We start from the raw sequence: 57,671 nt of genomic DNA on the forward strand, positions 1-57,671 counted from the left end.
AGTGCAGCAATTACTCAAGATACGGGGGGCGGCATGCCACGCGGACCCCAATCCTTGTCCACAGCCCCCTTTACGGGCCGAAGCGGAAAGGGCATAGCCTGCGGCGAAAATGCTACACTTTTTTGAGGCCTGTGGACCCGTCATGGTTGCAAAGCAAATGAGCCGCACGTATTCGGCGTGGCCGTGGGAGACGGCCGCGGCCATGCTGATTCTCGGCATCGGAATCGCGCGCATCGTGGCGCTCGCGCTCAACCCTATCGAGCTTTACGCCGATGAATCCCAATACTGGGTGTGGTCGCTGCAGCTCGATTGGGGCTATTTCTCGAAGCCGCCGATGATCGCCTGGCTGATTCACCTGATGACGACGTTGTTCGGCGACAGCGATTTCAGCGTCCGGCTCGCCTCACCGGTCCTGCACACGATCACCGCCAGCTTCCTCTTCCTCAGCGCCCGCCAGCTCTGGGATGCCCGTACCGGCTTCTGGACGGCGCTGATCTATCTGACGATCCCGTCCATGTGGATTTCCGGGGCCGTGATCTCGACCGACGTACCGGTCATGTGCGCCTGGTCGGGGGCGCTTTACGCCCTGATCCGCCTGCGCTCCGGCGGCGGCTGGGCCAGTGCGGCCGGGCTGGGACTGGCGATCGGTCTCGGCTTCCTGTCCAAATACGCGATGATCTATTTCGTGCTCGGCCTCGGCATCACGCTGGTGATCGATGCCCCGACGCGCGCCGCCCTGCTCAATCTTCGTGGTGCCCTGGCCCTGCTGATCGCCCTGGCCCTGCTGACACCGAATATCCTGTGGAACGCGGCGCATGATTTCGCGACGGTCAGCCACACCGCCGCCAATGCGAACTGGGGCGGCGAACTGGGTCACCCCGGCGAGCTGTTCGAATTTCTCGTCGGCCAGCTGGGCATTTTCGGCCCCGCCCTCTTCCCGGTCCTCGTCGTCGTACTCGGCGGGATCGTCTGGCATTTCCGCCAGGCGCCGGCGGAGTCACGCCTGCTCGCCGCCTTCATCCTGCCGATCCTGCTGACGGTCTGTGTCGAGGCCTTCATCAGCCGCGCCCATGCCAACTGGGCCAGCGTCGCCTATGTGGCCTCCTCATTGCTGGTGGCGGCCTTCCTCCTGCGCGGCCCTGCCTGGCGCCGCGGCCTGCTCTACGGATCCATCGCCTTTCACACCGCGCTCGGCCTGTTTATCGCCATCGTGGTCGTCAACCCGACCTTCGTGGAAGCGCTCGGGCTGGAGAACAGCACCAAACGCGTACGCGCCTGGGACGAGACGACCGCCGCGATCAGCGAGGCGGGCCTGGCGAGCGATTACAGCGCCATCGTGTTCGACGACCGCAATATCTTCCACCAGATGCAGCGCTATGGCAGCACCGGGGACCGGCCGCTGCAGATGTGGTTGCGCTATGAAGGCCCGGTCAATCACGCGGAACAGGAATGGCCACTGGCCGACGGGTATGCCGACCCGGTCCTGATCGTCTCGCACCGCCCGCTGGAAGTGCAGAAAATGCGCGAGGACTTCGACCTGTTCGAACCCGCCGGCAGCCTCTCCATCGCGCTGGATGGCGACAAGACTCGCGAATTCACGCTGTGGCGGGCGCAGGGCTATCACCGCGTCGGGCGCAATGATGCCTATGAAGCGCGCTGGCTCGACAGCGGGGATGACGATCAGACTGACTAGCTATTCGGGCAGACCCAGGGCCAGACACAGATTCTGCAGCGCCTGCACTGCAGCGCCCTTGAGCAGATTGTCGAGGGCACAAACGACGACGGCATGACGGCCGTCTGCGCTGAGGCCGAAACCGCCAATCACCGCTCCCGGCGCATCGGCACCATCGCGAATTTCCGGCATGTCGGAAGTCACCCGCACCAGCGGCTCATCGCGATAGGCGTCCTCATAGAGGGCGATCAGCGCCTCACGCGTCACCGGCTCGCCGAGGGCGATATGCACCGTGGCGAGGATGCCGCGAAAGAAGGCCGCAACATGAGGCGTGAAGCGGACCTCGCAGCCGAGATGGCGCGACATTTCCTGCTCGTGCAGATGCCCGGTCAGGGCATAGGGCATGAGATTGTCGCGCAGGGCATCCGGGTCATTCTTGCGCGACGGCGTCGTGCCGGCGCCGGAATAGCCCGAGACACCGAATACGTGCGGCTGGGAGGCCAGCCGCTCGCGCAGGGGCGCGATCGCCAGCTGCCCCGCCGTGGCATAGCAACCCGGATTGGCAATCCGCGTCGCCCGGCTCAGGGCATCGCGGCCATAAATCTCCGGCAGGCCATAGGTCCAGCTCGCGTCGAAACGATAGTCCGCCGACAGGTCAATAATCACTGTCTGCGGACATGCCGCATTGATGGCCGCAACGAAGGGAGCGGAGGCGCCATTGGGCAGGGCGAGAATGACGGCATCGGCCGGGCGGCCGGCAACCGCGTCAGCCGACAGGGATTCGAACATCAGCCCGGTGCCGACTTCCGGCGCCAGATCACTCACCGGCTGGCCCGCCAGTTCACGCGAACTGGCGAACACCAGCTCAAGATCCGAACGCGCCGCGATCAGCCGCAATAATTCACGACCGGTATGCCCGCGGGCGCCGACCAGGCCGACGGTCCGCGTCATGACAGCGGCTCCAGCGTTGGTTTCAGATCGAAAATCCGGGTGACGACACCGTCAATCTCGGCCGGGCGGATGCCCTCGCCGCGCCAGAACACGGTCCACTCGTCACGGCGGATCGCGCCGTCGCACTCGTCGAAATAGAAGCCATTCACCGGATTGGAGGTGCGCGAGCGCCAGATCAGGCGCGGCGCATATTCGACCAGCCGGTTCCACACCGTGCGGCCCAATCCTTCACCGCGCGCATCGTCGAGCACGGCGAATTTGTCGAGATAGACCCAGTCATCAAGCCGGGTTGTGATCGCGGCTGCGCGATAGCTGTCGGTGACGAAGGCCTGGTCGAGCTCCAGCGAGTCCCAATAGCCGGCGATCGGACGGCGGCCGAAAGCCTTGGTCACCAGCGCGTCGAGACGGTCGAGATCAAGATCCGCCTTGGCGCCGGTGGCGATGATCTTTTCACCGCGCCGGATCAGCGTGCCGGCACCGGCATGGGTGAAGAGCTCACGCGCCAGTTCGGCCGGGCTGGTGATCGAGACCGAGCTGGAGAGCGGCAGATCATCGAGCAGGCGCTTGATCTCTTCCAGCTTCAGCCGCATGCCGCCATTGACCCAGTCGGCCTTGATCAGCGTCTGGTAATCCGTCGCCAGGTTGATCGAGGAGAGCACATCGCCCCACTCGTCGAGCAGACCGCCGGTTCCGGTCAGGAAGACGACCTTGTAGGGCTGCAGCGCATGCACAAGGGCGCGGACGGCGGAATCGGCATTGATATTGACCAGGCGCCCGTCATGGGTTTCGCCCAGACAGCCAAGGATGGCGGCCTGACCGGCGCGTGCCGCAGCGGCGACAAGTTCGAGATGGATTTTCGTCGGCTCGCCAACACGGCCGAGCTTGTCCTCGTCGATGAGCTCCGCCTCGAACACACCGCGCGGTACGGCCGCAGCGCGCCCGCCGGCTTCGCGGATCGCGTCGACCAGCTGGAGATTGGCCTGGGTGAGCGTGTCGCGAATGATCGGGATCGCGTCCTCGCGGGTCACCCGCAGGCCATTGATGCGTTCGGTCCCGATGCCCGCTTCAGACAGTGCCGCATCCAGCTGCGGGCCGCCGCCATGGACAACGACCGGGGAGAGGCCGACCGATTGCAGGAAAGCCAGGGCCGTGGAGAGGCCTTCGAGATCCTCCTGGATCACCGCACCGCCAACCTTGATGACGGCGAAACGTTCCTGGTCGACACCTGAAAAGCGTTGCAGGTATTCGCGGATCTCCTTGCCGTCGCGCATGTGCGACAGGAGCCGGACAATGGTCGGGCGGACGCCCGGGAGCTGGGACGTCACTTGACCGCTCCCTGGCTGGCGAGTGCCTCCATGACCGCCTGCTGCACGGGCAGACGGTTGGCCGCCTCCTCGATACCGAGGAAGGCGGGACTGTCGACGACCGCATCGGCGATCTTCACATTGCGGCGCATCGGCAGGCAGTGGCTGACGGTGGCATTATTGGTCAACGCCATTTTTTCCGGCGTGATCATGAAATCCCTGCCCTTGGCGCGGAAGGGCGCCTCGTCTTCCCAATGGCCGTAGAAGGGCAGCGCGCCCCAGCTCTTGGCATAGACGGCATCGGCGCCGGTATAGGCGGCCTCGACATCAGTGGTCATGGTGACAGAGCCGCCACCCTCGGCGGTGAAGCGCTCGGCGGCGCCCATATAGCGCTCGTCGAGACGATAGCGCTCATCGGGCACCAGAAGGCGGACATTCATGCCGAACTTGGCCGCCATCAGCAGGGCCGAATTGGCGACAGCCGTATTGAGCGGCTTGGGATGCGGCACCCAGGTCAGAAGGAAGGTCTTGTCCTGCACCGCGCCGATCCGCTCCTGCAGCGCCAGCATCATCGCCAGTTCCTGACAGGGATGGACGATGGTCTCCATATTGATCACGGGCACGGTCGAATGCTTGGCGAAGGCCGAAATCATCGGATCCTCGCGCTCGGCCGCCCAGTCCTTGAACTCGGGGAAGCAGCGGATCGCGATCAGATCGACATAGCTCGACAACACGCGCGCCGCCTCGCGCACATGTTCCTCGGCGGTGCCGTCCATGACCGCACCGTCGGCGAATTCCAGGGGCCAGGTCGCGCCCTTGGCGTCGAGCACGATGGCGTGGCCGCCCATTTTCGTGGCGCCAATATCGAAGGACGTGCGCGTGCGCAGCGACGGGTTGAAGAAGAGCAGCGCAATCGACTTGCCTTCAAGCGCTCGGCTGACCGTCCCGGATTTGAAGGCCGAGGCGCGGTCGAGCAGCCCCTGCAGTTCCGGGCGGGTCCAGTCGGCAGTCGTAAGAAAATGGCGCATCTCGGTCTCGAAATCTCGTAATGGCGGGAAAGGCAGACACCCGGCCATAAGACCGGGCGCTGTTTATGTCCATAAGTCATTACAAGACTGGCGAGTTGACGCCAAATGCTAGTTCCCGCTCCGGCAAAGTCCGGGAGCAGATAGAAGCGCGATCAGGCACAACTCGCTCATGCCGAACGATGGAATTTCGCCCGGCGTGTGAATTCTTGATCAGAGACCGAAACGGCCGGCCAGAATCCGGTCTAGTTCGGCGAAAAGGCCTGACCCCGGCGCATCCGTCGGAGCGACCGCTCCGCAGCCTCCTCGGCCTGCTCTGTCTGCCGCCGCGTCATGCAAAGCCGTTCGCGAAAATTGCTGCCCGTCTGGCGGCGCCAATGGCAGATGACTTCTTCTTCGGCTTCCTCGGCGACCTGCGTCTCGGCAGGCTCGGCTTCGGCGACGACCGGCTCGTCCTGGCTCATCCCGGTGTCGGCCGGGGCGGGCGCCGGATCGGTCTGGTCCTGGGCGCTCGCTGCGCCCGCAGTAAAGGCCAGGCCGGCAGCGGCAAGGCCTGCGACTAAAAATCGTTTCATGCCCTTCTCCCTCGACTCTCACAATCCAGCCGCAACGCAAGCGGAGGCGGCTACGGAACGTCGGATATATATCACGCAGGGCTGAAACATACTATCCAGCAAGCAAGATCCGGCCTTCGATGCCGGCCTTTGGAGCGCGGACTTGCGGGCTAGAAGCCGCGGATGCGTCGCAGGGTGTAGACGGCCTGTTGCCGTTCCCGCTCGGCCTGGAAACGGGTCTTGCAGCGGCGCTCGCGGAAATTGCTGCCACTGCGGGTTCGCCAGCTGCACACGACCGCCCCCGGCCCCTGCGCCTCGACGATAATCGTGTCTTCGCTGTCGGATTGAGGATCAAGGCGTGGCGAATTGGCAGCCTGGCGCAGCGATTCCAGGTACAGAAGCTCGGCAGCCTGGTCTGAAACGGCCTCGGCTGGCGAGAGCACGGGGTCGCTGGTGGCCTGACCCTCGGCAGCAGCGCCGAGCAGCAAGGCTGCGGCGACTGCGGTCATCCGGGTTGTCTCCAGCATGGCGTACGCTCCGGTGCAGGTTTGCGCGCAAAGGCGTGAAAGCCGATGCGTCCATGGTCGCACGGACGGGCGCGGGAGACAATATTGCCACCATCCGAGCGGGTCCGGCAGAAGGACTGGAAATCAGGCGGGGCCTGTGAAACAAGCAATCCGAACTGAAAGGGTTACCCCATGTCCGTCATCGCCATCATTCCTGCCCGCTACGCTTCCGGCCGCTTTCCGGGCAAGCCGCTCGAAAAGATCGCCGGACGCATGATGATCGAGCGGGTCTGGCGCTCGGCCGGCGCCGCACCCGGCGTCGACCGCGTCGTCGTCGCCACCGATGACGAGCGCATTGTCGACGCCGTCCGCGGGTTTGGCGGCGAAGCCGTGATGACGGATTCGGCCTGCCGCAATGGCACCGAGCGTGCCCTTGACGCCGTGAAACGGCTCGGAAGCGATGCCGAGATCATCATCAATGTCCAGGGTGATGCCGCCCTGATCCCGCCCTGGGTAATCGGCGATGTCGCCACCGCCATGCGCGCCGATTCCGGCCTCGCCATGGCGACCCCGGCCGTGAAAATGCCCGAGGAGACCGCTATTCGCATGCGCGAGATGAAGGCCAAGGGCATTGTCGGCGGCACGACCGTCGTCTTCAACCGGGCGATGGATGCGCTGTACTTCTCCAAGGGCGTCATCCCCTTCCAGCGTCATCCCGAAGCCGGCACCCCAACCTGGCAGCATATCGGCCTCTATGGCTATCGCCGCGAGACGCTGGAGCGCATCGTCGCGCTCGAGCCTTCACCGCTGGAGAAGGCCGAGAGCCTGGAACAATTGCGCGCCCTAGAAAACGGCATCCCGATCCGCATCGTGCCGACCGATTATCGCGGCCGTTCGGCCTGGTCGGTTGATGCGCCGGAAGATGTGCCGGTGGTCGAGGGCATTATAGCCCGCGAAGGCGAGCTGGTGCCATGAGCAAGGTCCTGCTGGCCCGTCACGGCAATACTTTCGGCCCCGGCGACAAGGTCGTCTGGGTCGGCGCCAAGGAAGATCTGCCGCTCGTGCCCAAGGGCGAGGAACAGGCCGCGGCGCTCGGCAATGCCCTGCGTCAGGCGCGTCTGACACCGGAACGCATCATCACCGGCCCGCTCCAGCGCACCCGCCGCGCGGCGGAACTGGTGGCCGTGCTCTCGGGCTTCCACGGCAAGATCGAGATCGATGAACGCCTGCGCGAGATCGATTATGGCTCCTGGGGCGGCAAGTCCTGCGACGAGATTATCGCCGAATTCGGCGCCGAGGCGCATCGCACCTGGAATGATGAACATCGCCGGCCCGAGGGCGTTGACTGGTCTCCGGATGAGGCAACCCTGCGCACCAATGCCCTGGCCGTCATGCAGGACGCCGCGCAGAGCCGGCGCTTCACCCTCGTGATCACTTCAAACGGGGTGCTGCGCTATATGCATGGCGTGCTCGGCGGCGAGGATCATGATGCCAAGGTGAAGACTGGTAATATCTGTGCGGTCGATATTGAAGCGGGCCAGCGCCTGTTCTGGAATGAAGCGCCGGACGCAGAAAGGCTGAAGACCGTCTTCGGCTGAGACTGGACTCAACAGGCCTCGGATTGCTGGATCGCCGATGCCAGCGCCTCGGCGAGCGCGCGCACCCGTCGCGGCTGGGCCCGGCCGGGCGGGAAGAGCATCTGCACCGGCGAGGCCGGCTGGGCATGCTCCGAAAGAAGCTCCACCAGCCTGCCCGCACGGATGTCCGCAGCGACATCGAGTTCGGATTTGAGCGCGATCCCGTATCCGGCCAGACACCATTGGTGTACCAGCGCCCCGTCATTGGAAACCCTGTCACCGCGCACCGGCACGATCTGTTGCCGGGCACCGGCGCCGAAATGCCAGGGACTGTCGAGATTGCCGCCGAACCGCATCAGCAGGCAGTTATGGCGCTTCAGATCGACGGGCCGTTTCGGGCTGCCGTGACGGGCAATATAGTCCGGCGCGGCGCACAATACGCGCCGGCGCAGACCCAGAGCGCGCACGCGCAAGGTGCTGTCGGTGACCGTCCCGAAACGCACGGCGATATCGAAGCCCTGCCCGACAATGTCGACATAGCCGTCGGTGAGGGAAAGCTCGATACTGATCGCCGGGTGCTCCGCGAGAAAGCGATTGATCTCGGCGGAGACAATGGTGCGCCCCAGATCGCTTGGCGCGCTGACCCGGATCGGCCCGGTCAAGGTCTGGGCACCATGGCGGATGCGGGTCTCGAGATCCTCGACCTCGCCGAGCACCGACTTGGCGCCCTCGGCCAGAGCGCGGCCCTCCTCGGTCAGACTGATGGCGCGCGTCGTTCGGTTGAGCAGGACAACGCCGTAATGCGCCTCAAGCGCCGCAAGACGCTCCGATACCGTGGTCGAGGACAGGCCGGTCTCACGGCCGGCCGCGGTCAGGCTGCCCTTCTCGATGATCTTGAGGAAGAGCGCGATATTGGCGAGGAGCATGAAGCCTTGCCTCCGGCCTGGCGGAGCTGAAGCCCGGAAGGCATCCACCATTATCCGGGAAATCCGGATTATGCTTCCGCATAATGTTTGTTTTCCCGGATATGGCAAGCGACTACATCTTCGCCAGCACCGAGCGAGGACCGCCCCATGACCCAGTTGACCATTACCGCCAATATCCATGCACAAGCCGATCAGGTGGCACTGCTGCGGGCCGAGCTGCTGAAGCTGGTCCCGGTCACCCGCGCCGAGGCCGGCTGCCTGCGATACGACCTCCACCAGGACAATGACAATCCGGCGCATTTCACCTTCGTCGAGCGCTGGGAATCCCGCGAGCTCTGGCAGACCCACATGAATGCGCCCCACCTCGCCGCCTACATGGCCGCGACCGAAGGCGCCGTTACCGAATTCACCCTCAGCGAAATGACCCTGATCGCCTGATCAGCCCGCCGCACAAGGAACACCCCCATGAAAGCCGTCGCCCTCACCCGCTACCTGCCCGTCTCCGATCCCGAATCCTTCCTCGACATTGACCTGCCCAAGCCCACCGCCTCGGGCCGTGACCTGCTGGTTGCGATCAAGGCCGTGTCGGTCAACCCGGTCGACGCCAAGGTCCGGGCCCCCAAGGACCAGGTTGAAGAAACCCCGCGCATCCTCGGCTGGGATGCCAGTGGCGTGGTCGAGGCCGTCGGCCCCGATGTCACCCTCTTCAAGGTCGGCGATGAAGTCTATTACGCCGGCGACATCACCCGTCCGGGCACCAATGCCGAATACCAGCTGGTTGATGAGCGCATTGTCGGCAACAAGCCGCAAAGCCTCAGCTTCGCCGAAGCGGCGGCCCTGCCGCTGACGACGATCACCGCCTATGAAGCCTTCTTCGACCGCCTCGGCATTGACCGGGATGGCGCCGACAAGGGCCAGTCCGTGCTGATCATCGGTGCCGGTGGCGGCGTCGGCTCGATCGCCATCCAGCTGGCCAAGGCGGCCGGATTGGTGGTCATCGCCACCGCCTCACGGCCCGAGACATCAAGCTGGGTGAAGGAATTGGGCGCCGACCATGTCGTCAATCACCGCGAACCCATGGTCGAACAGGTGCGCGCCCTCGGCTTCCAGCATGTCGATCACATCGCGATCTTCAACGATATGCGTCATTGGGACACCGCGGTCGAACTGATCCGCCCCGAAGGCGGCATCGTCACGATCGACGATACCGACCTGCCCATGCCGATGGACGGCATGAAGATGAAGGCCGCCAGCCTGCATTGGGAATTCATGTTCGCCCGCGCCATGTTCCAGACCCCGGACATGATCGAACAGCACAATCTGCTGAGCTATGTCGCCGCGGAAATCGACGCCGGGCGCATCCGCACGACGCTCGACCAGGTGCTCAGCCCGATCAATGCCGAGACCATCCGCGCCGCCCACGCGCTGATCGAGACCGGCCGCGCCAAGGGCAAGATTGTCGTCGAGGGTTTCTGACCCCGGCTGACGGAATTGCAGCCCGGTTTCCGGTGATCGCTCGCGATCAGCCAGAGCCGGGCGGCAGGCCTATCCGACGTGGGTGATGAAGTTCTCGATCGCGGCCCAGGCTTCCGGCTCGGTCATGAAGGGGGCGTGCCCCACATCAGGCACTTCGACAAAGCCGAGATCGGGCTTCAGCCGTTTCATCTCTGCGACCGTTTCCGGCGCCAGCAGATCGCTGATACCGCCACGGACCAGCAGGGTCGGGATCGTCTGGAAGGGCGTCCAGAAAGGCCACAGATCCGGCGGAACGGCGCTGCTGTCGATCTGGTCGACAATCGCCCCGTCATAGGCCAGGGCGATCTGCCCGTCGCCGGTCTCGACCCAGGTCTTGCGGGCAAAATCCAGCCAGAAGGCCTGGTCATCGGCCCGCTTGGGAAAGGCGGCCAGATTGGCCTCGCGCGACCGCGCGGCCGCGGCCTCCCAGGAGTTCACGGGATCACGACTCGAGACATTGGCCTTGATCCGGTCCAGCCCGCCGCTGGCGATTTCAGGGCCGATATCATTGAACACGGCCGCCGCGAACCGGTGCGGTTGCTGTCCGGCCATAATCATCATCATCAACCCGCCCATCGAGGTCCCGACGAACACGGCGCGCTCGATCGCCAGGGCATCGAGCAGGCCGATCATGTCGATGGCATAGGTCAGCGGCTGGTAGCGCTCGGGCTGCGGGTCCGGGTCGGAACGGCCACGGCCACGCTGCGAGGCGACGATCACGCGCCGCCCCAGCGCCGCGAGGCGTGGTGCCAGATCCTCGAAATCACGCACGTTGCGGGTCAGCCCGTGCAGGCACAGAACCGGCACGCCGCGGACCGGCCCGATGGCGGGATAGTCGCGATAGTGCAATTCCGGCCCATCGGACGTGGCGAAGAAATGATCGCTATATCCCTGTGACATCAGGCCGGCTCTGCTGCTCGATTCGCATCATCATGCGGAACATGCTCGACCCAGTCGCGGGCCAGATGCCGCGAAGCCCAGAACATGAAGCCCGCCGCAACGAGATAGAGGCAGGAGCCGATCAGGATCGAGATCCGCAACGAGCCCTCGCCATAGGTCGGCTCGAGCAGGGTCGACAGGCGGCCGAGTACATAGACACCGCCGCCGATGCCCAGCAGGTTGTTGATCAGCAGGAAGACCGACGAGCCGCTGGTACGAAGGTGTGGCGGGAAGAGATGCTGGAAGGCGGACAGCACCGGCCCGAGCCAGGCGAGACCGAGCGCCGTCGGCACGAAGAGCACGACCACCGCGATCATCGCCGAGGGCGACATGATGCCGGCCCAGTAGAGCGGGGCGGACACCAGGAAGGCGATCGCCGGCACGGTGGCGAAGGCGGAGCGTTTGCGCTTGCCCATCCAGTCGCCCATCACGCCGCCGAGGAAAATACCCAGGCTGCCGGCGAAGAACAGGACGCCGCCGAACAACCAGCCGGTCTCGGTGAGGGAGAGCTGGAAGCTGCGGGCGAAGAAGGATGGCAGCCAGAAAAAGACGCCATAGCCCATCATCGAGGAGGCCGAGGCGCCCAGGATCATCAGCCAGAAGCTGGGCTTTTCCAGCGCCAGATTCATGAATTCACGGAAGAAGACGAAGAACACACCGATCAGCGCCCCGGCGACGGCCCGGCCGATCAGCCAGGCGATCGCACCCGTGCCGAGGCTTGCGCCATCGAGCACCATCGGCACGCCCCAGGCAACCAGTCCCGGGATCAGCATCAGCACGGCGCTGCCCAGCGCCAGCACGGTCCAGTGACCGCGGCGGCTCACCCACTGCCCGGCCAGCCAGCCGCACACGCCGCCGACCGCGGCAGCGATCAGCAAAAGTTCGACCGATTGCGATGCGCCGCCCTGAAAGACCATGATGGAGAAGATGGCCAGCAAGCTTGGAAGTGCGAACAGCACGGCACCGGCGATTGACAGGATGCGTGCCTTGGCCGGCGGATAGGCAGCCTCGGTCTCGAGCGCCGTCGGGCGCTTGGCCTGGACGCCATCGAACTGGCCACGGCGCGGTTCACGCACGAGAAGCTTGAAGATCGGGGCCAGGATCACGCCGGCAAGGCCGACAATGATGAAGGCCGAACGCCAGTCGAGCGAGTCGGATATCCCGCCCCCCGCAATCTGCGATCCGGCAATAACGCCAAAGGCGCTGCCGACAGGAATGCCAAGCGAATAGATCGCCATCGCCCGGGCACGCTTCTCCGGCGGATGATAGTCGGCAATGATCGTGTACGCCGGCGCCACACCGCCCGCTTCACCGATACCGACACCGACACGGGCCAGGAAGAGCTGCATGAAATTGGTTGCGAACCCGCTCAGCGCCGTGAAGCCGCTCCAGATCAGGAGCGAACCGGTCATGATCCAGGTCCGGTTGAAGCGGTCGGCAAACCAGGCGATTGGCACGCCGAGGGTGGAGTAAAGCAAGGCGAAGGCGATGCCCCCGAGCAGGCCGAGCTGTTCGTCGCTCAGGCCGAGTTCTTCCTTGATGGGAATGGCGAGGATGGAGATGATCTGTCGATCGAGAAAGTTGAAAGCGTAGACGAGAAACAGGAGCAGCATCACCAATTTACTGTAGCTCGCGCTCGGCAATTGAGCCGTTTTCGACTCGGCTGGACGATCCGTCATTGTCTCTCCCCTGACATGGGCCGGTCACACATTGGCGCCGGCAGTCTTGCTTGGGCCAAACCTGAACCGTCATTCAGGTTTGGTCAAACCCCAATTCCCTCAAACCTCTGCAAGCTACAGCTTGCGTCAGGCTTGCTCCGGTGCAGGATGTGCCACACATTTGCATCGAAGCCCAACCGAATAAGGGGAAATCGGGATGAGAAATCTGGTTCTTGCCGCAACATTGAGCGGTCTGGCCCTTGGCGGCTGCAGCCAGCCGGCCGAGGAAACGACAAGTGCTGCAACCGAAGCGGCGACACCGGCCGTCGAGCCGGTAGCGGTTGCCACAACAGGCGATATCAATGAAGCGGATCTGCGCTATCGCATCGCGACCCTGGCTGATGACAGCTTTGAAGGCCGCGCGCCGGCCACGCCGGGCGGTATCGCCGCCAGCCAGTGGGTCGCGGACGAAATGGCCCGCATCGGGCTCGAGCCCGGCTATGAAGGCAGCTATTTCCAGCCGGTCTCCCTGCTGGAAGTGACGCTGGATTCGACGCAATCGGATTACGATGTCTACTTCAACGGCGAGCCGCTCGATCTCGCCATGGGCGATGACATTGTCTACTGGAGCAAGCTCAGCCAGCCGGAGGTTTCCGTCGATGCCAGTGAGCTGGTCTTCGTCGGCTATGGCGTCGTGGCGCCGGAATATGGCTGGAACGACTATGCCGGCCTCGATGTCACCGGCAAGACCGTCGTCATGCTCGTCAATGATCCCGGCTATGCCAATCCCGACAGCGGGCCCTTCAATGGCGATGCGATGACCTATTACGGCCGCTGGACCTATAAATACGAAGAGGCTGCCCGTCAGGGTGCCGCTGCCGTCATCCTGATCCACCAGACAGCACCCGCCTCTTATGGCTGGAATGTCGTCTCCGGCTCCTGGTCGGGCTCCCAGCTCGACCTCGCCCGCGACCCGGGCGAAGGCACTTTCGCCGAGGTGGAAAGCTGGGTCACCGAGGACGTCGCCCGTCACCTGTTCGAACTGGCTGGCCTCGACTTCAACGCTCTGACGGCGAGCGCTGCCGAGCCCGGATTTGTCGCCGTGCCCATGACCGGCCTCACCTCGGGTGGCACGCTGCACAATTCGACCCGGACCATGGATTCGCGCAATGTGGTGGGCATGGTTCGCGGCACCGAGCGGCCTGATGAATTCGTGCTCTATACCGGCCACTGGGACCATCTCGGCACCCGTGATGTACCGGACGGCGAAGACGGCATCTATAATGGCGCCGTCGACAATGCCTCGGGCACGGCCGCCATTCTCGAGATCGGCGAAGCCTTTGTTGCCAATCCGCCGGAACGCTCGGTGATGATCATCGCCGTGACGGCCGAAGAGTCGGGCCTGCTCGGCTCGGCCTATTATGGCGAGAACCCGATCGTGCCGTTCGACCAGACCGTTGGCGGCATCAATATCGACGCCATCATGCCCACCCCGCCATCACGCGATGTTGTGGTCGTCGGGTTTGGCGCATCGGAACTTGAGGACATCCTCGCCGAGGAAGCCGCCCTGCAGGACCGCTATCTCGCACCGGACCCGCACCCTTCGGCCGGATACTTCTACCGCTCCGACCACATCTCCATCGCCAAGCACGGCGTGCCAATGCTCTATGCCGACGCTGGCAACGACCTGCGCGAAGGCGGTACCGAGGCCGGTGAGGCTGCGGGCCGGGAATACAATGTCAATCACTACCATGCCCCGTCAGACGAGTATTCGGCCGACTGGAATATGGACGGCATGACCGAGAGTGTGACGCTGCTCTATAATGTCGGTGCCCGCCTGGCGAATTCAGACGCCTGGCCCAACTGGTATGAAGGCAATGAGTTCCGCGCCCTGCGGGACGCGCAGCGTCCTGAATAGGGTTGCGCTGACCGGCGAGATTCACCGGGCACAAACGAGAAAGGGCGGCCTTGCGGGGCCGCCCTTTTTCGTCCGGTCTGCCCTGCCGGCTCAGAATGTCTTGCGGGTGACGATCTTCTGACCGCGATCATCAAGACGGCGATCATATTTCTCCTGGTCGAGCACGGCGCCGGAATGCACACAAAACACGGCGCGCACCTCGGATATCCGGGGCCAGTGGATAAAGTCACACAACACCGTGCGGCTGCCGGCACCACTCTTGACGTCGACGCTGCCGAGGCTCTGGGCAAAGACCAGGTCGCTGCGGAACATTCCCTTGCTGCGCAACGCCTCCATGGTCTGGGCGAAATCACCTCCGAGAAAACGCTCGAGCGGACGGCCTTCCACGGCTTCGCGGGCCAGGCCGAACACGTCCAGTGCACCGGCGGAAATCGCCTTCAGCACGCCCGTAGAGTCGGTGACGAATTCAATGCCGGGATTGAGCGTGACCAGGTCGATCCATGTCGGTGCGGGCGCGATCACGAAGGCGTCCTGCACCAGCTCGGCCATGCGCCGCTTCACACGGTCCGGTGGATCCGACTCGCCATTCTCCCAGCGCGAGATCATAGCTTGCGTCACACCGAGATCGGCGGCGAGCGCGGCCTGTTTCAGGCGCTTCGACATCCGGAAGTTCCGGATGATCGATGGCCAGTTCACCTTGCTCGAACTTGCGGTGAAATTGATGTCCTGTACCAAATGGCCCCCCTAGGGCTTCTTGCCTGTTATGGTCTGTATCGGCCCGGTTCAACGCGCTTGCCAACCCGGACGCAATCAAACGATCTCACGCGTATCGACACCGGCCACCGCGATTGTCACCGCAGGCTGCCATCATGATATTGCGCCCGGAGGGCTGCGAAGGACGCGTCCCGAAAGGGCCGCATCTGATCGAACGCAATAGCACCGCACCTACTTTCAACGGTTTCTCTTGCGTCGTCAAAGAATCCCGTCGCCTGCCCGGGGCAAAATTGGGGGAATTCGGGCCCCACTGCCCGTTCTGAAACCGCGACAGCCCTCAGATTGAAGCGGAAATGTTCAAATTATTCAGCGCAGTTACCCCATAGCATCCGGTTGCTATGGTGAACCTGATGCCGCCATACAACAGAAAGCAGATCAAAGAGGCCCGTACAACCTCACGGGCGGTCTGTACCGCGCGCTGCCGAGTCAGTATGGTCCTTGAAAGGCTGGGCTCCGGATTGGCCGGGCGGCCCGCTGGCAGTGCATGCCGGGAGACCGAGTATTCGCAAGACCACCCGCCCGCCCCGGCTGTCGTCCGGGCCCAATTGTGGAGACTGGCTTGTCGCAGACCGATAGCGAAACAGTGGAACGGATTTGCGCGGCGCATGGCCATCGCGCCGACGCGCTGATCGAAATACTGCACGATATCCAGAATGCGCAGCACTGCGTCAGCGATGAAGCCGCCCGGATCGTCGCCGCAAGCCTCAACCTCTCCCGCGCCGAAATCCAGGGTGTGCGCAGTTTCTATGCCGATTTTTCCACCGAGCCGCGCGATCCGAACCGGATCCGTCTGTGCCGCGCCGAGGCCTGCCAATCGGTCGGCGCGGACCGGCTCGCGGCGGCGCTCGATGCGAAGGGCATGGCGCATCAGCCGGTCTATTGCCTCGGCAATTGCGCCCTTGGCCCCGCCGCCCTGGTCGGCGACACGTTGATCGGACGCGCGACAGCTGAGCGGATCGACGCGGTCCACGCCGGGATGCACCGCGATGACTGAGCCACTCACCCTCTTCCTCCCCCGCGATGCCGCCGCCCGTTCGGTCGGCGCCGATTCTGTCGCCGAACACCTCCAGGCCGCCGCCCTCCAGCGCGGCATAGCATTGACGCTGATCCGCACCGGATCACGCGGCATGCTGTGGCTCGAACCCCTGCTGGAGATCGAGCGCGACGGGATTCGCCACGGCTTCGGCCCGCTGGACGAAGCCGATGTCGAGAGCCTGTTCGAACAGGACTTCGCCAACACACACCCGCGCGCCCTCGGCCCTGTCGAAGCGCTGGGCTGGATGCAGGCCCAGACCCGGCTTCTCTACCGCCGCTGCGGCGTGATCGACCCGCTCGATCTGGACGCCTTCGAACGTGAAGGCGGCCTCGCCGGTCTGCGCGCGGCGCTAAACCAGCCCGCCTCCGAAATCATCGAAACCGTCACCGCCTCCGGCCTGCGCGGTCGCGGCGGTGCCGGCTTCCCGGCCGGGATCAAGTGGAAGACCGCCGCTGAGGCGCCGGGTGACCAGAAATACATCTGCTGCAATGCCGATGAGGGCGATAGCGGCACCTTCGCCGACCGAATGTTGATCGAAGGCGATCCGGGCCAGTTGATCGAGGGCATGGTCATCGCCGGCCTCGCCGTCGGGGCAACGCAGGGCCTGATCTATCTGCGCTCGGAATATCCCGACGCAATTGCGACGATGCGCGCCGCCATCGCCGCCTGGGAAACGCGCGGCTGGCTCGGCGATGACATTCTCGGCTCCGGCCACAGCTTCCATCTCACCCTGCGCCGCGGCGCCGGCTCCTATGTCTGCGGCGAAGAGAGCGCCATGCTCGAAAGCCTGGAAGGCAAGCGCGGCCAGGTGCGGGTCAAACCGCCCATCCCGGCGATCTCCGGCCTGTTCGGCAAGCCGACCATCGTCAACAATGTCCTCACCCTCGCCAGCGTGCCCGACATTCTCGCCAACGGCGCCGCCGCTTATCAGGCGCTGGGCAATGAGCGTTCGCGCGGCACCCAGGCTTTTCAGCTCGCCGGCAATATCAAGCATGGCGGCCTGTTCGAGGCCCCCTTCGGACTCTCCCTTCGCGAACTGATCGAGACCCATGGCGGCGGCACCTTGTCAGGCCGCCCGATCCGCGCCGTCCAGGTCGGCGGACCGCTCGGCGCCTATCTGCCGGCCTCCATGCTTGATCTGCCGCTGGAGTATGAAGCCTTCGCCGCCGCCGGGGCGATGCTGGGCCATGGCGGAATTGTCGTGTTTGATGACACGGTCGACATGGCGCGCCAGGCGGAGTTCGCAATGGAATTCTGCGCCGAGGAAAGCTGTGGCAAGTGCACGCCCTGCCGGATCGGCTCGGTGCGCGGGGCCGAGACCCTGGCCAAGGTGCGCCGCGGCGAGGATGTCGAAGCCAATCTCGCCCTGGTCGAGGAGCTTTGCACCGTGCTCGCCGACGGCTCGCTCTGCGCCATGGGCGGGCTGACGCCGATGCCGGTGATGAGCGCGATCCGCCATTTCCGTGATGACTTCGAGACCGAGCCGCTACAGGCGGATGAAACGGTGGTAGGGTAGCGCCATGGGTAGCCGCAAAGCATCAGATTTCGGAACCCCGGCCCAGTCCGGCGAACCAAGCGTCAGCCTCGAGATCGATGGCAAGCGCGTTCACGTTCCCGCCGGCACCTCGATCATGCGCGCCGCAGCCCAGACCGAGGCGCGCATCCCCAAGCTTTGCGCCACGGACAGCCTGCAGCCCTTCGGCTCCTGCCGCATGTGCCTGGTCGAGATCGAGGACCGCAAGGGCACGCCAGCCTCCTGCACCACGCCGGTCGCCGAGGGCCTGAAAGTCACCACCCAGTCGCCGCGCCTGGAAGCCCTGCGCCGCGGCATCATGGAACTCTATATTTCCGACCATCCGCTCGACTGCCTGACCTGTTCGGCCAATGGCGATTGCGAGCTGCAGGACACGGCGGGCGAAGTGGGTCTGCGCGAAGTACGCTATGGCTTTGATGGCCAGAACCACCTCGATGAAGGCGTGGATGCCTCCAATCCCTATTTCCAGTTCGATGGCTCGAAATGCATCGTCTGTTCGCGCTGTGTGCGGGCCTGCGATGAAGTCCAGGGCACGCTGGCCCTGACGATTGAGGGCCGAGGCTTCGACTCCAAGGTCACGGCCAGTCTCGGCGAGAATTTCTTCGACAGCGAATGCGTCTCCTGTGGTGCCTGCGTCCAGGCCTGTCCGACCGCGACGCTGATGGAGAAAACCATCGTCGAGCATGGCCAGCCGCGGCGCGAGGTGAAGACGACCTGCGCCTATTGCGGCGTCGGCTGTTCCTTTATCGCCGAGCTGCAGGGCGATGAAGTCGTGCGCATGACACCCGATCGCGAGGGTGGCGCCAATGAAGGCCATTCCTGCGTCAAGGGACGGTTCGCCTGGGGCTATGCCACGCATAGTGAACGCATGCTCTCACCCATGGTGCGGGACAATATCACCGACCCCTGGCGCGAATGCAGCTGGGACGAGGCCATCGACTTCGCCGCCACGCGCCTGAAGCGCATCCAGAAAGAACACGGCACCGGCGCGATCGGCGGCATCACCTCGTCGCGCTGCACCAATGAGGAAGTCTATACCGTCCAGAAAATGGTCCGCGCCGCTTTCGGCAACAATAATGTCGATACCTGCGCCCGCGTCTGTCATTCGCCGACCGGTTACGGGTTGAGCGTCACGCTCGGCACCTCGGCCGGCACGCAGGATTTCAAATCCGTCGAGCAGGCCGATGTCATCCTGGTGATCGGCGCCAACCCGACCGACGCCCATCCCGTCTTTGCCTCCCGCATGAAGAAGCGCCTGCGCGCCGGTGCCAAGCTGATCGTGATCGACCCACGCCGCATTGATCTGGTGCGTTCGCCACATATCAGCGCCGCGCATCATCTCCAGCTGCGCCCCGGCACCAATGTCGCGGTCATCAACGCCCTCGCCCACGTCATCGTCACCGAGGGCCTGGTCGATGACGCCTTCGTCGCTGAACGCTGCGAGGATGAGAGCTTCAATCGGTGGGCTGAATTCATCCGCGATGCCAGCAATTCACCCGAAGCCGTCGAGGCGGTCAGTGGCGTGCCGGCGAAGGAGATGCGCGAGGCCGCGCGGCTCTATGCCACCGGCGGCAATGGCGCGATCTATTACGGGCTCGGCGTCACCGAACACTCGCAAGGCTCATCCATGGTGATGGGCATGGCCAATCTGGCGATGGCGACCGGCAATCTCGGACGCGAGGGCGTCGGCATCAATCCGCTGCGCGGTCAGAACAATGTCCAGGGCTCGTGCGATATGGGCTCCTTCCCGCATGAATTCCCCGGCTATCGCCACGTCTCCGACGACATCGTCCGCGGCACGTTCGAGCAGGCCTGGGGCCGCGAATTGCTGGCCGAGCCGGGCCTGCGCATCCCCAACATGTTCTCCGCCGCCCTCGATGGTTCTTTCCGCGGCCTCTATGTCCAGGGCGAGGACATCGCCCATTCCGACCCCGACAGCCATCACGTGCTGGCGGCGCTGCGGGCCATGGACTGCGTCATCGTGCAGGACCTCTTCGTCAACGAGACGGCGGCCTATGCCCATGTCTTCCTGCCCGGCACCTCCTTCCTGGAAAAGGACGGCACCTTCATCAATGCAGAGCGCCGCATCAATCGCGTCCGCCCGGCCATGCCGGAAAAACAGGGCCTGTCGGAATGGGAGACGGTGTGCCGCCTCTCCACGGCGATGGGCTTCCCGATGCAGTACAATAATGCCGCCGAAATCATGGACGAGATCGCGGCCCTGACGCCCACTTTCGCCGGTGTCAGTTTTGACCGCCTCGACAATGGCCCCTCGATCCAGTGGCCCTGCAATGACGCGGCGCCCGATGGCACGCCGGTGATGCATGTCGGCGGTTTCGTGCGCGGCAAGGGTCATTTCATGATGACGCAATACGTGCCGACCGAGGAACGCTCCAACCGGCATTTCCCGCTTCTGCTCACCACCGGCCGCATCCTCAGCCAGTATAATGTTGGGGCCCAGACGCGGCGGACCGCCAATTCGAGCTGGCATGACGAGGACCTGCTGGAAATCCATCCGGCGGACGCGGAAATGCGCGGTGTCCGTGATGGCGACATGGTCTCGCTCTCAAGCCGCAAGGGCGCGGTGACCGTGCGCGCGACCATCACCGACCGGGTGCCGCCGGGCATTGTCTACACCACTTTCCACCACCCGGAGACGGGGGCCAATGTCGTCACCACAGAGCTCTCGGACTGGGCCACCAGCTGCCCGGAATACAAGGTGACCGCCGTGCAGGTCTCGCCGTCCAACATGCCGTCGGACTGGCAGGCCGAGCGCGAGCGCCGCGCCGACCGGGCCGTGCGCATCATGCCGGCTGCGGAATAGGACCGCGGCGTGGTGAGTTCCCCTGTCCCTGCCAGCCGGCGCACGACCGTCCATACCTCGAAGGGCGGGCCGCAGGACTGGGGCATTGCCGAAGAGGTCCCGGTCGAGATCGGCTTTAACGGCGCCGCCTGGACCGTGATGATGGCGAGCCCGACCGATATCGAGGACCTCGCCATCGGGCTGGCCCTGACCGAAGGCGCCGTGACCAGCGGGCTCGATATCGAGGCCGTCGACATCCGCCAATGGCCCGAGGGCCTCACAGCCGATATCCGCATCGCACCGCACCTGCTGCGCAGCGACCGGATCCATCGCCGCGCGCTCGATGGCCGCACCGGTTGCGGCCTGTGCGGTGTCGAACAGCTCGCCGATCTGCACGCGCCGCCGAGCACCCTGCCGCCCGGCCCGGTGATCGCGGCGAAGGCCATTCGCGCCGCGCTCGACGCCCTTCCCGATCACCAGCCCCTCAACCGGGAAACCCGCAGCGTCCACGCTGCCGCCTGGTGCCGCCTTGATGGCGAGATCATGCTCGTGCGCGAGGATGTCGGCCGCCATAATGCGCTCGACAAACTGGCCGGTGCCCGCCTGCGCGGCGGCGAGCCGAGTGAGGCCGGCTTTGTCGTGATGAGCAGTCGCTGCAGTTTCGAACTCGTCTTCAAGGCGGCCCGAATGCGCGCAGCCCTGCTCGCGGCCCAGTCGGCCCCGACCGGCCTCGCCCTCGACCTGGCCAGCCAGCTCGCCCTGCCGATAGCAGCAGCCGGCCCGGATGGTGCCATTGTCTTCTTCAGCCCGGAGTCTGCCGATGAATGATTCCAACCTCATCCGGATGGCCCATCAGATTGCCGATTTCTACGCTCCCTATACCGAGGCCGAGGCGATCGAGGGTGTGGCCGTCCATATCCGGAAGTTCTGGGATCCGAGCATGCGTGATCGCCTGATCGCCCTCTCGCAAGCCCCCGATGCCGGGCTGAGCCCGACCATCACCGCCGCGATCACGCGGCTCATCGCCCTCAGCTGACACCAGACCGGATCGGACCGCCCCCATGACCACCGACATTGAACTCGCCCGCGCCGCAACCCTCTTGCCGATCACCGAGGTCGCGGCCCGGCTCGACATCCCTGCCGATGCCATTGCCCAGTATGGCACCGACAAGGCCAAGCTGACCGCGCCCTTCCTGGCCAGCCTCGAAGACAGGCCGGACGGGCATCTCATCCTGGTCACGGCGATCAATCCGACCCCGGCGGGCGAAGGCAAGACAACCACCACAGTCGGGCTCGGCGATGCCCTCAACCGGATCGGCAAGAAGGCCGCGATCTGTATCCGCGAGCCTTCGCTGGGCCCCTGTTTCGGGATGAAGGGCGGCGCGGCGGGCGGCGGCCATGCCCAGGTCGTTCCGATGGAAGACATCAATCTCCACTTCACCGGCGATTTCCACGCCATCACCTCGGCGCACAATCTGCTCTCGGCGATGATCGAAAACCACATCTACTGGGGCAATGCGCTCGAGATTGACCAGCGCCGCATCGTCTGGCGCCGCGTCGTCGACATGAATGATCGCGCCCTGCGCCAGATCACCACCTCGCTCGGCGGCGTCACCAATGGCTTCCCGGGCGAATCCGGCTTCGACATCACCGTCGCCTCCGAAGTGATGGCCATCCTGTGCCTGGGGACCGACCTTGAAGACCTGCAGCGCCGGCTCGGCGATATCATCGTCGCCTATCGCCGCGACAAGAGCGCGATCACCTGCCGCGAGCTGAAGGCTGACGGCGCGATGACCGTGCTGCTGAAGACCGCCATGCAGCCCAATCTGGTCCAGACGCTGGAGAACAACCCGGCCTTTATCCATGGCGGCCCCTTCGCCAATATTGCCCATGGCTGCAATTCCGTGATCGCGACAAAGTCGGCGCTGAAGCTGGCGGACTATGTCGTCACTGAAGCCGGTTTCGGGGCTGATCTGGGTGCCGAGAAATTCTTCGACATCAAATGCCGCAAGGCCAATCTGAAGCCGAAAGCTGTTGTGCTCGTGGCGACGATCCGGGCGCTCAAAATGAATGGCGGCGTCGCGAAAGCGGATCTGGCCGAGGAGAATGTCGCGGCGGTGACGGCCGGTTGTGACAATCTGGGCCGCCATATCGAGAATCTCGCCAAATTCGGCGTGCCCGCTGTCGTTGCGATCAATCACTTCACCGGTGATACCGAGGCCGAGATCGAAGCGGTCAAGGCCTATGTCGCGGGTCTGGGGCGTGAGGCCATTATTTGCCGGCACTGGGCCGATGGCGGTGCCGGAGCCGAGGATCTAGCGGTGAAGCTGGTCGAAATGGTTGAGGGCGGCAGCGCCCGTTTCAAACCGCTCTATCCCGACAATTTACCCCTCTGGGAGAAGATCGAGACCATTGCGCGCGAGGTTTACCGGGCCGATGGCGTGAGCGCAGACCAGGCCGTGCGCGCCCAGCTCGGCGCCTGGGAAGCGGCCGGGTTCGGGGACTTGCCGGTCTGCATGGCCAAGACGCAATACAGCTTCACCACCGACCCGGAACGGCGCGGCGCGCCCGATGGCCACACACTGGAAATCCGCGAAGTCCGCCTGGCCGCCGGGGCCGGATTTGTCGTCGTGATCTGCGGCCAGATCATGACCATGCCCGGCCTGCCGCGTGTACCCTCGGCGGAGAATATCGGGCTGGATGATGCCGGCAATGTCGTCGGCCTGTTCTAGGCGGAGGCGATGACCTCATCGTCTTCGGGCTGGGTGAATTGCAACTCGATATAGCGCGCATAGAGCCCGCCGCGGGCGAGCAATTCGGTATGGGTGCCCTGGTCGACGATGCGTCCGCCTTCCAGCACGACGATGAAATCGGCCTTGCGCACGGTGGCCAGCCGGTGGGCGATGACCAGGGTGGTGCGATTGCGCGACAGGGTTTCAAAGGCCGTCTGGATCACCAGCTCGCTTTCGGAATCCAGCGCACTGGTCGCCTCGTCCAGCAGCAGGATCGGCGCATCGCGCAGGATGGCGCGGGCGATCGCCAGGCGCTGACGCTGGCCGCCTGACAGCGTGCGGGCATTCTCGCCGAGCTGGGTCTGATAGCCGTCCGGCAGGGCCATGATGAATTCATCGGCATTGGCGGCCTTGGCGGCCTCGATCACATCCTCGAGCGAGGCGCCGGCACGGCCGAAGCGGATATTGTCGGCGACGGAACCGCCAAACAGTGGCGCATTCTGCTGCACGATGGAGAGCGCATTGCGCAGCTCCGCCGGGTCAAGATGGCTGATATCGACACCGTCGACGGTGAGACGGCCCGAGGCCGGATCATAGAGCCGCAGCAGGAGCTGGAACATGGTGCTCTTGCCGGCACCGGACGGACCGACCAGGGCGACGGTCTGGCCCGGTTCCACCTTCAGGCTGATGCCCTCCAGCGCCAGCGCATCGGGGCGCGTCGGGTAGGCGAAGGAGACGTCCTCGAAAGCGATCTCGCCGCGCACCGGCTGGGCGAAATGTACCGGCGCCTCGGGCACATCGATATCCGGCTTGGCGGCGAGCAATTCCATCAGGCGCTCGGTGGCGCCGGCGGCACGCATCACCTCGGTATAGGTCTCGGTGAGCATGCCGACACCGCTGACGGCGACGAAGGCATACATCACAAACTGGGTCATCGCGCCGGGCGTGATGCTGCCGGCCTGGACCTGGACAGCGCCGAACCACAGCACCGCGATCAGGCCCGACAGGATCACCGTGAAGATGATCGCCGTCATCCAGGCGCGCACCTCGATGCGGGCGAGCGAGACCTTGAAAGTGGTCTCGACGGCTTCAGCAAAGCGCGACCTTTCCTCCGGTTCGCGGGTGAAGGCCTGCACGGTCTCGATCGCCTGCAGGCTTTCGCTGGCGCGGGCCGAGGCGTCGGCGAGATTGTCCTGGCTGGAACGCGAGAGGCGCTGCACCCGGCGGCCGAACAGCAGGATCGGCCCCAGGATAACCGGTCCGAGTGCCAGCACCATCAGGGCCAATTGCCAGTTGACGACGACCATCAGGATCAACGCCCCGGTGGTGGTCGCCACGGTGCGCAGCGCGACGGAGACCGAGGAGCCGACCACGGTCTGGATCAGCGTGGTATCGGTGGTCAGGCGCGAGAGGACTTCGCCGGTGCGGGTGCTGGCATAGAAGGTCGGGCTCAGCGAGAGCAGATGATCAAACACATCGCGGCGCAGATCGGCGACGACGCGCTCGCCCAGCCGGCTGATGAAATAGAAACGCATCGCGCTGGCCAGGCCCAGCAGGGCGGCGACCGCAATCCCGGCGAGGAAATAGGCCGACAGGCCGTCGCCAATCGAGAAGGCGCCGCAGATCGCCGAATCCGAGGCGCCGGCAAAACCGCAATCGACGACGAGGCGAAAGGCACCGGGCAGGATCAGGGTGAGGGTCGAGGCGAGGACGAGAAACAGGGTGAAGGCCGCCAGCAGACCGGGATAGGCGAGCACATAGGGCAAGAGCCGGCGCAGTGGCTGGGCACTGCGGGCCTTTTCCCGATGCGCCGCATCGCGCTCAAGCTCGGAAGCAAAGCTGGAGCCCCGGTCGGTATCGGCGCGATGTTCGGCGGTTTGCGATGTCTCGGCCAAGGGGATCTCCGGGGTCATGGCGGGGGCGTATCAATCTGGTCCCTGCATATAGGATGTTCAGCGCCCGCTTGCACCGGGCGATACCGTGCGGGATCAGTTGGCCGGCTTGCGGGCGACGATGAAAACCGCGACCGCCTTGTCCGGGCGCCATTGATGCTCAAGCTCAAATCCGGCCTGACACAGGCTCTCCGCCAGCTGGACCTGGGTGAAGACGCGCAGCATAGGCAACAGGCCCAAGGCGCGTCCGATCGGTGCGATCAGACTGAAAAACCACATTTTCTCGCCCAGACAGGCGGTGCTGGAGATAAACACGCCCCCCGGCTTGAGCAGGGAATGGACGCGGGCAATCGCGGCATCGCGGTCCTCCAGCAAGTGCAGAATGCTCAGTCCGAGCACGACGTCGAAACGCCCGGGCGCCGCATCGATATCCTCGAAGCCAACGCGTTCAAAACTGATATTCCCGACCCCGGCCTCAACCGCGCGGCCCCGGGCAATCTCCAGCATTTCGCCGGACAGGTCGGTGGCGTGGATATGTTTGACATGGGGCGCATGGCTGACCGCCGTCATGCCGGTGCCGCAGCCAAATTCGAGCACGTCCGAGTCCGGCGTGAAATGCTGGCGCGTGATCTCGAGCTTTTTCTGATAGGCCGCCTCATCGCTGATCGGGTCAGTGGCATATTTCTGCGCCAGACGGTCCCAGAAACGCCGGTCATTGTCCGGTTTGCTTGCATCGGTGGGCATGGAATTTCCTCTCTGAAGCCGCCGGAACGGTATGGTCGGATCCTTTGGGCAACCTGTTTACCCATACATAAACAGAAGGTATATTGTCGAATACTGCGGCTCTGGTATACGTAAATAGATGAACTGGCCCGCCATTGCCTTCGACTGGAATCAGATCCGCGCCTTTCTCGCCACCGTTGAGGAAGGGTCGTTTTCGGCTGCCGCCCGTGCGCTGGGCCAGACCCAGCCAACCCTGAGCCGCCAGATTTCCGCCCTCGAGGACGCGCTAGGCATCACCCTGTTCGAGCGCGGCCATCGCGCCATGGTGCTGACGGAGCCGGGCCGCGCCCTGCTTGAGCCGGTGCGGGCCATGGCCGAGGCGGCGACCCGCATTTCGCTGACGGCGTCCGGCCAGTCCTCGCAGATCGCCGGCCGCGTCACCCTCACCGCCACCGACTCCATGGCGATGCATGTCCTGCCGCCTGTCCTGCTCAAGCTGCGGCAACTGGCACCGGAGATCGAACTCGACATCATCGCCTCCAATGATGTCCGCGACCTTACCCGGCGCGAGGCCGATATCTCGATCCGCCATGCCCGCCCGGAACAGGGTGAGCTGATCGGCAGGCTGCTGTGCCAGACCCGCGCCTGTCTTTATGCCAGCCCGGACTTCCTCGACCGCCATGGCCGCCCGAAATCCGCTGCTGACCTCGCCCGCTATGACTTTATCGGCTTTGACCGCGATGAGCGCTTCCTCGCCGCCCTCCAGGGGATCGGCCTGCCACTCACCGAGGGCAATTTCAAACTCCATACCGCCAGCGGTCCGGTGATGAACGAACTGATCCGCAACGGGCTGGGTATCGGCGTCCTGACCGAAGAATTCGCGGCTCTCAATCCGGGCCTCGAGCGTGTGCTGCCAGGCCTGCCGGTGATCGAGGTCCCGGTCTGGCTGGTCACTCACCGCGAATTGCATACCAGCCGCCGGATCCGGCTGGTTTTCGATCTCCTGGCGCAGGAACTGGCCCGACCAGAACCTGCATAATCCACGCGAAATTGCCCGATTACCGGTGTGGCGGGCACAATCAATTTGATAAGTCCGGCCCCCAACCCTATCTAGAGATCATGGCCAGCGGCATGAGGCGCTGAGCCGGCAAATTCACCCGCCGCCAAACCATTGGCGCCCGCACAGGAGACAGACATGTCACTCAGGATTGGCGATACCGCCCCCGATTTTACCATTGCCACCACCAAGGGCGAGATCAGCCTGCATGAATGGGCCGGCGATAGCTGGGTCTTCTTCTTCAGCCATCCGGCCGATTTCACCCCGGTCTGCACCACCGAAATGGGCCGCACCTCCCAGCTCGCCGATGAGTTCAAGAAGCGCAATACCAAACCGCTGGGCCTGTCGACCGACACTGTCGCCGAACACGTCAAATGGATTGATGACGTCAACGACACCCAGCACACCGATCTGCAATTCCCGATCGTCGCCGATGCCGATCACAAGGTCGCCCAGACCTTTGACATGATCCATCCCGGCGAGAGCACCACTGCTGCCGTGCGTTCGGTCTTCATCATCGATCCGGCCAAGAAAATCCGCCTGATGATGACCTATCCGATGAGTGTCGGCCGCAATTTCGATGAGATCCTGCGCGTCATCGACGCGCTGCAGACCGGCGACAAATACAAGATCGCCACCCCGGCCGACTGGACGCCTGGCGACCAGGTCATCATCCCGCCTTCGATCAATGATGATGCCGCCAAGGACATCTTCCCCCAGGGCTGGACCACGGTGCGTCCCTATCTGCGCCTGACTGATGTGCCCAAGGGCTGATCAAGCACAAGCCGGGGCGGAGGTCGCAAGGCCTCCGCCGCGGCGCCTGATGATACTTATGCCATAAACGACCGGAATTGACCGCCGAACGCGCCGTCTTCCGCTCCACCGGCACTAATCAAATTCCTTGTCTGCCAGTCTGTCACTCTGCCATTGCGGAGCGCCCGGCCGCGTGAGGCCTTGCGATCCGGCCGTTTGCCGGACTGACAGGGCCTGTCATGGAATGGCAGAGTCTGCCATGGCGGAGCTTTGCGCTCTCCCAACCATCACGTCCTGTTGCAAGGCGATTTCCGTCCCCGGAACCAGTCCTGGAGAGGGTAGATTTTGAAATTCTGAAGGGGAAGGGTTTCCGGGCGCCGGGTTCCGGCTGCACGGATATTCTGACGAAGCCAACCATGTCAAAGAGCGAAATTCGCCCGATTATAGCGCGGGATGGGTGGGGGTGGATTAGTTGGGCGCAAGTCTGTGCCCGTCATGATCGAAGCTCCCCACCTCCAAACAACACACCACCTTCCCCCGGAGGAGCGCAGCGAATTCCGGGGTCTACCGGAGAGTGGCGAGCAATCTCCAGGCTCTGGTAGGCCCCGGAACACCCGCATGCGCGGGTGCAGGCATGTCCGGGGGAAGAGGTTTGGTGATTTGGGAAATGCGGAACGCCGAAACACCCTCACGTGCAAGACGGGCCCCGGCGCCCGGTCCCCGCCATGGACCTCATGCCGAGATTTCGCCAGCCGGGCTCAACGGCGTCAAGGCGCATGCCCGCGAAGCGGCGCCGGAGGCGGCCTTGACGCCGTTGAGCCCGGCTGGACCACTCGCAGGCAAGAGGTTTATGGGGTGGTGTTGGCGGGGGGCAGACTTTCTGCGCCCGCAACACACTACCTCTTCACTCTGACAAAGACTGATTTGGAAATGTGTTACGAAAGAAGGCGTCCGGAGCGCCGTCACACCATCCATGCCATTCCGAGCCGGATCATGAGTTGCGCCGCCGCCACAACCGGAAGAACCGAAAATGTGACATGTAGGAATGCCAAATTCATCCCGAGAACCAGGGCCAGCGCGAGGGTCACTGACACGGCGAGAACCATCGCCACCAACAGACAATACGGCAGGACTTTGCGCCAACTTTTGGTGAGCCACAGCAGAGCCCAGGAAATCGATATGTCGGCAAACACGAAAAGCGCCAGCAGCGCAATTTTCCCGATTGACAGGTCTTCTCCGATGACAAAATTGAGCGCCAAGATGTAGATCATTACCATCACGGTCGCGAGACCCAATAGCTGGACCGAGATCGACGTCGCGCTCGACACTGACACCCCCCCCTACTTCCACCGCCCCTGCAATTTCGCCAACGCCGCCCGCCCCGGCGTCAACGCCTCATACGGCAGCGCATTCAGCGGCGTCTTCGGCAAATGGTTGGCGGCGTGCATGTCGGCCATGTCCTCGTTGACATAGAGCAGGCCGGTGCGGATTTCGCCGGAGCGGTCGCCGAGCAGGAGGGTTTCGATGGCCTGGGCGCGGTCGCGCGGGTCGTAGTCGTCGTCGGTTTTGCGCAGTTTGAGGATGCCGCCATCATGCATGGTGACGGTGATGGCGCCGCCTTCGCTGGTGTCGGCGGTGATTTCCTCGTGATGGGCGACGAAATCGGTGTGCACCAGCGGGTGGTAGTATTTGAAGGTGTGGGCATAGCTCTTGGTCGAGCCGGCATGGTCATTGAAGGTGACGCAGGGCGAGATGACGTCGATCAGGGCGAAGCCCTTGTGCATCAGGCCGGCCTGGATCAGCGGCACCAGTTGCGACTTGTCGCCGGAGAAGGCGCGCGCCACGAAGCCGGCGCCAAGCGTCAGGGCCTGGACGCAGGGGTCGATCGGCGATTGCTCATTGGCAATGCCCTTCTTGGACTTGGTGCCGATATCGGCCGAGGCCGAGAACTGGCCTTTGGTGAGGCCGTAGACGCCGTTGTTTTCCAGCACATAGAGCATGTTGAGATTGCGGCGGATGGCGTGGGCGAACTGGCCGAAACCGATGGAGAGACTGTCTCCATCGCCGGAGATGCCGATATAATGGAGGTCGCCATTGACCGCATTGGCGCCGGTCGCGACCGAGGGCATCCGGCCATGGACGCAATTGATGCCGTGGGACTGGCCCATGAAATAGGCTGTGGTCTTGGACGAACATCCAATGCCGGAGATCTTGGCGGCGCTGTGGGGCGGCAGATCGAGTTGCCAGAAGGCCTGGACCAGGGCGGCGGTGACGCTGTCATGGCCACAACCGGCACACAGGGTCGACATCGAGCCTTCATAATCGCGCACCGTCAGATTCAGCTTGTTGCGCGGCAGATGCTTGTCGATCAGGGGTTTGGACATTGAGGTCATGTCAGGCCTCCTCGGCCACGAGGTGTGCGGTGACGCCCTCGATGATGAAAGCGGGGTTGGCGGCCATGCCGGCATAATCAAGCACGGGGATGAGCTTGGTCTTGTCCACCGAGGTCTCGTTGATCAGCAGGCCGCGCAGCTGGGCGTCACGGTTCTGCTCGACGACATAGATCTCGTCATGGCTGTCCATGAAGGCCTCGACTTCGCTCGAGAAGGGGAAGCCGCGCACGCGCATGTAATTGAGCTCGATGCCCTTTTCGGAGAGGCGATCGAGCGCCTCGCGCACGGCGCCGTCACAGCCGCCGAGCGAGATAATGGCGCGTTTCGTCGGCTTGCTCGCCTCGATGATGACCGGGCCGGGAACCGCATCGGCGGAGTCTTCCCATTTGCGGGTGAGACGATCGAGCACTTCCTTGTATTCGGTCGCGTCCTCGGTATAGCCGCCCTTCCAGTTATGCCCCGAGCCGCGCGTGAAGTAGGCGCCCTTCGGGTGCACGCCGGGCACGGTGCGGTAGGGGATATTGTCGCCATCGCGGTCTTCATAGCGATAGTATTTCGGCAATTCCTCAAGCTCTTCGGCGGAGAGGATCTTGCCGCGATCGGGCTGATAGCTGTCATCCCACTCGAGCTCGGGGATCATCCAGTCATTCATGCCGATATCGAGATCGGTCATGAAGAAGACCGGCGTCTGATAGCGCTCGGCCAGGTCGAAGGACTGCACCGCCATCTCGAAGCATTCCGCCGGATTGGCCGGGAAGAGCATGATGTGCTTGGTGTCGCCATGGCTGGCATAGGCGCACATGGTGAGATCGCATTGCTGGGTGCGCGTCGGCAGGCCGGTTGAGGGGCCCGCACGCTGGACGTTGAACAGCACGACCGGCACTTCGGAATAATAGGCAAAGCCGATGAATTCGCTCATCAGCGAGATGCCCGGCCCGGAGGTCGGCGTGAAGGCCCGTGCGCCATTCCAGCCGGCACCGACGGCCATGCCGATCGAGGCGAGCTCGTCCTCGGCCTGGATGATGCAGAAATTCTTCTCGCCGCTATCCTTGTCGACGCGGAATTTCTCGCAGAAGGATTTGAACCCGTCCATCAGCGAGGTCGAGGGCGTGATCGGATACCAGGCGCCGAAGGTCGCGCCGGCATAGACACAGCCCAGGGCGGCGGCCGTATTGCCGTCGATCAGGACATGGCCCTTTGTCGCGTCCATCGCCTCGACCCGCAGCGGCAGCGGATCGGGATAATGTTCGCGGACATAGTCGAGGCCGAGATTGATCGCGGTCATATTGGCCTCGATCAGGTGCGGCTTGGCCCCGAACATCTCCTCGACCATGGCGCGGATGATCTCGACATCGATCCCGGTCAGACCGGCAACGGCGCCGACATAGGCCATATTCTTCATCAGCACGCGGGTGCGGGCATTGTCGAACTTGGCATTGCACAGGCGCGCCAGCGGCACGCCAATGGCAGTGATGTCCTCGCGGGCATGCAGTTCCGGGCGCGGCCAGGTGGAATCATAGAGCAGATAGCCGCCCGGCGAGACTTCGGCGAGATCACGCTTGTAGGTCTCGGCATTCATCGCGACGACGAAATCGGCCGAGCCGGACCGGGCCATATAGGCGTCCTTGGTGACGCGGATCTCGAACCAGGTCGGCAGGCCCTGGATGTTGGATGGGAACAGGTTCTTGCCGACCACGGGCACGCCCATGCGGAAGATCGCCTTCATCAGCAGGCCATTGGCACTGGCCGAGCCGGTGCCGTTCACATTGCCGATCTTGATGACAAAGTCGTTGATGCGGATATCCGCCATGGTGTCCACGATGTCCTTCATTCGGCCGCGATGCTCCGTGCTTCCTCGGCAACGTGAGGAATGAGAATATCACCGTCCTGCATGTCCCAGGCGGCGGTCGGGCAGCGCTCGGCGCACAGTCCGCAATGCAGGCAGAGATCCTCGTCCTTGACCATCACGCGGCCGGTATCCTTGAGCGGGGCGGAGACGAAGAGTGCCTGGTCGAGATTTTCCGCCGGCGCCTTGAGACGGCTGCGCAATTCGGCCTCATCGCCATTCTCGACAATGGAGAGGCAATCGACCGGGCAGATATCCAGACAGGCATCGCACTCCTTGCAAAGCGGCGGATCGAACACGGTCTGGACATCGCAATTGAGACAGCGCTGCACCTCGGTGACGATCTGCTCGGCGGTATAGCCCATTTCCACTTCGGTCTTGCGATTGCCGAGCCGCGCCTTGAGCTCCACCAGCGGCATCACACCGCGATGGCCACGCTCATAGTCGTTGGAATACATCCACTCATTGACGCCCATCTTGGCCGAGTTGAGATTGACGCCGCGCGGCATGCGTGTCGCCAGATCGGTTTTCTCGCAATGCTTGTGGATCGAGATCGCCGCCTGGTGACCATGCTCGACAGCCCAGATGATATTCTTGGGCCCGAAGGCACTGTCGCCGCCGAAGAAGACGCCGGGAACGGTGGATTGATAGGTGGTGGTGTCGACAATCGGCACGCCCCATTTGTCGAACTCGATACCGATATCGCGCTCGATCCAGGGGAAGGCATTTTCCTGGCCGATCGCCAGGATGACATCGTCGCAGGGGATGATCTTGGTGCCGGTGGTGCGCGTCGCGGTGATATTGCCGCGCGCATCGAGATCATACTCCATCAGCTCGAATTCCATGCCGACGAGCTTGCCGTTCTCGGTCACGAAACGCTTGGGCGAATGATTGACGAGGATCTCGACATTTTCGTCCTCGGCGTCTTCGAGTTCCCAGGGCGAGGCCTTGAAGAATTCGCGCGGCTTGCGCGCCATCACCTTGACGTCGTCAGCGCCCAGCCGCAGCGAGGAGCGGCAGCAATCCATCGCCGTATTGCCGACGCCGATGATCAGGACCTTCTTGCCGATCTTCTCGATATGCTCGAAGGCGACGCTTTCCAGCCAGTCAATACCGATATGGATATTGGCATCGGCCTCCTCGCGGCCCTCGATGTGCAGGTCCTTGCCCTTGGGCGCGCCGGAGCCGATGAAAATGGCGTCATAATCCGCCTCGAGCATGGCCTTCATGCTCTCGATGCGGTGATTGAGCTTCAGGTCGACGCCCATATTGAGGATATAGCCGATCTCCTCATCCAGCACTTCTTCCGGCAGGCGGAAGGAGGGGATGTTGGAGATCATCAGCCCGCCGGGGCGGTGCATGGCTTCAAAGATGGTGCATTCATACCCCAGCGGCGCCAGATCATTGGCGACGGTCAGCGAGGCGGGGCCTGCCCCGATCAGCGCGATCTTCTTGCCGTTGGAGTTTTCCGGCTTTTGCGGCACCAGATGCGCGACCTCGTCGCGATGGTCGGCGGCGACGCGCTTGAGGCGGCAGATCGCGACCGGCTCTTCCTCGACACGCCCGCGGCGGCAGGCCGGTTCGCACGGCCGGTCACAGACGCGGCCGAGAATGCCGGGGAATACATTGGAACGCCGATTGACCATATAGGCCTCGGTGAACTCGCCTTGCGCGATCAGCCGGATATATTCCGGGACCGGCGTATGGGCCGGGCAGGCCCACTGGCAATCAACAACCTTGTGGAAATAATCGGGATCGCCGGTATTGGTCGGCTTCATAGTGCGCTTCCCCCTCGGAGCCAGGCTCCGGTTTTGCCTGAGGTCGCATCCCGTGGGAGCCGCCCCTTATTGGGAGCCATTCTCACATCTTCTTGGCCATGGGGGTCAAGCTGTTTCGCCTGAAAACGCCGCAGGCGAACGCAGTATGTTTGCGGGTGAGAGGCGTTTGCAGATAATCGAGGCGACAGGTCGGAGGACCGCAGAACAAACGTGATGCGTGAGTTCCACCCCGCAGGGATCACAGATCGCGCCATTCGTTGCGGCGGCCGAATCCATGCTAGTTTTGCGCTTCACCCCAACCCACAAGGGCGCGCGCATGTCGAAACCGACCATCATCATCACCTATGCCCGCTCCCTGATGGCGCTGACCGTGGGCCAGTCCCTGCGGCCCATCGCGGGCCGGCTGATCGGCGTCGACAGTGTCGAATGGACGGTGCTGGGCTTTTCCAAGCTCTGCGACGACAACCGGCGCGTGCCCGACCCCGGCGCGGCGCCGGAGGACTATGTGGAGGCGCTGGCCAAACTGAGCCGGGAATTCATCGATGAGGGGCCGGTGCTGATCATGCCGGTCTTCGAGGATGCCTCACTCCTGGCCCAGCACCGCGACCGCTTTGCCGAAGGGGTCGTCATCGCGGCCTCGCCGGCCGAGGCGATTGACCAGGTCGATCCCAAGGACCGGCTGGCGCATTCACTTGAGAGCTGGGACGTGCCGGCCCCGGTCACCGATGTGTTCGAGGCCCCGCTCCGGCCCGGCGAAAGAGACTTCCGCAACAGCCCGCCGCTGATCATCAAGCCGGCGCAGGGCAATGGCGGGCGCGGCGTGCTGATGGTGGAAACCGCCAAGGCGCTGGAACACGAGCTGACCCACCGCAAGGGCACGCAATTGCTGCAGGCCCTGGTGCCCGGCGAGGATTACTGCGTCACGGCGATGGCCGACGGGAAACGTGTCTTCGCTCTCTCCGCCTATCGCAATCTGGAACAATACCCGCCGCACAATGGCGCCGGCGCCCTGCGCGAAACCGTGCTGGCCACCCCGTTCGAGCCGGCCATGCAGCGCCTGGTCGAGTGTTCCGGCTGGACCGGCACGCTGCAGGCCGATTTCCGCTGGACCGGCGAGTCCGATCACGCGCCCGAACTGATCGAGATCAATCCGCGCCTGTGGGCCGGCATCACCCATTCGGTCCATTCCGGCATCGATTACCCGCTTCTGCTGGCCCTGCAGAGCCTCGGCGAGCCCCTGCCCGAGCCCGGCAAGCCGCAAATCGGCTATCGCTCCAAACTCCCGCTGGTCTGGCTGGCCGGCCTCACCGGGACCAGCCTCGACGATGCGGAGTATTTCGCCCAGATCGAGGAGAGCTGGCACCGCATGACGCGCAGTGACACCAAGCTGCACGCGCGCATCAGCCATCTCTGGGCCAATATGACCGATTTCGAGACCCTGAAGGATGATATCCATGCCGCCCTCGAGCGCGGCGAGCGCGGCAAGCACGCCCAGACCGATATCCGCGCCGACGAGGCGGGCAGTGTCGCCCTGGGCACGCTCTTCATCCTGTCACATCTGCTGCGCCACGGCCGCCTGCCGGCCGAGGTCAAATAGTGACCGGCGATGTGGCGGCGCGTCCGCGAAAACCGCTGATCGGCTTCACCGCCGCTACGCGTGGCGATCACGGCGTCGCCTGGCTGTTGCGCCTGGCGATTTTCCTCGCTGGCGGCCGCTCGGTCCGGATCACGGCACCGTTCGAGGACTGGCATGGCGAGCGGCCTGACGGCCTGTTGCTGAGCGGCGGGCTCGATATCCACCCGACCCGCTATGACGGTGATGAGAGCTTTGAATCCGAGTTCGATCATGACCGCGACCATCTCGAATTCTCCTGGATGGACTGGGCCGATCATGCCCACATTCCGGCCTTTGGCATCTGCCGCGGCCTGCAAATGCTCAACGTCCATGCCGGCGGCGATCTGCACCAGACCCTCGACCCGGACCTGGTCGCAACCTGGCCCACCACGGCCATCGAATACGTCATCTTCCGCAAGCCGATCCGGATCAAACCCGGCTCTCATCTCGAAGCGGCCACCGGCGCCACGGAACTCGAGGTCAACAGCCTGCACCGCCAGGCCGTGCGCACCCCGGCGCCCGGCTTCACCGTCGTCGCCCACGAACGCGCCAGCGACGGCATCCAGGCGATCGAGGCCGACGCGCCCGCCCTGCGCATGGGCGTGCAATATCACCCCGAGCTGCTGCTGCACCAGGCCACGGCAAGGGCGCTGTTTCGCTATTTCGTGGATCAGTGCCGGGGGAATAATTTGTTGTGATTTTGGGAGATTACCCCCTCACAACTCATCCACCGAACTCTCATGATGCCGCGCCTCGGCCTTCAGCCAGGCGATGAAGCTCTGCGCATCGGCGCTCAGGGGCCGGTTCTTCGCCGTCACGACCTGATAGGCCGAGCGCACCGGTGAGGCACCGTCGGCGAAGAGCGCGACCAGGCGGCCGGCGGCGAGATCGTTCTGGACCAGGGTGCGTTTGGCCAGCGCCACGCCGCGGCCGGCGACGGCGCTGTCGATCACCAGGGCGGACTGGTTGAAACGCACGCCGCCGGAGACATCGATGCCGCGCACCCGCCGCGCCTTGAGCCAGGAGGCCCAGTCGGCGCCGTCGACATCGCTTTCCGGCGAGGCGTCGTGCAGCAGGGTGTGGCCGGCCAGATCGCGCGGGCGCACCAGGGGTTTGCCGTCATGCAGGAGGTCGGGCGAGCAAACCGGCAGCACCTCCTCGGTCAGCAGGCGTTCTTCATTCAGCGTCATGTCGCCGCCCGGACCATAGCGGATCGCCAGATCGGCGGCGCCGGCGGCGAGGTCGACGCGTTCGCTGGCGGCGGAGATCCAGACCTCGATGCCCGGATGCGCGTCCTGGAAACGGTGCAGGCGCGGGGCCAGCCATTTGCCGGCGAAGGAGGGTGAGACCGATACGGTGAGGCTGCGCTTCATCGCCGGGCGCCGCATCAGGGATACGGCGCGTTCGAGCATGTCGAAGGCATCGCTGGCGGTATTGGCGGCGGCGCGGCCGGCATCGGTCAGGGCGAGGCCGCGGCCCTGACGGGTGAAGAGCGGCGTGCCGACATGTTCCTCCAGCAGGCGGATCTGCTGACTGATCGCACCGGGCGTGACGGCCAGTTCGTCGGCTGCGCGGGAAAAGCTTTCAAGCCTCGCGGCTGCCTCGAAGGCACGCAGGGCATTGAGCGGGGGAAGGCGAGAGGTCTGGGCCATGATCATTGTTTAGTTTTTCTAATCAGAAATGGCAATAATCATCGTTTGAATTCGGGTCACCCAATAGAAATATTGCAGGTGTCGCGCCATGAAGGCGCAGGATTGGATTTGTCAGATGCGTGTTTTCCCAGCCTCCATGCCCTTGGAAGGCCGTACGGTGATCGTCACGGGCCATGGCCCGATGGCCGAAGCCAAGGCACGCCTGTTTGTCACCTCCCCAGCCCGGTTGATGTGGTTCACCGGCGAGGCATCCGATCCTGTACCTGCGGATATTGCCCAGTATGCAAAGGTTATGAGCCGGGAGCCGATCCGGTCTGACCTTCATGGCGCGATGTTGCTTTTCATTGCCGGTGGCGAGGACAAGGCGATTGCCGAACTGGCCACCACGGCCCGCGAACTGGGCGTACTGGTCAATATCGTCGACTCGCCCGCCGCCTCCGATTTCCAGACCCCGGCGATTGTCGACCGCGACGGTATCGTGATCTCCATCGCTTCGGGGGGCGCTGCGCCGGTGCTGTCGGTCGATATCCGCGCCGCCATCGAGACCCTTGTCCCGGCCCGCATCGGCGTGCTGGCCGATCTCGCCCGCGAGCTGCGCGGCACGGTCAAATCCGTCATCAGGCGCTTCGACGACCGCCGCGCCTTCTGGGAAAACGCCCTGCGCGGCAAGGCCCGCGATCTGGCGCTGTCCGGTGACAGGATTGGTGCCCGCCGCGAGATGTTGCGCGCCCTCAATGGCACAGCCGAGCCTGCGACAGGCATTGTCCATCTGGTCGGTGCCGGCCCGGGCGATCCCGATCTGTTGACGCTGAAGGCAGCGCGCCTGCTGCGCGAAGCCGATGTAGTTGTGCATGACCGCCTCGTCAGCGCCGGTGTGCTCGATCTCGCCCGCCGCGACGCGATCCGCATCGATGTCGGCAAGACCAAGGGGCATCACCCGGTGCCGCAAGAATCCATCGAAGACATTCTGATCGAGCACGCGGCCAGGGGCCTGCGCGTGGTGCGCCTCAAGGGCGGCGACCCCTTCATTTTCGGGCGTGGCGGCGAAGAGCTTGAAGCCGTGCGCGCGGCGGGGATCGAGGTCCAGGTGACGCCGGGCATCACCGCCGCCATGGCCTGCGCCGCCTCGGCCGGCATTCCGCTGACCCATCGCGACCATGCCCAATCGGTGACCTTCGCCTCCGGCGTCGTCAAGCAGGACGGACCCGATGCGGACTATCGCGCCCTCTCGGCCCCCAACAGCACCGCCGTCTTCTATATGGGTGTCGGTGCCGCCCCTGAGATCCAGAGCAAGATGCTCGCCCATGGCCGCGCACCGCAAACACCCATCGCCCTGATCGAGAACGGCTCAAGCGATGCCGAGCGCCGTTTCACCGGCACGCTGGGCGATCTCGCCGGGCTGGTGGTGCGCGAAGCGATCAGCGGCCCGACCATCATCATTATCGGCGAAACGGCGGCCTTTTCCGCCCGCCTGCCCCAGCGTCAGGAGCAATTCGCATGAAAGCCATCACCGCCAATCGCCTCACCGACGGCCGCGTCATCTATCGCACCGCGCAAGGCCAGTGGTCGACCCGTTTCGAGGACGCAGCGCCACTCATCGATGATGAGGCCGAGGCCGTGCTCGCCGCTGCGGAATCCGAATTCGCGATAGCCGTTGGCCCCTATCTGATCGAACTCGGCGACGGTGCCCCCGCCGGCCAGAAATGGCGCCGTGAAGGCATCCGCATTGGCGGGCCGACAACGGGCACGGCGCGGCAGGTTCAGCCCGCAGCGATTGAACGGGCCGCCTGATGTATCGCTATGATGAATATGACGCGACGCTGGTGCGTGAACGCATCGCCGAGTTTCGCGACCAGATCGAGCGCCGTCTCGATGGCCGCCTGAGCGAGGACGAGTTCAAGCCGCTGCGCCTGATGAATGGCGTCTATCTCCAGCTCCACGCCTATATGCTGCGCGTCGCCATCCCCTATGGCACGCTCAACAGCGCCCAGGTTCGCACCCTGGCGCGCATCGCGCGCAAATATGATCGCGGCTATGGCCATTTCACCACGCGCACCAATATCCAGTTCAACTGGCCGGCCCTGACCGATGTGCCCGAGATTCTCGAAGCGCTCGCCGATGTCGAGATGCACGCCATCCAGACCTCGGGCAATTGCATCCGAAACACCACGGCCGACCCCTATTCCGGAGCCGCCGCCGACGAGCTGGAGGATGGCCGCCCCTGGGGCGAGATCATCCGGCAATGGTCGAGCCTGCACCCGGAATTCACCTTCCTGCCGCGCAAGTTCAAGGTCGCCGTCAATGGCGCCGCCGAGGATCGTGCCGGCCTGCGCGTCCACGATATCGGCCTGCAGATCGTGCGCAATGAAGCCGGCGAGACGGGGTTCGAGGTCTGGGTCGGTGGTGGCCAGGGCCGCACGCCGCGCCTGGCCGTCAAGACGCGCGACTTCCTCGAGGCACGCGACCTGCTGAGCTATCTGACCGCCGTGCTGCGCGTCTACAACCAGCATGGCCGCCGCGACAACATGTACAAGGCGCGCATCAAGATCCTGGTCGAAGCGCTCGGTGCCGAGGCCTTCATCGCCGAGGTCGAGGAGGAGTTCGAGGCCATCCGCGAAAGCGAGCTGCAATTGCCGGACGCGGAAATCGCCCGCATCCGCAGTTTTTTCGACACGCCGTCGATCGATCATCCCGCGCCCCTGCCCGAGGCCGGCGAGCCGGGCTTTCGCCAATGGCTCAGGCGCAATCGCCGCGACCACAAGGTGGCGGGGCTGTCCAGCGTCGTCATTTCGCTGAAACCGGTCGGCGGCACGCCCGGCGATGCCACTGCCGAACAGCTCGACATCATTGCCGATCTCACCGAGCGCTATGGTCTCGACGAAATCCGCGCCACGCCGGAACAGAATCTGCTTTTACCGCATGTCCGCAATGAGGATCTGCACGCGGTGTGGCTGGCGCTCAAGACGGCCGGTCTGGCGACGCCCAATGCCGGGCTTGCGACCGATATCGTCTCCTGCCCCGGCATGGACTATTGCAGCCTCGCCACGGCGCGTTCGATCCCGATTGCCCAGGCGATCAGCGAGCGGGTTGAGGCGGCCGGGCTGAGCGAGGCGGCCGGCAAGGTCACGATCAAGGTCGATGGCTGCATCAATGCCTGCGGCCATCACCATGTCGCCAATATCGGTGTGCTCGGCCTCGATAAGCGCGGCGAGGAATATTACCAGATCACGCTCGGCGGGGCCTTCGGCAAGGATGCCGCCATCGGCAATATCGTTGGCAAGGGCCTGGCCGGCGATGATGTGCCCGACGCGATTGCCCGCATTCTCGAAACCTATCTCCAGCTGCGAAACGGCGAGGACGAGACCTTCATCGAAACCCTGCGCCGGACCGGCAGCGACGCCTTCAAGGAGGCCATCTATGTTGCGCAATGATCTCGCGACCGACACGGACCGCAGTATCGAGGCCCAGCTGGCCTCGGGCGGCGGGGTGATCGTTGAACTGCCCGGCGATGCCGACTGGCGCACCGCCGCCGACGAGATCCGCGGCGCGGTGCAGGTCGATATCCGCTTTCCCAGCTTCAAGGACGGGCGCGGCTTCACCCTGGCGTCGCAATTGCGCACCCGGCTGGGCTATGGCGGCCGCCTGCGCGCCGTCGGTGATCTGATCCCGGACCAGGCGCAATTTCTCAAACGTGTCGGCTTCGACATCATCACGCCCGACCGCACCGATCTTGCCGAGGACTGGGGCCGGGCCGAACGGCGCTTCTCGGTCGTCTATCAGCCGGCCAATGACTCGCTGCCGACCATCCCGGCCCTGCGCAATCCGGCGGGCGATGATCTCGCCCGGCTCAATGCGCGCTACCGCCAGAGCGAGGCGCTCGACATCCTGCGCGATGCGCTCAACACGACCTGGAAGGGCCGCATTGCCATCCTCTCCTCCTTCGGCGCCGAGGCGGCGGTTGGCCTGCACATGGTCGCCCGCGTCGATCCGTCAACGCCGGTCTTCTTCCTCGATACCGGCCGTCATTTCGCCCAGACCGAGCAATACCGCCGCACCCTGGTCGAGCGGCTCGGCCTCAAGGATGTGCGCAATCTGCGCCCCGACGCTGCCGAGACCCTGGCCGAGGATCCCGACGACAAGCTGTGGCGCCGTGATGCCGATGCCTGCTGCGCCCTGCGCAAGGTGCGTCCACTGAACCGGGCACTGGGTGATTTCGATGCGCTGATCACCGGCCGCAAGCGTTTCCATGGCGGCGACCGCCTGGTCCTGCCCGTGGTGGAACGCATTGATGGCCGCGTGCGGGTCAATCCGCTCGCGAGCTGGACCGGGACCGAGATCAAGGCCTATTTCCACCGCTTCGATTTGCCGCGACACCCGTTGACCGATATGGGGTATGCCTCGATCGGCTGCTGGACCTGCACCGCACCGGCGCAGGATGATGACGGCATCCGGGCCGGTCGCTGGCCCGGGCAGAACAAGACCGAATGCGGCATCCATGCGCCTTCGCGTGCGGCTGCAGAATGACTGAAAAGGACGGCTTCGTGGCCTATTCGCATATTCTCGATCTGATCGGCTCGACCCCATTGATCCGGCTGGACGGCCCCTCGGCGGCCACCGGTTGCGAGATTCTCGGCAAGGCCGAATTCCTCAATCCCGGCGGCTCCGTGAAGGATCGCGCCGCGCTCAATATCGTGCGCGAAGCGGAAGCCGACGGCACGCTGCGTCCCGGCGGCACCATTGTGGAAGGCACGGCCGGCAATACCGGTATCGGTCTGGCCCTGGTCGGCGGTGCGCTGGGCTATCCGGTGATCATCGTGATGCCGCGCACCCAGAGCGATGAGAAGAAGCAGGCGATCCGCTCCTTTGGCGCCCGTCTGATCGAGGTCGATGCGGCCCCCTTCTCGAGTCCCAATCATTTCGTCCATTATTCCCGCCGCCTCGCCGAGGAGCTCAATGAGAGCAATCCGGCCGGTGCGATCTGGGCCAATCAGTTCGACAATCTCGCCAATCGCCGCGCCCACGAGAAATCGACCGGGCCGGAGATCTGGCAGCAGACGGGCGGCCGTATTGACGGCTTCATCTGCGCGGCCGGCACTGGTGGCACCCTCGCCGGCACCGCCGCCAGCCTGCGCACATTCAAGCCTGAGATCGCCATCGGCGTGGCCGATCCGGCCGGTGCGGCGCTGTACAGCTATTACACCCAGGGCGAGCTGCGCGGCGAAGGCTCCTCGATCACCGAGGGCATTGGCGTCAACCGCATCACCGGCAATCTGGAAGGCCTGAAAGTCGACCATGCCTACCGGATCGAAGACGCGGAAATGCTGCCCATCCTCTATGACCTGGTGCGCCATGAAGGCCTGTCACTGGGTGGTTCGGCCGGGGTGAATATCGCCGGTGCCATGCGCATGGCGCGCGATCTCGGCCCGGGCAAGACCATCGTCACCATGTTGTGCGATGTCGGTGCGCGCTATGCCGGCAAGCTGTTCAACCCGGAATTCCTCGCCAGCCGGGGCTTGCCCGTGCCGCCCTGGTCCGATACCGACGCCACGGCCTGACGCCCGCACGCCTCCAAAATCAAAGCTGCAAAGACAATGACGATGACCGCACCCGTGCCCGCCACACCCGCTCCTGCGAAGAATGCCGTCTCCGCCAAGCCCGGCCCGTTCACGGTCGAGACGGTGCTGGAGGTCAAGCATTTTACCGACCGGCTGTTCTCCTTCCGCATCACGCGGCCGGCGGCCTTCCGTTTCCGCTCTGGCGAATTCGTCATGATCGGCCTGCCACGAGAGGACGGGAAGCCGCTCCTGCGCGCCTATTCCATCGCCAGCCCCTTCTGGGACGAAGCGCTCGACTTCTATTCGATCAAGGTGGCCGACGGTCCGCTGACCTCGCGCCTGCAACACATCCAGCCCGGCGATGAAGTCCTGCTCGGGCGCAAGCCGACCGGCACGCTGGTGCTCGATGCGCTCAAGCCCGGCAAGCGCCTCTACATGATCTCGACCGGCACCGGCATCGCGCCCTTTGCCAGCCTGATCCGCGATCCGGAGACCTATGAGAAATTCGACGAGGTCATCCTGACCCATACCTGCCGCCAGATCGCCGAGCTGACCTATGGCGAGGAACTGGTGGCCGCCACCAAACAGGATGAGTTGATTGGCGAGATGGCCTCCGAGAAACTGGTCCACTTCACCTCCGTGACCCGCGAAGACGGCCCGGTGAAGGGCCGCGTCACCGATATGATGAAGTCCGGTGAACTCTATACCCGCCTCGGCGTCCCCGCGCTCGATCCTGCGGTTGACCGGGTGATGATCTGTGGCTCGGAAGGGCTATTGAAGGACGTCAAACAGATCTGCCTCGATGCCGGTTTCGTCGAAGGCTCGAATGCGGCCCCGGCCGATTTCGTGATCGAGAAGGCTTTTGTCTCGATCGATTGACAACACATAAACATATCTTTATATGTGAAGTCGCGCCGATTTGATGTTCAGCTTGCGGGCGCGGAATAAGTGCGGCTAAAGCGGATCGAATGCGGCGTCGGGGTCCCTCCCCCCGGGTATTCCCCTGCGCCGCTTCGACCCCTGATCGGCGTCCGGCTTGTTCCGCCAGCGGAATTCAGCATGCCGACTCTCCTGCGACAATCGATCGAAGCGCCCGTGCGCTCCCTCTCGGCCAGCCTGTTGTGCGCCAAGGGCTCCCCCGCACGCGTCACCGGACGCCTGACCGGGCCGGACGGCGCACCGGTCTGCCTGGTCCTCGGCGGGATCTCCGCCGACCGGGCCGTGGCTGCGAGCCATGACGAGCCCGGCTGGTGGTCAGCCCAGGCCGGACCGGGCCGTGCCCTCGACACGGATAATCTGCGCATCCTCTCCTTCGATTTCCTCGCCGACCCGGTCAAACCCTTCCCCACCACCACCGACCAGGCCCGCGCCATTCTCGCACTGGCCGACGCAGCCGGGATCAGCCGCTTCTCGATTGTCGGTGCCTCCTATGGCGGCATGATCGGCCTGGCCCTGGCGATCCTGGCGCCGGAGCGGGTCGAAAAACTCCTCGTCATCAGCGCCGCCCATCGCGCCTCGGCCATGGCCAAGGCCTGGCGTTCGATCCAGCGCGACACAGTGGAGCTTGATTTGAAGCATAGCGATGGCCGCGCCGGGCTCGATCTGGCGCGCCGCCTGGCCATGACCACCTATCGCACCCCGATCGAACTGGAATCCCGCTTCTATGACCCCGAGCCAGGCTGCCGCGATGCCAATGGGGTGTGTGCCTATCTCGAGGCGCGCGGCCGCGAATTTGCCGAACGGGTGACGCCGCAACGCTTTCTCGCCCTGTCGCGCTCGATGGACGCGCACGAGATCGACCCGGCGCGTATCGATTGTCCGGTCACCTATCTCGCCGTGGTCGAGGACCAGCTCGTGCCGCCGGAACAAGTCGCCGAAGCCGCCCGCGCCACGCCGCTGGGCAAGCTGGAACGCATCCACTCGCTCTATGGCCATGACGCCTTCCTCAAGGAAGACGCCGAGATTTCCGCCGCCATCACCCGCTTCATCGGAGGCTGACATGGCCCGCGACCCCAGAACAGCCGCCGTCCGCGCCGGCCTCAATACCGACGCGACCTGGAATGCTGTCATTCCGCCGATTTCGCTCTCGACCGCCTATCGCCGCGAGGATCCGGCGGTGCAGCCGGCCTTCGACTATGCCCGCACCGGCAATCCCGGACGCTCGACCCTCGCCGCCGCCATCGCCGAGCTGGAACACGCCGCCGGCGCCGTGGTGACCTGTTCCGGCATGGCGGCGATCGACCTCCTGCTGCACGACCTGCCCTTTGGTGCGCGGGTGATCTGTTCCCATGACGCCTATGGCGGTACGCGCCGCCTGCTCGATGCGCGGGGCCGTGGCGGGCGTCTGGTGCCGGTCTATGTCGAAACTTCAGACACGGATGCCGTCGCCGCTGCCCTCACCGAGCCCACCGCCCTGGTGCTGGTGGAGACCCCGTCCAATCCGCGCCTGCGCATTTCCGATCTGCGCGCCATTGCCGATCTCGCCCATGCCGCCGGGGCCGAACTCGCCGTCGACAATACCGTGCTCTCGCCAGCCCTGCAGCGGCCCCTCGATCATGGCGCGGACTATTCGGTGCAGTCGGTGACCAAGCTCCTCAATGGCCATTCCGACATGGTCGGCGGCGTGGTCTGCGTGGCCGATGCCGACAAGCTGGCGAACCTCATCTGGTGGACCAATTGCGCCGGTGTCGGCGGCGGTGCCTTCGACAGCTATCTCGCCCTGCGCGGCCTGCGCACCCTGGCGCTAAGGGCGAAGGCCCAGTGCGAGAGCGCGGAGGAGATCGCCGCCTGGCTCGCCGCCGATCCGCGCATTGCCAGCGTCGATTTTCCCGGCCTGCCCGGCCATCCCGGGCATGAGCTCGCCAGCCGCCAGCAGGACGGGTTCGGGCAATTGATCTCGATCCAGCTGGCCGATCATGTAGCCGATGCCCGCGATGTCGTGCGGCGGCTACAGATTTTCACCCTGGCGCAATCGCTTGGCGGGGTGGAGAGCCTGGTCAATATCCCGGCCCTGATGACCCATGCCGCAATGACGCCGCAGGCGCGCGCCGAGGCAGGGATTTCCGACAGTCTGATCCGCCTCTCCATCGGCCTGGAAGCGCCCGCCGACCTGATCGCCGATCTCGACGCCGCACTGGCCCCGTAGCCGGGCCTTTCACTCGGCCACGCCTCGCCCTATACCTTGACGTTCAAACGCGTTTGACGATCCGCAACAGGGCCAGGGGTTTGCATGTCCAGACAGAGCGAATGGATTGACGCCTTTGCCGGCGTGAAGCTCGTCGTGTTCGGCGATGTCATGCTCGACCGCTATACGTTTGGCGATTGCAACCGCATCTCGCCGGAAGCACCGGCCCCGGTCTTCCTCGCCCAGCGGGTCGAGGAAATGGTGGGCGGTGCCGGCAATGTCGCGCGCAATATCGCCAGCCTCGGCGGCAAGGCCGCGCTGATCGGTGCCATCGGCCATGACAGTGCCGGCCTCGCCCTGATCGCGGCCGCCGACGACACACCCGGCCTCACCCCGCATCTGGCCCGGACCGATGCGGCGCGCACCGCCGTCAAGAACCGCTTCGTCGCCAAGAATCAGCAAATGCTGCGCGTCGATGAGGAAGATATCGTCGAGCTGCCCGAGGCCACGGTCGAGGACCTGTTCACCCATCTCGATGCCCAGCTGGAGGGCGCCGCGGCGCTGATCCTGTCGGACTATGCGAAAGGGGTCCTGTCGCGCCCGACCATTGCCCGCGCCGCCGCCATGGCCCGGGCGCGCGGCCTGCCGGTGATCGTCGATCCGAAATCGCGCGATCTCGCCCGCTATCACGGTGCCACCGTGATCACCCCCAATGCCAAGGAAGCCGAAGAGGCCACCGGGCTGGACTGTCACAGTGATGCCGGCGCCGCCGAGGCCGCCGCTCTGATCGCGCAGCAGACCGAATGCCCCGTCGTGGTCATCACGCGCGGCCCGCAGGGCATGACGGTGCGCTCCTTCGACGGCACCATCCACCACATGCCAACCGCCGCGCGCGAAGTGTTCGATGTGTCCGGTGCCGGCGATACCGTCGTTGCAGCGCTGGCCCTGGCGCTGGCCTGCAAGGCGCCGATCGAGATCGCCGCCGAACTGGCCAATCGCGCCGCCGGCATTGTCGTCGGCAAGGTCGGCACCGCCACGGTCAGCGCGGCGGAGCTGCACCGTACGCTGCATGCCGGCGGCACCGGCACCGACAAGATTGTCGATCTCGCGGGCGCCGCGAAAGCCTGCCGCGACTGGCAGGCGAGCGGCCAGCGCGTCGTCTTCACCAATGGCTGTTTCGATCTCCTCCATCCCGGCCATGTCAGCCTTCTGGCCTTCGCGAAGGCGCAGGGCGACAAGCTCATCGTGGCCATCAATTCCGACGCCTCGGTCAAACGCCTCAAGGGCCCGGACCGTCCGGTCCAGACCGAACACGCCCGCGCCATCGTCATGGCCGCCCTGCGCGATGTCGATCTGGTCGTGGTGTTCGACGAGGACACGCCGCTGGAAGCGATCACCGCGATAAGGCCAGACGTGCTGGTCAAGGGCGCCGACTACACCGGCAAGACCGTGGTCGGTGCCGATGTGGTGACCGCGCGCGGCGGCATTGTCGTGCTGGCCCCCCTGCTTGATGGCCATTCAACCACGGCAGCGATTGACCGCGCCGGCCGCCATGCCGATGCGTGACCCCTTCCTCGTCCTGCTCGACCGCGACGGCACGATCAATATCGACCGCAAATATCTCGCCGACCCGGCCGGTCTGGAATTCCTGCCCGGTGCCCTGGAGGGCCTGACGACGCTGCGCGATGCCGGCGCCGTCCTCGCCATCGTCACCAACCAGTCCGGCATCGGCCGCGGCATGTTCGACCGCGAACAGGCCGAGACCGTCAATGACCACCTCGTCAGCATGCTCTCCGCCCACGGCATCGAGATCGCCCACATCGGGATGTGCCCGCACGCCCCCGATGACGGCTGCAACTGCCGCAAGCCGGCGCCCGGCCTCGCGCTCGAGATCGCCGAGGCGACCGGCCTGCCACTCGATCAGGCCTGGGTGATCGGCGACAAGACCAGCGATACCGGCCTGGCAGATGCTGTCGGCGCGCGCGGGATCCTGATCACCGATGACCCGCTGGCTTCGCCGGCTGAGGCGTTCACGGCGGGTGATCTGGTCGAGGCGGCGGGGATTATTCTGGCGGAGGGGTAACCCCGCGCTTCTCTACCCCCTCAGCCCGTCCTCACCCGCCCCACAGCATCCTTCCACCCTTCCCGCATCCGCTCCCGGTGCCCGGCATCACACGCCGGCTTGAACTCGCGATCCGCTTTCCAGATCGCGCGCCCATCCTCGAGCTTGCGGAACAGGCCCGCACCCAGCCCGGCCAGGAAGGCGGCGCCCCAGGCGGTGGTTTCGGTGTTTTTCGGGCGGACGACTTCGATATCGGTGAGGTCGGCGAGGCGCTGGAGGATGGTGTCGTTTCTCGCCATGCCGCCATCGACGCGCAGGGTCTTGGTGGTGACGCCGTCTCCGGCCATGGCGTCGAGCAGGTCGCAGGTCTGGTGGGCGGTGGAATCGATCGCGGCCTGGGCGATTTCGGCGCGGCCGGCGCCTCGCGTGAGGCCGATGATGGCGCCCCTCGCATCGGCATCCCACCAGGGTGCGCCCAGACCGGTGAAGGCGGGGACGAGATAGACGCCGCTTTCCGGATCGGCACCGGCGGCGAGCGCGCTGATCTCGGAGGCCTGGCTCAACAGGCCCAGCCCGTCGCGAAGCCATTGCACCGTCGAGCCCGCCGACAGGACGGAACCTTCCAGCGCATAGGTCGTCTCGCCGGCGATGCGGTAGGCGATGGTGGCCAGCAGGCGCGTGCGTGAACGCACCATCTCCTTGCCCGTATTGAGCAGGAGGAAAGCGCCCGTGCCATAGGTGGATTTCATCTCGCCGGGGCGGAAACAGGCCTGGCCGATGGCCGCCGCCTGCTGGTCGCCGGCAACCCCGGTGATGGGGAGGGAGCGGCCAAGCAGCTCTGCCGTGGTGGTGCCAAAATCGCCAGCGCAATCGCGTACTTCAGGCAGCAGAGCGGCGGGGACATCGAACAGGTCGAGCAGATCCTCGTCCCAGCGCCCCTCGGCGATATTATAGAGCGAGGTGCGGCTGGCATTGGTGGCGTCGGTGGCGTGGACCTTGCCGCCGGTCAGACGCCAGATCAGCCAGCTGTCGACCGTGCCGAAGGCGAGTTCACCCTTGGCGGCGCGTTCCCGGGCGCCGTCGACATGGTCGAGAATCCAGGCGATTTTCGTCGCCGAAAAATACGGGTCGAGCACCAGGCCGGTACGTGAGACAACGGTCTCGGCGCGGCCGGCCTTGCGCAGGGCGGCGCAGACATCGGCGGTGCGGCGGTCCTGCCAGACGATGGCATTGTGGACCGGCTGGCCGGTGGCGCGGTCCCAGACAATGGTGGTCTCGCGCTGATTGGTCAGGCCGATCGCCTGCACGCTCCAGCCCTTCTTTTCGGCCTTCTTCAAGGCTTCGCGGGCAGTGGCGAGCACGGTGGCCCAGATCACTTCCGGGTCATGTTCGACCCAGCCGGGACTGGGATAGATCTGCTCGAATTCGCGCTGGGCCTCGGCGATGATTTCACCTGTGGTCGAGAAAACGATCGCCCGCGAACTCGTCGTGCCCTGATCGAGCGCCAGCAGCGCCTTGCGCGTCTTGAACATGTACTTCCCCGCCTTGTCTTTGCCTGACTATAGCCCTGCCACCGGATAAGAAAACGCGCTAGGTTCACAATCCAGAGCCGGGGAGCCACCATGCCAAAGTCGAATTTCAGCCTGCAAACCCTGCCCAGCCCGACCGGCGCGCGGCTGGCGCTCTATACGGCGGAGGCCAAAGGCACGCCGCGCGGCATTGTCCATATCAATCACGGCCTCGCCGAACATGCCGGCCGCTATGCCCGCTTCGCCGAGTTTCTCGCCACCCGCGGCTATCATGTCGGCGCGCATGATCATCGCGGTCACGGCGCGACGACCGCCGATGACGGTGCACCGCGCCGCTATGCCGACACCGATGGCTGGAACAAGGTGATGGGCGATGTCGTGGCGGTGCAGGACAATCTGCGCGCCACCTGGCCCGGCCTGCCGGTGATCGTGTTCGGGCATTCCATGGGTTCGGTGATCGCCTTCAACCATGTGCTGCGCCACCCCGACAGTGTCGCTGCAGCGGCGATCTGGAATGGCAATATGGCGCTGGGCGGACTGGCCGGCCTGATGAAGCTCATCCTCTGGTTCGAGGCCGCGGCCGGCGGTGAATTCACCCCGAGCCTCACCCTCGACAAGATGACTTTCAAGGCCTGGAACAAGAAATTCCCCGAACACCGCACCGATGCCGACTGGCTGTCGCGCGACACCGAAGAGGTCGACAAATACGTCAATGATCCGGTGTGCGGCTGGCCGGCCAGCGTCTCGCTGTGGCGCGATTTCCTCAAGGGCACCGCCTTCGCAGAGGACACGGCCAATCTCGCCGCCGTGCCGCACACCATGCCCTTCCATCTCGTCGCGGGGTCGAAGGACCCGGCCACGCTGCAGGGCAAGGCAATGCGCACGCTCTACAAGCGGCTCAAGAAGTCGGGCTTCACCGATGTCGATTTCCATCTGCTCAAGGGCTTCCGCCACGAAACCCTCAACGAGATCGGCCGCGAGGCCCAGATGGCGGCCTTCGCCGACTGGCTCGACCGGGTGACCGGCTGAGCCCGCCATGATCACCTATGACGTCGCGATAATCGGGGCCGGTGCCGCCGGCATGATGTGTGCCATCGAGGCGGGCAAGCGCGGGCGCACGGTCACGCTGATCGAGCATTCCGACAAGCCGGGCGAAAAGATCCGCATCTCCGGCGGCGGACGCTGCAATTTCACCAATCTGCATTGCGGGCCCAACAATTTCCTCTCGGCCAATCCGCATTTCGCGAAATCGGCGCTCAAGCGCTACAGCCAGCGCGACTTCATCGCCTGGATCGACCGCCACCGCATCGCCTGGCACGAGAAGACACTCGGCCAGCTGTTCTGCGACGGTCCGGCGACCCAGATTATCGACGCCCTGCGCGGCGAGATGCGCGAGGCCGGGGTCGGGCTGCGGCTGGGCGTGTCGGTGACTTCGCATGAACGCAGGGGCGAGGAATTCGAGCTCCGGCTGAGTGATGGCGAGGTGTTCCGCTGCCGCTCGCTGGTGATCGCCACCGGCGGCAAGTCGATCCCGAAAATGGGCGCGACGGGCTTTGCCTATGATGTCGCGAAGGCCTACGGGCTCGAGGTCACCGAAACACGGCCCGCCCTGGTGCCGCTGACCTTCGGGCCGGAAATCCTGGAACGTTTCAAGCCGATTGCCGGCGTCGCGGTCGATGCCCGTGTCAGCGCCGGCAAGACCGCCTTCGAGGAAGCGCTGCTGTTTACCCATCGGGGCCTGAGCGGGCCGGCCATTCTGCAGATATCGTCCTATTGGCGCGAGGGCGAGGAGATCACGATCAATTTCCAGCCCGGCTTTGGCATATTCGACGAGCTCAAAGCACAGCGCGCCGAAAATGGCCGCCAGGCGATCGGTACGGCGATGTCCATCTTCCTGCCCAAGCGGCTGGCGCAATTGCTCGCAGCCGATTGCGGCCTGACGGGCAATCTCGCCGACCAATCCGACAAGAAGCTCCGGGCCCTGGAAGCCTGGCTGCGCGACTGGCGCATAAAACCGACCGGCTCGGAAGGCTATCGCACGGCCGAGGTGACGCTGGGCGGCGTCGACACGGACGGACTCGACAGCCGTTCGATGCAGGCGCGCGCGGTGCCGGGCCTGTTCTTCATCGGCGAGGCCGTGGATGTGACGGGCTGGCTGGGGGGCTTCAACTTCCAGTGGGCCTGGTCATCGGGCTGGTGCGCAGGCCAGAGCGCATGATCCTCGCGGGACACAGGCGGATTATCCCCGGCGGTCCCGAGATTTTTGCTCGCACAACGGGCAATCAGGATGTAACAAGCTACCAAAGTGAACACCGTTTGCTTGTTCGCCTGCCTTTCCACGACCGGACGTCCACATGTTTTCCCTGAACCGTTCCCAATTGACTGCGCTCGCTATTTTCGCCGGCGTGGTCATTCTCTTCACGCTGGGAACGCTGCTGAACAGTGCCCCGCACCGCGGCTCAGACGCGGGTTCCGAGCGCGAGCCCCTGTTCGAGGTTGTCACCCAGACCGTCCACGCCATCGAACGCCCCGCCGTTCTGGCCCTGCGTGGCCGCACCGAGGCCTTCCGCGAGGTCGTGGTCCGCTCCGAGACCGGTGGACGCGTCGTTGCGACGCCGGCAGTTGAGGGCATGGCCGTGGTCGAAGGCGATGAGCTGTGCCGGCTCGATGTCGATGCCCGGGCAGCGGCCCTGTCGCAGGCGGAGGCGGAATACCGCACGCGCCAGCTCGACTATAATGCGGCGGTGGAACTGCTCAATCGCGGCCATCGCTCGGCCAATTCCGTCGCCGGCGTCGAGGCCCTGCGCGATGCTGCCGAGGCGCGGCGCGAAGCGGCACGGCAGGAACTCGCCAACATCAATATCCGCGCCCCGTTTGACGGCTATTTCGACAATCGTGCCGGTGAAATCGGCGATTATCTCGCGCCCGGCGGCGCTTGCGGCACGGTGGTGCAGCTGAACCCGATCCTGATCAGCGCCGAAGTTGCCGAACGCGATGTCGCCGGCCTGGAGCCCGGCATGGCCGGATCGATCCGCCTCCTCACCGGCGAGGAATTTGCCGCGACCGTCCGCTTCGTCGAGCGGCGCGCCGATGCCGCGACCCGGACCTTCCGTGTCGAGCTCGAAGCGGCCAATCCCGAGGGCCGGCTGCGCAGCGGCGTCACCAGCCTGATCTCCATCCCGCTCGCGGCCGACCCGGCCCATCGCATCCCGACCTCGGTGCTGGCGCTGAATGCGGCGGGCGAACTGGGTGTTCGCATCGTCGAGACGGGCAATATCGTCCGCTTCCTGCCGGTGGCACTCCTCAGCGATGATGGTGAGGAAGTCTGGGTGTCCGGCCTGCCCGACCCGGCCAATGTGATCACGGTCGGCCAGGACTTCGTCACCGACGGCGTCGAGGTGCGTATCGCGGGCAGCGGGGATCCGCGGTGACAGGCATCGTCGAATTCGCGGTCAACCGGGCCCGGATGATCCTGGCGATCTTCCTGTGTGCCCTGCTGGCCGGACTGATCTCCTTTTTGACGCTGCCGCGCGAGGCCGATCCGGATATTCCCTTTCCCTTCGTGATCGTGGTGGTGCCGCTCGACGGCATTTCTCCGGAAGACGCCGAGCGCCTGATCGTGCGCCCGGTCGAGACCGAAATGCGCGCGATCGAGGGACTGGAAGAATTGCATGGCACCGCCTCGCTCGGCGCCGGCACGCTGGTTGCCGATTTCGGCGTGCCCTTCGATTCCGACCGCGCGGTCTCCGATGTTCGCGATGCTGTCGACATGGCGCGGCGGCAATTTCCCGAGGATGCGCGCGAGCCGGTGGTCGAGGAGTTCAATTCCGGGCTCGCCCCGACCATTGCCGTGCAGATCTATGGCGATGCGCCCGAGCGCACCCTGTTCCGGCTGGCCCGTGCGCTCGAGGACGAGATCGAGGCGCTGCCGCAAATCCTGCAGGTCGATGTCCAGGGTCTGCGCGACGAAGTGCTCGAAATCATCATCGACCCCGCCCTGCTCGAATCCCACGGCGTCACCTATGGGCAATTGTTCAATGCGGTGCAGTCCAACAACCGCCTGATTGCCGCCGGTTCGCTCGACAGCGGCGCCGCGCGCTTCCAGGTCAAGGTGCCCGGCCTGTTCAGATCGGCCGCCGACGCGTTGAACCTGCCGCTGACCAGTTCCGGCGATGCCGTCGTCACACTGCAGGACGTCGCCACCGTGCGCCGCACCTTCAAGGATGCCGACAGCTTCGCGCGCTATAACGGCCAGCCCGCCTTCACCCTGCAGGTCGTGCGCCGCAGCGGCGAAAACATCATGGATACCAGCGCGGCCGTGCAGGCGCTGACCGCCGAGACCGCCGCCCACTGGCCCGAGACCGTGCATTATGAGTTCAGCCTCGACCAGTCGACCTATGTGCGCGATTCGCTGCAGAGCCTGACCAGCTCGATCATGCTGGCGATCGTGCTGGTGCTGATCATCGTCGTCGCCGCGCTCGGTTTCCGTTCGGCCCTGCTGGTCGGCGTCGCCATTCCGTCGAGCTTTCTCTTCTCCTTCCTGCTGTTGAGTCTTTACGGGCTGACGGTCAATTTCATGGTGATGTTCGCCATGGTGCTGGCGGTCGGGCTTCTCGTTGATGGCGCCATCGTCGTGGTCGAATATGCGGACCGCAAACTGGCCGAGGGCGAGACGCGCAAACAGGCCTATATCCACGCCGGCAAGCGCATGTTCTGGCCCATCGTCTCCTCGACGGCGACGACACTCGCGGCCTTCGTGCCCTTCCTGTTCTGGAATTCAATCCCCGGCCAGTACATGGCCTTCCTGCCGCTGACCCTGATCTTCGTGCTCAGCTCGGCCCTGGTGATGGCGCTGATCTTCCTGCCGACGCTGGGCTCGGTGCTGGCCGCCAGGGGCGGCGTGGTCGACACCAATTCAGCCGTCGCCCACCTCAATGCCCAGGAAGAGAGCGACCCGACCGACCTGCCTGGCCTGACCGGCCGTTATGCCAAGTTGATCGCCGCCCTGGTCAAGCGACCGATCGCGGTCGCCGCCGCAGCAGCGCTGATCGTGGTGCTGGTGATCGGCACCTTCGTCGCCAGTTCTGCCAGCCTGTTCGGCCTGCATCCCAAGCGCACCGAATTCTTCCTCGATGCCGAGCCGGAGCAGCTCTATGTCTTCGTGCGCGCACGCGGCAATCTGGCGCCGGCGGAACAGTATGAAATCGCCCTGGAAGCCGAACGCCGCCTGGCCGGGATCGGGGGCATCAAGGGTTATTATACCGTCGCCGGACAGCCGCCCGGCGCCTCGCCATTTGACGGTACCGGCTCGGCACCGGCCGACAGCATTGCCCGGATCTTCGTCGAGTTCGAACCCTTCGGCCAACGGCCCAATGGCCGCCTGATCGAGCGCCAGATCCGCGAGGCGATGATCGGCATTCCCGGCGTGATCATCGAAGTGCGCGCCTTCGAGCGCGGGCCGCCGGTTGGCAAGGATGTCCAGGTTCAGTTGCGCTCCAATGATGCAGTCGCCCTCGACCGCGCCGCGCGCCTGATCCGCGCCCATTTCGACACGATGGACGGCCTCGTCGACATCGAGGACAGCCTGCCGCTGCCTGGTGTTGAGTGGCGGCTGGATGTCGATCGCGCCGAGGCGGCACGCTTCGGTGCCGATGTCACCCAGGTCGGCGCCGCCGTGCAGATGGTCACCACCGGTGCCCTGGTCGGACGCTACCGGCCGGACGATGCCGATGAGGAGGTGGATATCCGTGTCCGTTTCCCGGCCGATGAACGCGATATCTCACGGCTGGAGGATTTGCGGGTCAACACGCTCAACGGCACCGTGCCGATGTCGAATTTCGTGACACTTGATCCAAGACCGCGCATCGATTCCATCCGCCGCCGCGACGGCCGGCGGGTGCTGATGGTGCGCGCCAATGCCGATGAGGATCATGCCGGCAATCTGCTGGTTGCCGAAGTGCGCGCCTGGGTCGACGACCAGGTGGAGAGCGGTGCGATCCCGCGGAGTGTCTCGATCGAATATCTCGGAGCAGACCAGGAGAATGCCGAGGCCGGCAGCTTCTTCGCCAGCGCCATGCTCGCCTCACTCTTCATGATGGCGGTGATCCTGCTGTGGCAGTTCAACAATTTCTGGCACGTCGTGCTGACACTGCTGGCCGTCGTATTGTCGGTGGTCGGGGTGCTGCTCGGGGTGATGCTGACCTTCCCCTATATCTCGATCCTGTTCCTGGGGACCGGCGTGGTGACGCTGGCGGGGATTGTGGTGAACAACAATATCGTGCTGATCGACACCTTCCAGCGCCTGCGCAGCCTGGGCATGGCGGTCGATGAGGCCGTCATCCGTACCGCGGCCCAGCGTCTGCGGCCGGTGATGCTGACGACGGTGACGACGATTTTCGGCCTGTTGCCGATGGCCTGGCAGATCAATGCCGATTTCACCCGCGGTGTGATCGGCGTCGGTGGCCCGGCCAGCGAGTGGTGGGTCCAGCTTTCCTCGGCCGTGGTCTGGGGGCTGGGCTTCTCGACCCTGCTTACCCTGATCCTGACACCGGTCCTGCTCGCGGCGCCTTCACGGCTTGGCAATTGGCGCCGGCGGGTGATCGAGAGCCGGATTCCGGGCCTGCGCCCGAAACCGGCAACGGCAGAATAATCAGTCGCGATAGAGACGGATCATCTGCCCCTCGGCATCATCGGTGAGCAGGTAAAGACTGCCATCGGGTGCCACAGCGACGAAGCGCATCCGCGCCCCGGCCTCGCCGAGCAGGATTTCCTGACCGGCAACCGCGCCATCCTCGAGATCAACGCGGCGCAAATGCCCCGACGGGACCTCGGCATCGCCATGGATCAGGGCGGTGACGAACAGATCGCCATCCCATTCGGGAAACATGGTGCCGTGATAGATCGTCATGCTCGACGGCGCGATCGAGGGCACCCAGTAGAGCAGAGGCTCCTCCATCCCGGGATAGCTCGTATAGGGCGACACCAGCGCACCGGTATAGTCGACGCCATAGGTCGCAACCGGCCAGCCATAATTGCGGCCCTCGACGAGGATATTGATCTCGTCACCGCCGCGCGGGCCGTGCTCGTTGGAATAGACGATACCGCTCACCGGATCGCGGACAATGGCCTGCGGATTGCGGTGACCGATCGTGTAGACGCCGGGCGCCGCGTCAGGAAAGGGGCTGGCGACGGGGCTGCCATCCTCGCGCAAATGGACATAGCTGCCGAAATGCGAGGCCGGGCGCTGGGCCTCCTCGCGATAATCGAAACCATCGCCGATCCCGAGCAGGATGCTGTTATCGGGCAGGAAGGCGAGCCGTGCCCCGTAATGGACATCGGTGTCGCGCCGGGGCTGCGCCGTGAAGATGGTCTCGAAATCCACCAGCGCGTCGCCGTCCAGCCGGCCGCGGCCGAGCCGGAGCGTATTGTCGCGCGAGGAACCTTCAGACCAGGTGAGATAGACAAGATGATTGCCGGCGAAATCCGGATGCAGCACGACATCAAGCAATCCGCCCTGCCCCGAGAACAACACCTCCGGCACACCGGAAACCGGCTCGGCTCGAAGCTCGCCATCCACGACCAGCCGCAAGCGGCCGGGCTTTTCGGTGACCAGCATGCGGCCATCGGGCAGTAAGGCGAGGCTCCAGGGAAATTCCAGCCCCTCGGCCACGGTCTCGTGTCGCAGCTCGGCGAGGCCGGCCGGACTCAGCACGGCCGCAGCCAGAAGGGCGAAAATCCACTGTCGCATGGGAATACTCCGGCAATTGTCGTCTCGGCAGCCAGCCTATAGGCTCTCGCCCATCGTGTAGAGTCCCGGAAGGCCACTGGTGATGTCGATCATGCGCACGGCGCTCGTCTTTATATTCACGGTCCTGGTCGGGACGGTGCTGGTCAGCATCGCCAACACCCATGTCGTGCTGCAATCGCTCTCTGCCGTCGGTGCGGATTTTCCCACCGGCGTCCGCCTCGACGCCATGAAACGGGACCTGCTCGGCTTTGGCCCGACCCTGTTCGGGGTCGTGCTGATCGGTTTCACCATCGCCTTCCCGGTGGCCGGCTGGATCGCCCGCCTGCTGGGGCGCCCCTGGCGGCGCATCGGCTTCACCCTGGCGGGCGGCGTGGCCGTGGCCTGCATCATGGTCGCCATCACGACCTATTACGGCGAGGCCCTGCACTCGACCATCACGCCGGTCGCCTCCAGCCGCACCCTGCCCGGACTGCTCAGCCTCGCCCTCGCCGGGGCCGGAGCCGGTTTCCTGTTCTCCCTGC

General features: G+C 64.7%; 48 protein-coding genes and 1 pseudogene (1 of these 49 running past the window's edge). 31 read left to right on the forward strand and 18 right to left on the reverse strand.

Features of this window, described 5'->3' with window-relative positions; genetic code table 11:
• Positions 1 to 334: 334 nt before the first annotated feature.
• Positions 335 to 793, forward strand: a pseudogene (locus ACN0YF_RS10080) (ArnT family glycosyltransferase); the annotation flags it as partial.
• A 900-nt stretch (positions 794 to 1,693) separates the two neighbouring features.
• On the opposite strand, the gene argC reads toward ACN0YF_RS10080, so the two are convergent.
• From argC to ACN0YF_RS10105, 5 genes are all read right to left on the reverse strand, one after another.
• Positions 1,694 to 2,623, reverse strand: a complete 930-nt coding sequence (gene argC, locus ACN0YF_RS10085; RefSeq protein WP_417494272.1) for an N-acetyl-gamma-glutamyl-phosphate reductase — start codon at positions 2,621 to 2,623, stop codon at positions 1,694 to 1,696.
• A complete protein-coding gene (locus tag ACN0YF_RS10090; RefSeq protein WP_417494273.1) occupies positions 2,620 to 3,948 on the reverse strand; it encodes an acetylglutamate kinase in 1,329 nt (442 codons plus the stop codon). Before ACN0YF_RS10090 ends, argC begins: the two co-directional genes overlap by 4 nt.
• Positions 3,945 to 4,955 carry an N-acetylornithine carbamoyltransferase gene (locus tag ACN0YF_RS10095; protein WP_417482386.1) on the reverse strand — a complete coding sequence of 337 codons (1,011 nt, stop codon included), beginning with the start codon at positions 4,953 to 4,955 and terminating at the stop codon, positions 3,945 to 3,947. Before ACN0YF_RS10095 ends, ACN0YF_RS10090 begins: the two co-directional genes overlap by 4 nt.
• 242 nt (positions 4,956 to 5,197) lie before the next feature.
• Entirely contained in the window at positions 5,198 to 5,527 is a 330-nt protein-coding gene (locus tag ACN0YF_RS10100) for a hypothetical protein (RefSeq protein WP_417494274.1), read from the reverse strand.
• 149 nt (positions 5,528 to 5,676) lie between these two features.
• On the reverse strand, positions 5,677 to 6,033 hold the full coding sequence (locus tag ACN0YF_RS10105; protein WP_417494275.1) for a hypothetical protein: 357 nt from the start codon (positions 6,031 to 6,033) through the stop codon (positions 5,677 to 5,679).
• Between the two features lie 171 nt (positions 6,034 to 6,204).
• Between ACN0YF_RS10105 and kdsB the strand changes: the two genes are divergently transcribed.
• Positions 6,205 to 6,987, forward strand: a complete 783-nt coding sequence (kdsB, locus tag ACN0YF_RS10110) for a 3-deoxy-manno-octulosonate cytidylyltransferase (protein ID WP_417494276.1) — start codon at positions 6,205 to 6,207, stop codon at positions 6,985 to 6,987.
• Positions 6,984 to 7,610, forward strand: a complete 627-nt coding sequence (locus ACN0YF_RS10115) for a histidine phosphatase family protein (RefSeq protein WP_417494277.1) — start codon at positions 6,984 to 6,986, stop codon at positions 7,608 to 7,610. Before kdsB ends, ACN0YF_RS10115 begins: the two co-directional genes overlap by 4 nt.
• A gap of 8 nt (positions 7,611 to 7,618) precedes the next feature.
• Here ACN0YF_RS10115 and ACN0YF_RS10120 read toward each other — a convergent pair whose 3' ends face one another.
• Positions 7,619 to 8,515, reverse strand: coding sequence for a LysR family transcriptional regulator (locus ACN0YF_RS10120; RefSeq protein WP_417494278.1), 897 nt, complete (start codon positions 8,513 to 8,515; stop codon positions 7,619 to 7,621).
• Positions 8,516 to 8,662: 147 nt separating this feature from the next.
• Here ACN0YF_RS10120 and ACN0YF_RS10125 point away from each other — a divergent pair, with 147 nt between their 5' ends.
• Both ACN0YF_RS10125 and ACN0YF_RS10130 read left to right on the forward strand, forming a co-directional pair.
• Positions 8,663 to 8,953 carry a putative quinol monooxygenase gene (locus ACN0YF_RS10125; RefSeq protein ID WP_417494279.1) on the forward strand — a complete coding sequence of 97 codons (291 nt, stop codon included), beginning with the start codon at positions 8,663 to 8,665 and terminating at the stop codon, positions 8,951 to 8,953.
• A 27-nt stretch (positions 8,954 to 8,980) separates the two neighbouring features.
• Positions 8,981 to 9,991, forward strand: coding sequence for a zinc-binding alcohol dehydrogenase family protein (locus ACN0YF_RS10130; RefSeq protein WP_417494280.1), 1,011 nt, complete (start codon positions 8,981 to 8,983; stop codon positions 9,989 to 9,991).
• Between the two features lie 69 nt (positions 9,992 to 10,060).
• Here the strand turns inward: ACN0YF_RS10130 and ACN0YF_RS10135 are convergent, their stop codons facing one another.
• Both ACN0YF_RS10135 and ACN0YF_RS10140 read right to left on the reverse strand, forming a co-directional pair.
• On the reverse strand, positions 10,061 to 10,930 hold the full coding sequence (locus ACN0YF_RS10135) for an alpha/beta fold hydrolase (RefSeq protein WP_417494281.1): 870 nt from the start codon (positions 10,928 to 10,930) through the stop codon (positions 10,061 to 10,063).
• The gene (locus tag ACN0YF_RS10140) at positions 10,930 to 12,648 is read right to left on the reverse strand and encodes a spinster family MFS transporter (protein ID WP_417494282.1); all 1,719 of its coding nucleotides are present in this window, start codon (positions 12,646 to 12,648) and stop codon (positions 10,930 to 10,932) included. Before ACN0YF_RS10140 ends, ACN0YF_RS10135 begins: the two co-directional genes overlap by 1 nt.
• A gap of 196 nt (positions 12,649 to 12,844) precedes the next feature.
• On the opposite strand from ACN0YF_RS10140, the gene ACN0YF_RS10145 reads away from it, so the two are divergent.
• Entirely contained in the window at positions 12,845 to 14,545 is a 1,701-nt protein-coding gene (locus ACN0YF_RS10145) for a M28 family metallopeptidase (RefSeq protein WP_417494283.1), read from the forward strand.
• Positions 14,546 to 14,635: 90 nt separating this feature from the next.
• On the opposite strand, the gene ACN0YF_RS10150 is transcribed toward ACN0YF_RS10145, so the two are convergent.
• A complete protein-coding gene (locus tag ACN0YF_RS10150; RefSeq protein ID WP_417494284.1) occupies positions 14,636 to 15,280 on the reverse strand; it encodes a helix-turn-helix domain-containing protein in 645 nt (214 codons plus the stop codon).
• A 598-nt stretch (positions 15,281 to 15,878) separates the two neighbouring features.
• On the opposite strand from ACN0YF_RS10150, the gene ACN0YF_RS10155 reads away from it, so the two are divergent.
• From ACN0YF_RS10155 to ACN0YF_RS10180, 6 genes are read left to right on the forward strand one after another with little or no spacing between them, the layout of a single operon-like run.
• Positions 15,879 to 16,313 (forward strand): NAD(P)H-dependent oxidoreductase subunit E, encoded by a 435-nt coding sequence (locus tag ACN0YF_RS10155; RefSeq protein ID WP_417482397.1) that lies wholly within the window; start codon positions 15,879 to 15,881, stop codon positions 16,311 to 16,313.
• A complete protein-coding gene (locus ACN0YF_RS10160; protein WP_417494285.1) occupies positions 16,306 to 17,871 on the forward strand; it encodes a formate dehydrogenase beta subunit in 1,566 nt (521 codons plus the stop codon). The genes ACN0YF_RS10155 and ACN0YF_RS10160 overlap by 8 nt, the downstream gene beginning before the upstream one ends.
• A 4-nt stretch (positions 17,872 to 17,875) precedes the next feature.
• On the forward strand, positions 17,876 to 20,713 hold the full coding sequence (gene fdhF / locus ACN0YF_RS10165) for a formate dehydrogenase subunit alpha (RefSeq protein ID WP_417494286.1): 2,838 nt from the start codon (positions 17,876 to 17,878) through the stop codon (positions 20,711 to 20,713).
• Between the two features lie 12 nt (positions 20,714 to 20,725).
• Entirely contained in the window at positions 20,726 to 21,520 is a 795-nt protein-coding gene (gene fdhD / locus ACN0YF_RS10170; RefSeq protein WP_417494287.1) for a formate dehydrogenase accessory sulfurtransferase FdhD, read from the forward strand.
• Complete coding sequence (locus ACN0YF_RS10175) at positions 21,513 to 21,728, forward strand: formate dehydrogenase subunit delta (RefSeq protein ID WP_417482401.1); 216 nt, start codon at positions 21,513 to 21,515, stop codon at positions 21,726 to 21,728. The genes fdhD and ACN0YF_RS10175 overlap by 8 nt, the downstream gene beginning before the upstream one ends.
• Positions 21,729 to 21,753: 25 nt before the next feature.
• Positions 21,754 to 23,424, forward strand: coding sequence for a formate--tetrahydrofolate ligase (locus ACN0YF_RS10180; protein ID WP_417494288.1), 1,671 nt, complete (start codon positions 21,754 to 21,756; stop codon positions 23,422 to 23,424).
• Here ACN0YF_RS10180 and ACN0YF_RS10185 read toward each other — a convergent pair.
• Positions 23,421 to 25,337 (reverse strand): ABC transporter transmembrane domain-containing protein, encoded by a 1,917-nt coding sequence (locus tag ACN0YF_RS10185; protein WP_417494289.1) that lies wholly within the window; start codon positions 25,335 to 25,337, stop codon positions 23,421 to 23,423. The two genes, ACN0YF_RS10180 and ACN0YF_RS10185, sit on opposite strands and share 4 nt — an antisense overlap.
• 75 nt (positions 25,338 to 25,412) lie before the next feature.
• A complete protein-coding gene (locus ACN0YF_RS10190; RefSeq protein ID WP_417494290.1) occupies positions 25,413 to 26,060 on the reverse strand; it encodes a class I SAM-dependent methyltransferase in 648 nt (215 codons plus the stop codon).
• Between the two features lie 118 nt (positions 26,061 to 26,178).
• Between ACN0YF_RS10190 and ACN0YF_RS10195 the strand changes: the two genes are divergently transcribed.
• Positions 26,179 to 27,078 (forward strand): LysR family transcriptional regulator, encoded by a 900-nt coding sequence (locus tag ACN0YF_RS10195; protein ID WP_417494291.1) that lies wholly within the window; start codon positions 26,179 to 26,181, stop codon positions 27,076 to 27,078.
• A 156-nt stretch (positions 27,079 to 27,234) separates the two neighbouring features.
• Complete coding sequence (locus tag ACN0YF_RS10200; protein WP_417494292.1) at positions 27,235 to 27,870, forward strand: peroxiredoxin; 636 nt, start codon at positions 27,235 to 27,237, stop codon at positions 27,868 to 27,870.
• A gap of 941 nt (positions 27,871 to 28,811) precedes the next feature.
• On the opposite strand, the gene ACN0YF_RS10205 is transcribed toward ACN0YF_RS10200, so the two are convergent.
• From ACN0YF_RS10205 to ACN0YF_RS10220, 4 genes are all read right to left on the reverse strand, one after another.
• Complete coding sequence (locus ACN0YF_RS10205) at positions 28,812 to 29,126, reverse strand: hypothetical protein (RefSeq protein ID WP_417469192.1); 315 nt, start codon at positions 29,124 to 29,126, stop codon at positions 28,812 to 28,814.
• A 63-nt stretch (positions 29,127 to 29,189) separates the two neighbouring features.
• Entirely contained in the window at positions 29,190 to 30,242 is a 1,053-nt protein-coding gene (locus ACN0YF_RS10210; protein ID WP_091768625.1) for a 2-oxoacid:ferredoxin oxidoreductase subunit beta, read from the reverse strand.
• Between the two features lies 1 nt (position 30,243).
• A complete protein-coding gene (locus ACN0YF_RS10215) occupies positions 30,244 to 32,073 on the reverse strand; it encodes a 2-oxoacid:acceptor oxidoreductase subunit alpha (protein WP_417494293.1) in 1,830 nt (609 codons plus the stop codon).
• Complete coding sequence (locus ACN0YF_RS10220) at positions 32,070 to 33,866, reverse strand: FAD-dependent oxidoreductase (protein ID WP_417494294.1); 1,797 nt, start codon at positions 33,864 to 33,866, stop codon at positions 32,070 to 32,072. The genes ACN0YF_RS10215 and ACN0YF_RS10220 overlap by 4 nt, the downstream gene beginning before the upstream one ends.
• 316 nt (positions 33,867 to 34,182) lie before the next feature.
• Between ACN0YF_RS10220 and ACN0YF_RS10225 the strand changes: the two genes are divergently transcribed.
• The gene (locus ACN0YF_RS10225) at positions 34,183 to 35,463 is read left to right on the forward strand and encodes an ATP-grasp domain-containing protein (protein ID WP_417494295.1); all 1,281 of its coding nucleotides are present in this window, start codon (positions 34,183 to 34,185) and stop codon (positions 35,461 to 35,463) included.
• Complete coding sequence (locus tag ACN0YF_RS10230; RefSeq protein ID WP_417494296.1) at positions 35,463 to 36,179, forward strand: gamma-glutamyl-gamma-aminobutyrate hydrolase family protein; 717 nt, start codon at positions 35,463 to 35,465, stop codon at positions 36,177 to 36,179. The genes ACN0YF_RS10225 and ACN0YF_RS10230 overlap by 1 nt, the downstream gene beginning before the upstream one ends.
• 18 nt (positions 36,180 to 36,197) lie before the next feature.
• On the opposite strand, the gene gcvA is transcribed toward ACN0YF_RS10230, so the two are convergent.
• Positions 36,198 to 37,133, reverse strand: a complete 936-nt coding sequence (gene gcvA, locus ACN0YF_RS10235) for a transcriptional regulator GcvA (protein ID WP_417494297.1) — start codon at positions 37,131 to 37,133, stop codon at positions 36,198 to 36,200.
• Positions 37,134 to 37,248: 115 nt separating this feature from the next.
• Between gcvA and cysG the strand changes: the two genes are divergently transcribed.
• The 10 genes from cysG (at position 37,249) to ACN0YF_RS10285 (ending at position 47,895) form a co-directional block, all read left to right on the forward strand.
• A complete protein-coding gene (cysG, locus tag ACN0YF_RS10240) occupies positions 37,249 to 38,634 on the forward strand; it encodes a siroheme synthase CysG (RefSeq protein WP_417494298.1) in 1,386 nt (461 codons plus the stop codon).
• On the forward strand, positions 38,631 to 38,924 hold the full coding sequence (locus ACN0YF_RS10245; protein WP_417482490.1) for a DUF2849 domain-containing protein: 294 nt from the start codon (positions 38,631 to 38,633) through the stop codon (positions 38,922 to 38,924). The genes cysG and ACN0YF_RS10245 overlap by 4 nt, the downstream gene beginning before the upstream one ends.
• Positions 38,924 to 40,564: a nitrite/sulfite reductase gene (locus ACN0YF_RS10250; protein WP_417494299.1), complete on the forward strand. Its 1,641-nt coding sequence runs from the start codon at positions 38,924 to 38,926 to the stop codon at positions 40,562 to 40,564. The genes ACN0YF_RS10245 and ACN0YF_RS10250 overlap by 1 nt, the downstream gene beginning before the upstream one ends.
• The gene (locus tag ACN0YF_RS10255; RefSeq protein ID WP_417494300.1) at positions 40,551 to 41,657 is read left to right on the forward strand and encodes a phosphoadenylyl-sulfate reductase; all 1,107 of its coding nucleotides are present in this window, start codon (positions 40,551 to 40,553) and stop codon (positions 41,655 to 41,657) included. Before ACN0YF_RS10250 ends, ACN0YF_RS10255 begins: the two co-directional genes overlap by 14 nt.
• Positions 41,654 to 42,688, forward strand: coding sequence for a cysteine synthase A (locus tag ACN0YF_RS10260; RefSeq protein WP_417482487.1), 1,035 nt, complete (start codon positions 41,654 to 41,656; stop codon positions 42,686 to 42,688). Before ACN0YF_RS10255 ends, ACN0YF_RS10260 begins: the two co-directional genes overlap by 4 nt.
• Before the next feature lie 36 nt (positions 42,689 to 42,724).
• A complete protein-coding gene (locus ACN0YF_RS10265; RefSeq protein ID WP_417494301.1) occupies positions 42,725 to 43,567 on the forward strand; it encodes a ferredoxin--NADP reductase in 843 nt (280 codons plus the stop codon).
• A 180-nt stretch (positions 43,568 to 43,747) separates the two neighbouring features.
• Positions 43,748 to 44,686 carry a homoserine O-succinyltransferase MetX gene (gene metX / locus ACN0YF_RS10270; RefSeq protein WP_417494302.1) on the forward strand — a complete coding sequence of 313 codons (939 nt, stop codon included), beginning with the start codon at positions 43,748 to 43,750 and terminating at the stop codon, positions 44,684 to 44,686.
• A 1-nt stretch (position 44,687) separates the two neighbouring features.
• On the forward strand, positions 44,688 to 45,833 hold the full coding sequence (locus ACN0YF_RS10275) for a trans-sulfuration enzyme family protein (protein ID WP_417494303.1): 1,146 nt from the start codon (positions 44,688 to 44,690) through the stop codon (positions 45,831 to 45,833).
• 84 nt (positions 45,834 to 45,917) lie between these two features.
• Positions 45,918 to 47,378 (forward strand): D-glycero-beta-D-manno-heptose-7-phosphate kinase, encoded by a 1,461-nt coding sequence (gene rfaE1 / locus ACN0YF_RS10280; RefSeq protein WP_417494304.1) that lies wholly within the window; start codon positions 45,918 to 45,920, stop codon positions 47,376 to 47,378.
• Complete coding sequence (locus ACN0YF_RS10285; protein WP_417494305.1) at positions 47,365 to 47,895, forward strand: D-glycero-alpha-D-manno-heptose-1,7-bisphosphate 7-phosphatase; 531 nt, start codon at positions 47,365 to 47,367, stop codon at positions 47,893 to 47,895. Before rfaE1 ends, ACN0YF_RS10285 begins: the two co-directional genes overlap by 14 nt.
• Before the next feature lie 20 nt (positions 47,896 to 47,915).
• Here ACN0YF_RS10285 and glpK read toward each other — a convergent pair whose 3' ends face one another.
• The gene (gene glpK / locus ACN0YF_RS10290) at positions 47,916 to 49,406 is read right to left on the reverse strand and encodes a glycerol kinase GlpK (protein WP_417494306.1); all 1,491 of its coding nucleotides are present in this window, start codon (positions 49,404 to 49,406) and stop codon (positions 47,916 to 47,918) included.
• A gap of 90 nt (positions 49,407 to 49,496) precedes the next feature.
• Between glpK and ACN0YF_RS10295 the strand changes: the two genes are divergently transcribed.
• From ACN0YF_RS10295 to ACN0YF_RS10310, 4 genes are all read left to right on the forward strand, one after another.
• Complete coding sequence (locus ACN0YF_RS10295) at positions 49,497 to 50,432, forward strand: lysophospholipase (protein WP_417494307.1); 936 nt, start codon at positions 49,497 to 49,499, stop codon at positions 50,430 to 50,432.
• Positions 50,433 to 50,439: 7 nt separating this feature from the next.
• Entirely contained in the window at positions 50,440 to 51,621 is a 1,182-nt protein-coding gene (locus tag ACN0YF_RS10300; protein ID WP_417494308.1) for an NAD(P)/FAD-dependent oxidoreductase, read from the forward strand.
• A gap of 160 nt (positions 51,622 to 51,781) precedes the next feature.
• Positions 51,782 to 52,834 (forward strand): efflux RND transporter periplasmic adaptor subunit, encoded by a 1,053-nt coding sequence (locus tag ACN0YF_RS10305; RefSeq protein WP_417494309.1) that lies wholly within the window; start codon positions 51,782 to 51,784, stop codon positions 52,832 to 52,834.
• Positions 52,831 to 56,052: an efflux RND transporter permease subunit gene (locus ACN0YF_RS10310; RefSeq protein WP_417494310.1), complete on the forward strand. Its 3,222-nt coding sequence runs from the start codon at positions 52,831 to 52,833 to the stop codon at positions 56,050 to 56,052. Before ACN0YF_RS10305 ends, ACN0YF_RS10310 begins: the two co-directional genes overlap by 4 nt.
• On the opposite strand, the gene ACN0YF_RS10315 is transcribed toward ACN0YF_RS10310, so the two are convergent.
• A complete protein-coding gene (locus ACN0YF_RS10315) occupies positions 56,053 to 57,150 on the reverse strand; it encodes a PQQ-dependent sugar dehydrogenase (protein WP_417494311.1) in 1,098 nt (365 codons plus the stop codon).
• Positions 57,151 to 57,232: 82 nt separating this feature from the next.
• Here ACN0YF_RS10315 and ACN0YF_RS10320 point away from each other — a divergent pair, with 82 nt between their 5' ends.
• Positions 57,233 to 57,671, forward strand: partial view of a hypothetical protein gene (locus ACN0YF_RS10320; RefSeq protein WP_417482473.1) — the 5' portion only. 26 nt of this gene lie beyond the right edge of the window; 439 of the gene's 465 nt are visible here — the first part of the coding sequence; it begins with the start codon at positions 57,233 to 57,235; the stop codon falls past the right edge of the window.

Source organism: Maricaulis sp. (assembly GCF_048270265.1).
Classification (GTDB): Bacteria; Pseudomonadota; Alphaproteobacteria; order Caulobacterales; family Maricaulaceae; genus Maricaulis.

What these genes read in the sequence shown, in the direction of transcription:
- ACN0YF_RS10175 (WP_417482401.1), top strand. Translation starts at nt 21,513, where the DNA reads ATGAATGATTCCAACCTCATCCGGATGGCCCATCAGATTGCCGATTTC.
- gcvA (WP_417494297.1), bottom strand. Translation starts at nt 37,133, where the DNA reads ATGGCCCAGACCTCTCGCCTTCCCCCGCTCAATGCCCTGCGTGCCTTC.
- ACN0YF_RS10260 (WP_417482487.1), top strand. Translation starts at nt 41,654, where the DNA reads ATGACTGAAAAGGACGGCTTCGTGGCCTATTCGCATATTCTCGATCTG.
- ACN0YF_RS10295 (WP_417494307.1), top strand. Translation starts at nt 49,497, where the DNA reads ATGCCAAAGTCGAATTTCAGCCTGCAAACCCTGCCCAGCCCGACCGGC.
- rfaE1 (WP_417494304.1), top strand. Translation starts at nt 45,918, where the DNA reads ATGTCCAGACAGAGCGAATGGATTGACGCCTTTGCCGGCGTGAAGCTC.
- ACN0YF_RS10195 (WP_417494291.1), top strand. Translation starts at nt 26,179, where the DNA reads ATGAACTGGCCCGCCATTGCCTTCGACTGGAATCAGATCCGCGCCTTT.
- ACN0YF_RS10135 (WP_417494281.1), bottom strand. Translation starts at nt 10,930, where the DNA reads ATGTCACAGGGATATAGCGATCATTTCTTCGCCACGTCCGATGGGCCG.
- ACN0YF_RS10100 (WP_417494274.1), bottom strand. Translation starts at nt 5,527, where the DNA reads ATGAAACGATTTTTAGTCGCAGGCCTTGCCGCTGCCGGCCTGGCCTTT.
- ACN0YF_RS10300 (WP_417494308.1), top strand. Translation starts at nt 50,440, where the DNA reads ATGATCACCTATGACGTCGCGATAATCGGGGCCGGTGCCGCCGGCATG.
- kdsB (WP_417494276.1), top strand. Translation starts at nt 6,205, where the DNA reads ATGTCCGTCATCGCCATCATTCCTGCCCGCTACGCTTCCGGCCGCTTT.
- ACN0YF_RS10275 (WP_417494303.1), top strand. Translation starts at nt 44,688, where the DNA reads ATGGCCCGCGACCCCAGAACAGCCGCCGTCCGCGCCGGCCTCAATACC.
- ACN0YF_RS10220 (WP_417494294.1), bottom strand. Translation starts at nt 33,866, where the DNA reads ATGAAGCCGACCAATACCGGCGATCCCGATTATTTCCACAAGGTTGTT.
- argC (WP_417494272.1), bottom strand. Translation starts at nt 2,623, where the DNA reads ATGACGCGGACCGTCGGCCTGGTCGGCGCCCGCGGGCATACCGGTCGT.
- ACN0YF_RS10120 (WP_417494278.1), bottom strand. Translation starts at nt 8,515, where the DNA reads ATGCTCCTCGCCAATATCGCGCTCTTCCTCAAGATCATCGAGAAGGGC.
- ACN0YF_RS10130 (WP_417494280.1), top strand. Translation starts at nt 8,981, where the DNA reads ATGAAAGCCGTCGCCCTCACCCGCTACCTGCCCGTCTCCGATCCCGAA.
- ACN0YF_RS10315 (WP_417494311.1), bottom strand. Translation starts at nt 57,150, where the DNA reads ATGCGACAGTGGATTTTCGCCCTTCTGGCTGCGGCCGTGCTGAGTCCG.
- ACN0YF_RS10105 (WP_417494275.1), bottom strand. Translation starts at nt 6,033, where the DNA reads ATGCTGGAGACAACCCGGATGACCGCAGTCGCCGCAGCCTTGCTGCTC.
- ACN0YF_RS10180 (WP_417494288.1), top strand. Translation starts at nt 21,754, where the DNA reads ATGACCACCGACATTGAACTCGCCCGCGCCGCAACCCTCTTGCCGATC.
- cysG (WP_417494298.1), top strand. Translation starts at nt 37,249, where the DNA reads ATGCGTGTTTTCCCAGCCTCCATGCCCTTGGAAGGCCGTACGGTGATC.
- ACN0YF_RS10245 (WP_417482490.1), top strand. Translation starts at nt 38,631, where the DNA reads ATGAAAGCCATCACCGCCAATCGCCTCACCGACGGCCGCGTCATCTAT.
- ACN0YF_RS10225 (WP_417494295.1), top strand. Translation starts at nt 34,183, where the DNA reads ATGTCGAAACCGACCATCATCATCACCTATGCCCGCTCCCTGATGGCG.
- ACN0YF_RS10115 (WP_417494277.1), top strand. Translation starts at nt 6,984, where the DNA reads ATGAGCAAGGTCCTGCTGGCCCGTCACGGCAATACTTTCGGCCCCGGC.
- ACN0YF_RS10125 (WP_417494279.1), top strand. Translation starts at nt 8,663, where the DNA reads ATGACCCAGTTGACCATTACCGCCAATATCCATGCACAAGCCGATCAG.
- ACN0YF_RS10140 (WP_417494282.1), bottom strand. Translation starts at nt 12,648, where the DNA reads ATGACGGATCGTCCAGCCGAGTCGAAAACGGCTCAATTGCCGAGCGCG.
- ACN0YF_RS10285 (WP_417494305.1), top strand. Translation starts at nt 47,365, where the DNA reads ATGCCGATGCGTGACCCCTTCCTCGTCCTGCTCGACCGCGACGGCACG.
- ACN0YF_RS10185 (WP_417494289.1), bottom strand. Translation starts at nt 25,337, where the DNA reads ATGACCCCGGAGATCCCCTTGGCCGAGACATCGCAAACCGCCGAACAT.
- ACN0YF_RS10200 (WP_417494292.1), top strand. Translation starts at nt 27,235, where the DNA reads ATGTCACTCAGGATTGGCGATACCGCCCCCGATTTTACCATTGCCACC.
- ACN0YF_RS10160 (WP_417494285.1), top strand. Translation starts at nt 16,306, where the DNA reads ATGACTGAGCCACTCACCCTCTTCCTCCCCCGCGATGCCGCCGCCCGT.
- ACN0YF_RS10255 (WP_417494300.1), top strand. Translation starts at nt 40,551, where the DNA reads ATGTTGCGCAATGATCTCGCGACCGACACGGACCGCAGTATCGAGGCC.
- ACN0YF_RS10210 (WP_091768625.1), bottom strand. Translation starts at nt 30,242, where the DNA reads ATGACCTCAATGTCCAAACCCCTGATCGACAAGCATCTGCCGCGCAAC.
- ACN0YF_RS10095 (WP_417482386.1), bottom strand. Translation starts at nt 4,955, where the DNA reads ATGCGCCATTTTCTTACGACTGCCGACTGGACCCGCCCGGAACTGCAG.
- ACN0YF_RS10250 (WP_417494299.1), top strand. Translation starts at nt 38,924, where the DNA reads ATGTATCGCTATGATGAATATGACGCGACGCTGGTGCGTGAACGCATC.
- ACN0YF_RS10145 (WP_417494283.1), top strand. Translation starts at nt 12,845, where the DNA reads ATGAGAAATCTGGTTCTTGCCGCAACATTGAGCGGTCTGGCCCTTGGC.
- ACN0YF_RS10190 (WP_417494290.1), bottom strand. Translation starts at nt 26,060, where the DNA reads ATGCCCACCGATGCAAGCAAACCGGACAATGACCGGCGTTTCTGGGAC.
- metX (WP_417494302.1), top strand. Translation starts at nt 43,748, where the DNA reads ATGCCGACTCTCCTGCGACAATCGATCGAAGCGCCCGTGCGCTCCCTC.
- fdhF (WP_417494286.1), top strand. Translation starts at nt 17,876, where the DNA reads ATGGGTAGCCGCAAAGCATCAGATTTCGGAACCCCGGCCCAGTCCGGC.
- glpK (WP_417494306.1), bottom strand. Translation starts at nt 49,406, where the DNA reads ATGTTCAAGACGCGCAAGGCGCTGCTGGCGCTCGATCAGGGCACGACG.
- ACN0YF_RS10205 (WP_417469192.1), bottom strand. Translation starts at nt 29,126, where the DNA reads ATGGTAATGATCTACATCTTGGCGCTCAATTTTGTCATCGGAGAAGAC.
- ACN0YF_RS10215 (WP_417494293.1), bottom strand. Translation starts at nt 32,073, where the DNA reads ATGAAGGACATCGTGGACACCATGGCGGATATCCGCATCAACGACTTT.
- ACN0YF_RS10265 (WP_417494301.1), top strand. Translation starts at nt 42,725, where the DNA reads ATGACGATGACCGCACCCGTGCCCGCCACACCCGCTCCTGCGAAGAAT.